This window comes from Halosimplex yunnanense (assembly GCF_054504345.1).
Window position 1 is genome coordinate 1 of sequence record NZ_JBTJEL010000034.1, and the last position, 54,848, is coordinate 54,848.

General features: G+C 67.3%; 57 protein-coding genes, 2 tRNA genes, 1 rRNA gene and 1 pseudogene (1 of these 61 running past the window's edge). 32 read left to right on the forward strand and 29 right to left on the reverse strand.

The features are described from left to right. The 3 genes from rrf to AB2U09_RS11315 form a co-directional block, all read left to right on the forward strand. A 5S ribosomal RNA gene (gene rrf / locus AB2U09_RS11305) occupies window positions 1–115 on the forward strand; the annotation flags it as partial. Between the two features lie 242 nt (window positions 116–357). Further along, a tRNA-Cys gene (locus AB2U09_RS11310) sits at window positions 358–433 on the forward strand. Window positions 434–602: 169 nt separating this feature from the next. Further along, a complete protein-coding gene (locus AB2U09_RS11315) occupies window positions 603–1,661 on the forward strand; it encodes a DUF8231 family protein (protein WP_459192828.1) in 1,059 nt (352 codons plus the stop codon). Window positions 1,662–1,763: 102 nt separating this feature from the next. Here AB2U09_RS11315 and AB2U09_RS11320 read toward each other — a convergent pair whose 3' ends face one another. The 5 genes and pseudogenes from AB2U09_RS11320 to AB2U09_RS11340 form a co-directional block, all read right to left on the reverse strand. Further along, entirely contained in the window at window positions 1,764–1,970 is a 207-nt protein-coding gene (locus tag AB2U09_RS11320; protein WP_459192829.1) for a DUF8123 family protein, read from the reverse strand. 51 nt (window positions 1,971–2,021) lie between these two features. Next, the gene (locus AB2U09_RS11325; RefSeq protein ID WP_459192830.1) at window positions 2,022–2,621 is read right to left on the reverse strand and encodes a hypothetical protein; all 600 of its coding nucleotides are present in this window, start codon (window positions 2,619–2,621) and stop codon (window positions 2,022–2,024) included. Window positions 2,622–2,756: 135 nt separating this feature from the next. After that, window positions 2,757–2,830, reverse strand: a tRNA-Lys gene (locus tag AB2U09_RS11330). A 40-nt stretch (window positions 2,831–2,870) separates the two neighbouring features. Then, window positions 2,871–3,542 carry a DUF7119 family protein gene (locus tag AB2U09_RS11335; RefSeq protein ID WP_459192831.1) on the reverse strand — a complete coding sequence of 224 codons (672 nt, stop codon included), beginning with the start codon at window positions 3,540–3,542 and terminating at the stop codon, window positions 2,871–2,873. 103 nt (window positions 3,543–3,645) lie between these two features. After that, window positions 3,646–3,795 (reverse strand): annotated as a pseudogene (locus tag AB2U09_RS11340) (DUF8595 family protein); the annotation flags it as partial. A gap of 185 nt (window positions 3,796–3,980) precedes the next feature. On the opposite strand from AB2U09_RS11340, the gene AB2U09_RS11345 reads away from it, so the two are divergent. The 6 genes from AB2U09_RS11345 (at window position 3,981) to AB2U09_RS11370 (ending at window position 8,926) form a co-directional block, all read left to right on the forward strand. Beyond that, on the forward strand, window positions 3,981–4,319 hold the full coding sequence (locus tag AB2U09_RS11345; protein ID WP_459192832.1) for a DUF8134 family protein: 339 nt from the start codon (window positions 3,981–3,983) through the stop codon (window positions 4,317–4,319). Window positions 4,320–4,409: 90 nt separating this feature from the next. Continuing rightward, the gene (locus AB2U09_RS11350; protein ID WP_459192833.1) at window positions 4,410–6,185 is read left to right on the forward strand and encodes a nitrite/sulfite reductase; all 1,776 of its coding nucleotides are present in this window, start codon (window positions 4,410–4,412) and stop codon (window positions 6,183–6,185) included. 117 nt (window positions 6,186–6,302) lie between these two features. After that, complete coding sequence (locus tag AB2U09_RS11355; protein ID WP_459192834.1) at window positions 6,303–6,590, forward strand: DUF6360 family protein; 288 nt, start codon at window positions 6,303–6,305, stop codon at window positions 6,588–6,590. 494 nt (window positions 6,591–7,084) lie between these two features. Then, on the forward strand, window positions 7,085–7,891 hold the full coding sequence (gene pheA, locus AB2U09_RS11360; protein ID WP_459192835.1) for a prephenate dehydratase: 807 nt from the start codon (window positions 7,085–7,087) through the stop codon (window positions 7,889–7,891). Between the two features lie 79 nt (window positions 7,892–7,970). After that, complete coding sequence (locus AB2U09_RS11365) at window positions 7,971–8,375, forward strand: Hsp20/alpha crystallin family protein (RefSeq protein ID WP_459192836.1); 405 nt, start codon at window positions 7,971–7,973, stop codon at window positions 8,373–8,375. A 95-nt stretch (window positions 8,376–8,470) separates the two neighbouring features. Continuing rightward, a complete protein-coding gene (locus AB2U09_RS11370) occupies window positions 8,471–8,926 on the forward strand; it encodes a peroxiredoxin (RefSeq protein WP_459192837.1) in 456 nt (151 codons plus the stop codon). Between the two features lie 766 nt (window positions 8,927–9,692). Here AB2U09_RS11370 and AB2U09_RS11375 read toward each other — a convergent pair. After that, complete coding sequence (locus tag AB2U09_RS11375) at window positions 9,693–9,815, reverse strand: hypothetical protein (protein WP_459192838.1); 123 nt, start codon at window positions 9,813–9,815, stop codon at window positions 9,693–9,695. Window positions 9,816–10,267: 452 nt separating this feature from the next. On the opposite strand from AB2U09_RS11375, the gene AB2U09_RS11380 reads away from it, so the two are divergent. The 3 genes from AB2U09_RS11380 to AB2U09_RS11390 all read left to right on the forward strand — a co-directional run bounded on the left by AB2U09_RS11380 (window position 10,268) and on the right by AB2U09_RS11390 (window position 13,074). Continuing rightward, complete coding sequence (locus AB2U09_RS11380; RefSeq protein ID WP_459192839.1) at window positions 10,268–10,459, forward strand: phosphatidylserine decarboxylase; 192 nt, start codon at window positions 10,268–10,270, stop codon at window positions 10,457–10,459. 156 nt (window positions 10,460–10,615) lie between these two features. Further along, window positions 10,616–12,697 (forward strand): bacterio-opsin activator domain-containing protein, encoded by a 2,082-nt coding sequence (locus AB2U09_RS11385; protein WP_459192840.1) that lies wholly within the window; start codon window positions 10,616–10,618, stop codon window positions 12,695–12,697. Window positions 12,698–12,747: 50 nt separating this feature from the next. Next, window positions 12,748–13,074, forward strand: coding sequence for a DUF7344 domain-containing protein (locus AB2U09_RS11390; RefSeq protein WP_459192841.1), 327 nt, complete (start codon window positions 12,748–12,750; stop codon window positions 13,072–13,074). Between the two features lie 177 nt (window positions 13,075–13,251). Here AB2U09_RS11390 and leuS read toward each other — a convergent pair whose 3' ends face one another. After that, on the reverse strand, window positions 13,252–15,993 hold the full coding sequence (leuS, locus tag AB2U09_RS11395; RefSeq protein ID WP_459192842.1) for a leucine--tRNA ligase: 2,742 nt from the start codon (window positions 15,991–15,993) through the stop codon (window positions 13,252–13,254). A 438-nt stretch (window positions 15,994–16,431) separates the two neighbouring features. Beyond that, window positions 16,432–16,821 carry a MarR family transcriptional regulator gene (locus AB2U09_RS11400; protein ID WP_459192843.1) on the reverse strand — a complete coding sequence of 130 codons (390 nt, stop codon included), beginning with the start codon at window positions 16,819–16,821 and terminating at the stop codon, window positions 16,432–16,434. A 109-nt stretch (window positions 16,822–16,930) separates the two neighbouring features. Here AB2U09_RS11400 and AB2U09_RS11405 point away from each other — a divergent pair, with 109 nt between their 5' ends. Together AB2U09_RS11405 and AB2U09_RS11410 are read left to right on the forward strand one after the other, a co-directional pair. Next, window positions 16,931–17,872, forward strand: coding sequence for an ABC transporter substrate-binding protein (locus AB2U09_RS11405; RefSeq protein WP_459192844.1), 942 nt, complete (start codon window positions 16,931–16,933; stop codon window positions 17,870–17,872). 49 nt (window positions 17,873–17,921) lie between these two features. Further along, window positions 17,922–18,194 (forward strand): hypothetical protein, encoded by a 273-nt coding sequence (locus tag AB2U09_RS11410; protein ID WP_459192845.1) that lies wholly within the window; start codon window positions 17,922–17,924, stop codon window positions 18,192–18,194. A gap of 263 nt (window positions 18,195–18,457) precedes the next feature. Here AB2U09_RS11410 and AB2U09_RS11415 read toward each other — a convergent pair whose 3' ends face one another. The 4 genes from AB2U09_RS11415 to AB2U09_RS11430 form a co-directional block, all read right to left on the reverse strand. Continuing rightward, window positions 18,458–18,847 (reverse strand): DUF5658 family protein, encoded by a 390-nt coding sequence (locus AB2U09_RS11415; protein WP_459192846.1) that lies wholly within the window; start codon window positions 18,845–18,847, stop codon window positions 18,458–18,460. A 117-nt stretch (window positions 18,848–18,964) separates the two neighbouring features. Beyond that, window positions 18,965–19,780 (reverse strand): SAMP-activating enzyme E1, encoded by an 816-nt coding sequence (gene ubaA, locus AB2U09_RS11420; protein WP_459192847.1) that lies wholly within the window; start codon window positions 19,778–19,780, stop codon window positions 18,965–18,967. Window positions 19,781–19,846: 66 nt separating this feature from the next. Beyond that, a complete protein-coding gene (locus AB2U09_RS11425; protein WP_459192848.1) occupies window positions 19,847–20,824 on the reverse strand; it encodes a methyl-accepting chemotaxis protein in 978 nt (325 codons plus the stop codon). A 74-nt stretch (window positions 20,825–20,898) separates the two neighbouring features. Next, a complete protein-coding gene (locus AB2U09_RS11430) occupies window positions 20,899–22,419 on the reverse strand; it encodes a carboxypeptidase M32 (RefSeq protein ID WP_459192849.1) in 1,521 nt (506 codons plus the stop codon). 610 nt (window positions 22,420–23,029) lie between these two features. On the opposite strand from AB2U09_RS11430, the gene AB2U09_RS11435 reads away from it, so the two are divergent. Further along, window positions 23,030–23,452 (forward strand): DUF2062 domain-containing protein, encoded by a 423-nt coding sequence (locus tag AB2U09_RS11435; protein ID WP_459192850.1) that lies wholly within the window; start codon window positions 23,030–23,032, stop codon window positions 23,450–23,452. Between the two features lies 1 nt (window position 23,453). On the opposite strand, the gene AB2U09_RS11440 is transcribed toward AB2U09_RS11435, so the two are convergent. Beyond that, window positions 23,454–24,104: a DUF192 domain-containing protein gene (locus AB2U09_RS11440; protein ID WP_459192851.1), complete on the reverse strand. Its 651-nt coding sequence runs from the start codon at window positions 24,102–24,104 to the stop codon at window positions 23,454–23,456. Between the two features lie 46 nt (window positions 24,105–24,150). Beyond that, complete coding sequence (locus AB2U09_RS11445) at window positions 24,151–25,281, reverse strand: M20 family metallopeptidase (RefSeq protein ID WP_459193271.1); 1,131 nt, start codon at window positions 25,279–25,281, stop codon at window positions 24,151–24,153. Between the two features lie 645 nt (window positions 25,282–25,926). Here AB2U09_RS11445 and AB2U09_RS11450 point away from each other — a divergent pair. The 3 genes from AB2U09_RS11450 (at window position 25,927) to AB2U09_RS11460 (ending at window position 28,203) form a co-directional block, all read left to right on the forward strand. Beyond that, on the forward strand, window positions 25,927–26,940 hold the full coding sequence (locus tag AB2U09_RS11450; protein WP_459192852.1) for a DUF368 domain-containing protein: 1,014 nt from the start codon (window positions 25,927–25,929) through the stop codon (window positions 26,938–26,940). 100 nt (window positions 26,941–27,040) lie between these two features. Beyond that, entirely contained in the window at window positions 27,041–27,601 is a 561-nt protein-coding gene (locus AB2U09_RS11455; protein WP_459192853.1) for a DUF6438 domain-containing protein, read from the forward strand. A gap of 8 nt (window positions 27,602–27,609) precedes the next feature. Next, window positions 27,610–28,203, forward strand: coding sequence for a DUF6438 domain-containing protein (locus AB2U09_RS11460; protein ID WP_459192854.1), 594 nt, complete (start codon window positions 27,610–27,612; stop codon window positions 28,201–28,203). A gap of 7 nt (window positions 28,204–28,210) precedes the next feature. Here AB2U09_RS11460 and AB2U09_RS11465 read toward each other — a convergent pair whose 3' ends face one another. From AB2U09_RS11465 to AB2U09_RS11515, 11 genes are all read right to left on the reverse strand, one after another. Further along, complete coding sequence (locus tag AB2U09_RS11465) at window positions 28,211–28,900, reverse strand: urease accessory protein UreF (RefSeq protein ID WP_459192855.1); 690 nt, start codon at window positions 28,898–28,900, stop codon at window positions 28,211–28,213. Further along, entirely contained in the window at window positions 28,897–29,517 is a 621-nt protein-coding gene (locus tag AB2U09_RS11470) for an urease accessory protein UreE (RefSeq protein ID WP_459192856.1), read from the reverse strand. Before AB2U09_RS11470 ends, AB2U09_RS11465 begins: the two co-directional genes overlap by 4 nt. Continuing rightward, window positions 29,517–30,530, reverse strand: a complete 1,014-nt coding sequence (locus tag AB2U09_RS11475; protein ID WP_459192857.1) for an urease accessory protein UreD — start codon at window positions 30,528–30,530, stop codon at window positions 29,517–29,519. The genes AB2U09_RS11470 and AB2U09_RS11475 overlap by 1 nt, the downstream gene beginning before the upstream one ends. Window position 30,531: 1 nt before the next feature. Beyond that, window positions 30,532–31,155: an urease accessory protein UreG gene (gene ureG / locus AB2U09_RS11480; RefSeq protein WP_459192858.1), complete on the reverse strand. Its 624-nt coding sequence runs from the start codon at window positions 31,153–31,155 to the stop codon at window positions 30,532–30,534. Next, window positions 31,152–31,508, reverse strand: a complete 357-nt coding sequence (locus AB2U09_RS11485) for an urease subunit gamma (protein ID WP_459192859.1) — start codon at window positions 31,506–31,508, stop codon at window positions 31,152–31,154. The genes ureG and AB2U09_RS11485 overlap by 4 nt, the downstream gene beginning before the upstream one ends. A gap of 9 nt (window positions 31,509–31,517) precedes the next feature. Further along, a complete protein-coding gene (gene ureC, locus AB2U09_RS11490) occupies window positions 31,518–33,236 on the reverse strand; it encodes an urease subunit alpha (RefSeq protein ID WP_459192860.1) in 1,719 nt (572 codons plus the stop codon). Further along, window positions 33,233–33,676 (reverse strand): urease subunit beta, encoded by a 444-nt coding sequence (locus tag AB2U09_RS11495; RefSeq protein ID WP_459192861.1) that lies wholly within the window; start codon window positions 33,674–33,676, stop codon window positions 33,233–33,235. Before AB2U09_RS11495 ends, ureC begins: the two co-directional genes overlap by 4 nt. 159 nt (window positions 33,677–33,835) lie before the next feature. Continuing rightward, complete coding sequence (locus AB2U09_RS11500; RefSeq protein ID WP_459192862.1) at window positions 33,836–34,660, reverse strand: energy-coupling factor ABC transporter ATP-binding protein; 825 nt, start codon at window positions 34,658–34,660, stop codon at window positions 33,836–33,838. Then, a complete protein-coding gene (cbiQ, locus tag AB2U09_RS11505; protein ID WP_459192863.1) occupies window positions 34,657–35,451 on the reverse strand; it encodes a cobalt ECF transporter T component CbiQ in 795 nt (264 codons plus the stop codon). The genes AB2U09_RS11500 and cbiQ overlap by 4 nt, the downstream gene beginning before the upstream one ends. A gap of 12 nt (window positions 35,452–35,463) precedes the next feature. Beyond that, window positions 35,464–35,781, reverse strand: a complete 318-nt coding sequence (locus AB2U09_RS11510) for a PDGLE domain-containing protein (RefSeq protein ID WP_459192864.1) — start codon at window positions 35,779–35,781, stop codon at window positions 35,464–35,466. Beyond that, entirely contained in the window at window positions 35,781–36,419 is a 639-nt protein-coding gene (locus AB2U09_RS11515; protein WP_459192865.1) for an energy-coupling factor ABC transporter permease, read from the reverse strand. Before AB2U09_RS11515 ends, AB2U09_RS11510 begins: the two co-directional genes overlap by 1 nt. A 140-nt stretch (window positions 36,420–36,559) precedes the next feature. Between AB2U09_RS11515 and nikR the strand changes: the two genes are divergently transcribed. The 8 genes from nikR (at window position 36,560) to AB2U09_RS11555 (ending at window position 44,602) form a co-directional block, all read left to right on the forward strand. Next, window positions 36,560–36,970 carry a nickel-responsive transcriptional regulator NikR gene (nikR, locus tag AB2U09_RS11520; RefSeq protein WP_459192866.1) on the forward strand — a complete coding sequence of 137 codons (411 nt, stop codon included), beginning with the start codon at window positions 36,560–36,562 and terminating at the stop codon, window positions 36,968–36,970. Window positions 36,971–37,350: 380 nt separating this feature from the next. Continuing rightward, window positions 37,351–38,658, forward strand: a complete 1,308-nt coding sequence (locus AB2U09_RS11525; protein WP_459192867.1) for an urea ABC transporter substrate-binding protein — start codon at window positions 37,351–37,353, stop codon at window positions 38,656–38,658. A gap of 2 nt (window positions 38,659–38,660) precedes the next feature. Continuing rightward, window positions 38,661–39,611, forward strand: coding sequence for an urea ABC transporter, permease protein UrtB (gene urtB, locus AB2U09_RS11530; RefSeq protein ID WP_459192868.1), 951 nt, complete (start codon window positions 38,661–38,663; stop codon window positions 39,609–39,611). Continuing rightward, window positions 39,601–40,743, forward strand: coding sequence for an ABC transporter permease subunit (locus AB2U09_RS11535; RefSeq protein WP_459192869.1), 1,143 nt, complete (start codon window positions 39,601–39,603; stop codon window positions 40,741–40,743). The genes urtB and AB2U09_RS11535 overlap by 11 nt, the downstream gene beginning before the upstream one ends. Further along, the gene (locus tag AB2U09_RS11540) at window positions 40,740–41,540 is read left to right on the forward strand and encodes an ABC transporter ATP-binding protein (RefSeq protein ID WP_459192870.1); all 801 of its coding nucleotides are present in this window, start codon (window positions 40,740–40,742) and stop codon (window positions 41,538–41,540) included. The genes AB2U09_RS11535 and AB2U09_RS11540 overlap by 4 nt, the downstream gene beginning before the upstream one ends. After that, the gene (locus AB2U09_RS11545; RefSeq protein WP_459192871.1) at window positions 41,537–42,238 is read left to right on the forward strand and encodes an ABC transporter ATP-binding protein; all 702 of its coding nucleotides are present in this window, start codon (window positions 41,537–41,539) and stop codon (window positions 42,236–42,238) included. The genes AB2U09_RS11540 and AB2U09_RS11545 overlap by 4 nt, the downstream gene beginning before the upstream one ends. 145 nt (window positions 42,239–42,383) lie before the next feature. Beyond that, entirely contained in the window at window positions 42,384–42,584 is a 201-nt protein-coding gene (locus tag AB2U09_RS11550) for a DUF8106 domain-containing protein (protein ID WP_459192872.1), read from the forward strand. Between the two features lie 86 nt (window positions 42,585–42,670). Next, window positions 42,671–44,602, forward strand: coding sequence for a PINc/VapC family ATPase (locus AB2U09_RS11555; RefSeq protein ID WP_459192873.1), 1,932 nt, complete (start codon window positions 42,671–42,673; stop codon window positions 44,600–44,602). A gap of 7 nt (window positions 44,603–44,609) precedes the next feature. Here the strand turns inward: AB2U09_RS11555 and AB2U09_RS11560 are convergent, their stop codons facing one another. Continuing rightward, window positions 44,610–46,271, reverse strand: a complete 1,662-nt coding sequence (locus AB2U09_RS11560) for an outer membrane protein assembly factor BamB family protein (protein ID WP_459192874.1) — start codon at window positions 46,269–46,271, stop codon at window positions 44,610–44,612. 213 nt (window positions 46,272–46,484) lie between these two features. Here AB2U09_RS11560 and AB2U09_RS11565 point away from each other — a divergent pair, with 213 nt between their 5' ends. After that, window positions 46,485–47,669, forward strand: coding sequence for an AI-2E family transporter (locus AB2U09_RS11565; protein WP_459192875.1), 1,185 nt, complete (start codon window positions 46,485–46,487; stop codon window positions 47,667–47,669). A gap of 31 nt (window positions 47,670–47,700) precedes the next feature. On the opposite strand, the gene AB2U09_RS11570 is transcribed toward AB2U09_RS11565, so the two are convergent. Further along, window positions 47,701–49,845: a PQQ-dependent sugar dehydrogenase gene (locus tag AB2U09_RS11570; protein WP_459192876.1), complete on the reverse strand. Its 2,145-nt coding sequence runs from the start codon at window positions 49,843–49,845 to the stop codon at window positions 47,701–47,703. A gap of 446 nt (window positions 49,846–50,291) precedes the next feature. On the opposite strand from AB2U09_RS11570, the gene AB2U09_RS11575 reads away from it, so the two are divergent. Next, entirely contained in the window at window positions 50,292–51,416 is a 1,125-nt protein-coding gene (locus tag AB2U09_RS11575) for a hypothetical protein (protein WP_459192877.1), read from the forward strand. 44 nt (window positions 51,417–51,460) lie between these two features. Here AB2U09_RS11575 and AB2U09_RS11580 read toward each other — a convergent pair whose 3' ends face one another. Further along, window positions 51,461–51,727: a winged helix-turn-helix transcriptional regulator gene (locus AB2U09_RS11580; RefSeq protein WP_459192878.1), complete on the reverse strand. Its 267-nt coding sequence runs from the start codon at window positions 51,725–51,727 to the stop codon at window positions 51,461–51,463. A gap of 215 nt (window positions 51,728–51,942) precedes the next feature. Between AB2U09_RS11580 and AB2U09_RS11585 the strand changes: the two genes are divergently transcribed. The 4 genes from AB2U09_RS11585 to AB2U09_RS11600 all read left to right on the forward strand — a co-directional run bounded on the left by AB2U09_RS11585 (window position 51,943) and on the right by AB2U09_RS11600 (window position 54,598). After that, the gene (locus AB2U09_RS11585) at window positions 51,943–52,245 is read left to right on the forward strand and encodes an EMC6-like membrane protein (RefSeq protein WP_459192879.1); all 303 of its coding nucleotides are present in this window, start codon (window positions 51,943–51,945) and stop codon (window positions 52,243–52,245) included. A 2-nt stretch (window positions 52,246–52,247) separates the two neighbouring features. Next, the gene (locus tag AB2U09_RS11590) at window positions 52,248–54,080 is read left to right on the forward strand and encodes a ribosome biogenesis/translation initiation ATPase RLI (protein ID WP_459192880.1); all 1,833 of its coding nucleotides are present in this window, start codon (window positions 52,248–52,250) and stop codon (window positions 54,078–54,080) included. A 65-nt stretch (window positions 54,081–54,145) separates the two neighbouring features. After that, window positions 54,146–54,349 (forward strand): type II toxin-antitoxin system HicB family antitoxin, encoded by a 204-nt coding sequence (locus AB2U09_RS11595; RefSeq protein WP_459192881.1) that lies wholly within the window; start codon window positions 54,146–54,148, stop codon window positions 54,347–54,349. 3 nt (window positions 54,350–54,352) lie between these two features. Continuing rightward, window positions 54,353–54,598, forward strand: a complete 246-nt coding sequence (locus AB2U09_RS11600) for a type II toxin-antitoxin system HicA family toxin (protein WP_459192882.1) — start codon at window positions 54,353–54,355, stop codon at window positions 54,596–54,598. A gap of 17 nt (window positions 54,599–54,615) precedes the next feature. Here AB2U09_RS11600 and AB2U09_RS11605 read toward each other — a convergent pair whose 3' ends face one another. Continuing rightward, window positions 54,616–54,848 carry the 3' portion of a hypothetical protein gene (locus AB2U09_RS11605; RefSeq protein WP_459192883.1) on the reverse strand. It continues 394 nt past the right edge of the window, so the window shows 233 of its 627 coding nt (coding positions 395–627); the start codon falls outside the window, past its right edge; its stop codon occupies window positions 54,616–54,618.

The window sequence follows — 54,848 nt, forward strand, 5'->3', positions numbered from 1 at the left end:
CCATAGCGGCGGGGTTTACACCCGTACCCATCCCGAACACGGAAGTTAAGCCCGCCTGCGTTTCGGCGAGTACTGGAGTACGAGAGTCTCTGGGAAACCTGATTCGCCGCCTCCACTCATTTCCGGCCACATCCGGCCGGGCCCGTTACCCCCGACCAGTCTCACCGCTGGTCGGGGTTTTCCTCATTTATTCCAGAGTGCCAACAGCGCATCCCGTTCTCGAAGAAAGGGGGTCGGTCTAGACAGACGGGAATCCACCGATCTACTGACGCCGAAGATAGCGGTCTGAAACCGCGAGAGAGCGGCGTCGTATTGTTCCGCTACGCTTAAGCGGGACAACCGAATAGGAGGAGATGCGCCAAGGTGGCAGAGTCCGGCCGAACGCAGCGGCCTGCAGAGCCGCCTACCGCCGGTTCAAATCCGGCCCTTGGCTTCCTGTTGCAGACGGACGCTGTCCAGCGGGGGCTCTTTCAGTCGCTGTCGACGGACGTTCCGAAGTCGAAGCCGATCCGTGGTACGCGAACACATTCGTGCGGCGGTCCCGCTCCTGGATTCGGCGGAATTGGTAATCATTATACGCGGGGCCGCCCGACCAACCGGGTATGCAACGACGCGCCGCGGCGATGTATCTCGTGTTTTTCCTCGTCATCGGAGCCGGTGCGTTCGGCCTGCTCCAGACGGCGGAAGAGCCGACGATCACGATGGAGGGCGACGCGTACACCGCGGGCGACACGGTGACGCTCAACGGCCAGGAGTTCACCGTCGCCTCGGCGGACTCCGGGAACGGTGAACTGTCGTGGGTCAACGAGTCTGCGGTCATCACGAACACGATCGACAACGGGTCGGAAGTGCCAGTGACCGACGTCCGCTGGGACGACCAGTCGGCTCGCCAGGAACAAACCTTTGAGGCCGGATCGACGGTCGCGTACAACGGTAGCGAGTACGAGGTCAACGTCAACGAGAGCGCGGATTCGTTCACGCTCACGCGCGCGGACGACGCGTCGATCAACGAGACCTACGCCGTCGGTGATACGGTGAACTACCGGGGCAACGAGGCGACCCTGACGAGCGTCGACTCGAACTCGGCGACGATCGTCTGGGGCGGTCCGTACCAGCTCGTCGTCCAGACCGAGAACGTCACCGACCCGACCGAGGCGGTGTTCGTCGAGCAGCGCGATATCGCGGCGATGGTCGAGGCTGACCCGGCGCTGTACAACGAGACGGTCACGCAGGACGGTGTCGAGAAAGTCACCTACCGCGCGAACGACACGAACGTCCCGGTCGAAGAGTACTTCCCGTCGGTCGAGCGCCACACCATCGCTGAGGGAGAGACGCTCGAGTATCAGGGCAACGAGTCGAACGTCGACGAAGTGTCCAACGAGAGCGTCGAACTCGCTCGCCCGGGCGAGCAGACCAACACGATCAGCTTCACCGAGGGGGCGAACTTCACCGTCGGCGACCAGCAGTACTTCGCGCATTTCCAGGACAATTCCTCGGTCCTGCTCGAATCGACCGACGAGCGTTATCACGAGTACCAGGCCGAAGAGAACGAAATCGAGTCCTACGACGACCGGATAGTCGGTCTCTGGGGCGCCGCGGAACTCAGCCTTCTGGCCGCTATCCTGCTGCTCATCACCGCGTTCCTGCCCGTCCGCGGCTAATCACGGGCGCGCATTGACGGAAGGCGACTCTTTTTTCGTGGACTCCTCGACTGAGAGCGTCGCAACTCGCGGGAGGAAAACCGACGAGAAACAACGGACCGCTTAGTCCGTCCGGCTGAGCCAGACGAGCAGTGCGCCGATGCCGGCGGTCGCGATGGCGCCGACTACCTGAATCGCCGAGGCGAGCATGTCGCCTTTGGTCGTCCACGGGGTGCCTGCGAGCGTCGCGAGAGCGACGACCACCAGCAGGACGCCGAGGGCGATGCCGACCGGCTCGAGCCGGTCCGAGAAGCGGTTCGTGACGTTCATACTCGTCACCTCGCGACTCACCGTGGTAAACTTCGTGGTTCGCAGTGCCGTTCACTTCGGGGACCGATCACCGTCGGGCGTCCACTTGGGGGCGTCCGGGTTGCCATCGCCGGTCGCTCCGCTCTCTTCATCGGGATCGGCGCCGTTCGTCGGTCCGGCGACGTCGTCGGCGACCAGTTCCGCCAGCGGGTCGATACTGACGTAGAGCCGGACGGCGACGATGGTGAGCGGCGCAAGCGCAAGCAGCAGGAACGTCAGGTCGTAGACCCAGTGGGCGTCGTCGAACAGCGGACTCGCGGCCGGCGCCAGCCCGGCGTGAGCCACGAGGATCGCCGCGAGGACGACCAGCCAGTGGACGACCGAGGCGACGTGTTCGACGAGTTCCGCGGGGCCGTCGAGCGCCAGTCGCGTCAGCGCCGCTAGCCCGGAGGCGAGATACAGCAACAGCGCGACGACGGCGACTGTCACCAGCGCGCCGACGACGGCGGTCAGCGTCACGGGTGCCCGCGGGATCAGCAGATCGAGTCCGGGCAGCAGCGACGCCAGCGCCAGGACGACCGCGAGCGCGCCCGTTCCGAGGACGATCTTGCTCGCCGATTCGACGGCGTCGGGTCCGAGGGCTCTGCGGAGGCTGTCGGTATCAAGGTTCATGTTGCAGGTGACCCTCGGGGCTCCGACCGATTATAACGGGCTGACCGTGAGCGTGGATTATCGCGAATTAAGGCGGTTTAACGGATGATGGGGGTGTTTAGGGGCGTAGCTGTTCGTCTGCGCTCCTCCGAGAAACGGGCCGGGAGGGAGTTGAACCCCCGACCATCTGGTTAAAAGCCAGACGCTCTGCCTGACTGAGCTACCGGCCCGCATTAGCTTGTCCGGGAGTTCCCGATTAAGAACTTACGATCACCCGCGCTCGAAGCGTCGTTCGAGCGCCGTCGCGACGATGTCGTCGGGGTCGATGTCTTCCAGGGCCGCCCGCCGGCGGAGTTCCCGGTAGATCTCCGGAGGCAGTTGCATCGTCAGCTCGCCCAGGGTGATGCCTTCGGCGGCGAGTGCCTGGTCGATGGGAACGCCGTCGTTGACGTCGCTGGCGACCGAACGGACCTGGCGGACGGTCATGTCGTGGTCGAGGACGGCCCAGGCGAGCTGGAGGCGGGCCGCGCCGGCGACGCGGGCGATGTGCTTGGCGGCGGTCGGGGCGATCTCGCCCATCGCGACGTGCTTGCGGATCGAGCGCGGCAGGTCGTGGACACGGGACCACTTGCGGATGAACGCGACGGTGGCGTCGCCGCCGGCGCGTTCGGCGGCGGCCTTGTACGAGCCCTCCCCGCGGACGAGCGCGGCGCAGGCCGCGGCCCCCCGGAGCATGAAGACGGTGTCGGCCTCGCCGGCGGCGTCGCTGGCGAACTGTCGGACCGTCTCCGCGGCGGTCTCGAGGCTCTCGGGGTCGTCGGGGTCGAACTCGACGGCCTCTTCGGGCCGCTGGCCGGTGACGCTCGGGTCGCCGCGGATGACCGGCGCGCCAACTGGCGACTCGCGGTCCGTCGGCGGCTCTCCTGGTCCCTCGTCGCTCATCAGTGGTTCATTCGGAATGGTCTGTCAAAAGGGTCCCGTCTGTCGGCACGGGAACCGCACGGCCGCACAGCGGTCGAACCGTCGAGCGGCGGGCGAGTTCCGCTCAGTCGTCGGCTTCCGCGCGTTCCTCGGAGAGGTGCTCCCAGACCTCGGCACAGCCACAGCCGTCGTCGACGTCGTCGAGGTGGCTGGTGTCCGGCTCGGGCGCTTCGTCGTCGTGGGTGTCGGTTGCCTGCGTCATCTGTGCGTCGTGTCCCTCTCTATTGCCCGTTCCCCCTTAACCCCGCGCGCTCCCGTAATTGCTACCCGGGCTTCGGTGTACCGGCAATCCCTTCACCTATCTCGGACGACCGCGTGCGGGGGTGACGGCGGCGGAACCGGCGGCGAGTGTTGTGCAGGCCGACAGGCTCTGGGTGATCGGGGACGTAGTGTCGGCCAGTGACCACCGACGTTCACCAGCTCGACGACGGCGCCTGGATCAGCGTCAACGACGAGCGCCGGATCAGCGTCAGCGACCTCTGGCCGCTCGCCCGCCAGGACGTCTGTGACTGCGACGTGGCCGACTTCCTCGTCGAGGGGTTCGCCGAGGTGGGCGTCGATCATCCGGACATCCAGGCCAGGGTCGCCGGCCGGTGCATCACGTGCGGGACCGAGGGCGTCACCGGGTGGATCACGGTCGGTCGCGTCATCGATCCCGTGAGCGGGGAGTTTTGGCCCGTCGACCCCACGAGCGTCCGCGTTCCGGACAAACGACGACGCCTCGCCCGACCGGAATAACCGGCAACAATATCCTGTGTTACCGAGAGGTGGGGTCGCTTGTCGAAATGCATGTGCGTATAAGTACGGATAGCTTTGGGAGAGACACGAATGCCGACGAAAGTCGAGAACTGGAAGAGCGAGGTCTACGGTAACGAAATACGCGAGCACCTCATGGAGTTCGCCGAGGAGGGCTGGGATTCGATTCCCGAGGACGAGCACGACGCCTGGTTCGAGCGCTTCAAGTGGTGGGGGCTGTACCACCAGCGGAAGGGCCAGGAGTCCTATTTCATGATGCGCATCGGGACGCCCAACGGCGTCCTCGAACCCGGCCAGCTGGAGGTCGTCGCGGAGATCGCAGACGAGTACGCCCGCGGTCCCGTCGACAACCCGGAATTCGGCGGCGCCTACTGTGACTGGACGACCCGCCAGTCCATCCAGCTGCACTGGATCAAACTCGAGGACGTCCCGGAGATCTTCGAGAAGCTCGAAGCGAACGATCTCGGGACCCAGCAGGCCTGCGGTGACTCCTGGCGCAACATCGTCGGCTGTCCCGTCGCCGGCAAGGACAAACACGAGCACATCGACGCCTGGCCGGTCGCGGAGGAACTCCACGAGACCTTCAAGGGCAACGACGACTTCTCGAACCTCCCGCGCAAGTGGAAGGTCGCGGTCACCGGTTGCGACCAGGGCTGCGGCCAGGGTGACATCAACGACCTCGCCTTCGAGCCGGCCACGAAGGAAGTCGACGGCGAGGAGCAACTCGGCTTCAACATTCGCGTCGGCGGCGGCCTCTCCCGCAAGGAGCCGCGCTTCTCACGTTCCATCGACGTCTGGGTGCCGCCGGAGCAGGCCTCGGACATCGGCGCGGGCATGTCCGCGCTCTTCCGCGAGTACGGCGACCGCGAGGACCGCTTCAACGCCCGCATCAAGTTCCTCGTCGACGAGTGGGGAACCGAGAAGATGCGACGCGTCCTCCAGGAGGAGTTCGTCGACTTCGAACTGGAGACCGCTGGCGAGAACATGCGCGAGAACTACACGTACAACGCCGGCGGCGAGGAACACGGCGACCACGTGGGCGTCCACGAGCAGCCCGACGGCAACTACTACGTCGGCCTCGACGTCCTCGTCGGCCGCATGGGCGTCGACGACGTGTACGAACTCGCCGAACTCGCCGACGAGTACGGCTCCGGCGAGGTCCGTCTGACCCAGCGACAGAACATCATCGTCACGGACGTCGACAGCGACCGACTCGACGAGTTCCTCGACGAGCCGCTGCTGGAGACCTACTCGCCGGACCCGCACCCGTTCATGCGCGGTTCCATCGCCTGCACCGGGACGGAGTTCTGTTCGCTCTCCATCGTCGAGACAAAGAACCGGCAGGTCCGCTACGCCCGCTGGCTCAAGGACAACGTCGAGCTTCCGGAGGGCATCGAAGACTTCCACATCCACCTCTCGGGCTGTACCGCCTCCTGCGCCCAGCCCCAGATCGCCGACATCTCCCTGCGCGGGATGAAGACGCGCAAGGACGGCGAGCCGGTCGAGGCGCTCGACATCGGTCTCGGCGGCGGTCTCGGCGAGGACCCCCACTTCGCCGACTGGGTCGAGATGCGCGTCCCCGCCGACGAGGTGCCGGGCTACATCGAGAACCTGCTCGCCACCTTCGAGGCCGAGCGCGAGGACGGTCAGACGTTCCGCGAGTTCATCGCCGAGCGCGACGAGGACGCCCTGCAGGACCTCGCTGAAGCGGAGGAGACCAGCTACGAGGACCCGTACATGCACAACACGAAGATGACGTGGTACCCCTACGCCGACGACGACGAGATGGCCGACTCGCCCGCCCCGACCGACGGCGAGGGCAACTCGCTCGCGCCCGCCGACGACTGAGCGGCCTCCCCTCGCTCTCCAGTTCCGCGTTTCGCCGTCGCGGTTTCCCGATCGAGTGACTCGGGAGTCGATTCCTGACTCGCCGCTCCTTAAGTAGCTGGGCGGCCGATTCCCGGTATGGTCGACCGCATTCTCAAAGTCAACGCCTACACCACCTTCGACCTCCTCGACGGCCGCGTCGAGGGCCACGGGTTCGAGACGGAGGCGCTGACCGTCCTGAACGTCACGACCGACGACCGCGACGACCCGAACCACGTCGAACTGCAGGTGGAGATGGACAACACCGACCTCGAAGAGGTTCAGGCTCACGCCGACAAGGTGGAACTGTCCGCCGAGCAGGCCCGCGAACTCGCCGGCGAACTGGAGAAGTACGCGAGCCGAGTCGAATCGGCCGAAGAGAACTAATCTGCTTCTGGGTACCGAGGCTGCGACGGCACAGCCGTTCGAACGGAGACCGCGAACAGCGTGAAAGCCCCGGCGCGTTCGACTCGGGCGCCTCGCTGTGCGCTTCCCTCGCTCCGCTCGGTCCAGTGCTTGTTCCGAGAGAGCAAGCTCTCTCGGCGTTCGCCTCACCTCGTTCGGCTCACCGTCGTCGGCCGTCGTCGAACGCGTCGCCCCTTTCATTCCGACCCTGTCGGCTGGTGACCGGTCTATGCGGGTGGGACTGAAAGGGGCCGGTTTCTCGACGAACCCGGGCGATGTAAGCACCGCAGCGAGCGGAGCGAGCGAGGAGCACAGCGAGCCCCGGGAGTCGAGAAACCGGGGGCTTTCACGCTGTTCGCGGTTTCCTCTCTCGATACGGTACCGCCGCTCCTGTAGCGATTTTCGTCCGACCCACCGACGAAAACCACTCCTAGCGACCACGACGCTTTTCACGGCGACCGGCAAAGCAGGGGGTAATGGAAGCGCTCACGCTCGGTCCCGCGGGGACCTACTCCCATCGCGCGGCGAAGGCGGTCGCCGACGAGGTGGCCTTCGCGGAGTCGAAGACGGGCATCGTCGAGGCGGTCGCCAGCGGCGAGTACGACCGCGGCGTCGTCCCGGTCGAGAACAGCACCGAGGGCTCGGTCACCGAGTCTCTCGACGCGTTCGCCGAGTACGAGGTGGCCGTCGTCAAGGAACTGATCACGCCGATCCGGCACGCCCTGCTGGCGCAGGGGCCGGAGTTCGAGGTCGTCGCCAGTCACCCGCAGGCGCTCGCGCAGTGTCGGGACTACCTCAACGAGAACTACCCGAGCGCGACGCTGGAGGCGGTGGCCTCAACCGCTCGCGGCGTCGAACGCGCCCGTGAAGACCCGTCGATCGCCGCCATCGGCCACCCGGAGAACGCCGGCGACGGACTGCGCGTCGTGGCCGAGGACATCCAGGACGAGTCCTCGAACGCGACCCGCTTCGTCGTCGTCGCGCCGGCGGGCCAGCGCAGCGAGGCCGGCTCGAAGACTTCCTTCATCGTCTACCCCGATGTCGACTACCCCGGACTCCTGCTCGAACTGCTCGAGCCGTTCGCCGACCGGGACATCAACCTCACCCGTGTCGAGTCCCGTCCTAGCGGCGAGCGCCTCGGCGACTACGTCTTCCACATGGACATCGCGGCCGGCCTCTACGAGGAGCGCACCCAGGAGGCGCTCGCGGAGATCGAGGACATCGCCGCGGACGGGTGGGTCCGACGACTCGGCTCTTACGACAGCGAGACGGTGCTGGACTGACCGAGCGCCGACAGACCGTCCGTTCGCCGCAGCGCCGCCACGCGCCTTAAGGCGCCCGGGGGCGTATAGCCGGAGTGACATGGCACGCGGAACCGATCCCTTCGGCGATATCGAGGAACTGATCGACGTGATGACTGGTGGGATGGAGGCGGGTGGCGAGGTGCCCGTCGACGTGGCCGACGCCGGCGACGAGTTCGTCGTCGTCGCGGATCTGCCGGGCTACGACCGCGACGACGTACAGGTACAGCTGACCGACGCGACCACGCTCTCGCTGTCGGCCCGCCGCGAGACCGAGACCGTCGAGGAGGCCGACCGCTACGTCTCCCGCGAGCGGACCAGCCAGTCGGTGAGCCGCAGCGTCGGCCTGCCGGAACCGGTCGTCGAGACCGAGGCCTCGGCCAACTACGAGAACGGCGTCCTGACCGTCACGCTCCCCAAGCAGACCACCGGATCGGACGCCGGGACGGACATCCCGGTGAACTAACCGGCCTGACGAGTCGGAACTGCCGGCCTGACGAGGCTGGGTGACGGGAGACGCTGAATCGCAAACGGCTTTCGCCGGGCGGCCGACGAGGCGGTATGGCACTCGAACCCGGCGACCCGGCGCCCAAGGTGCGCGCACCGAATCAGGACGGCGACGCCGTCGAACCCGACTGGACGGGCGTCTCCGTGGTCTACTTCTACCCGAAGGACGACACGCCCGGCTGTACGACCGAGGCCGAGCAGTTCCAGGCCGAACTGGAGAGCTATCGCGACGCCGGCGTGACCGTCTACGGCGTCTCGACCGACGGCGTCGAGTCCCACGCCGACTTCGCCGCCGAGTACGACATCGGGTTCGATCTTTTGGCCGACCCCGACGGCGAGGTGGCCGAGGCCTTCGACGTGGAGCTGTCGGGCGGCGTCGCCAGTCGGACGACGTTCGTCGTCGTCGGCGAGTCGGTTCAGGCGGTCTACACCGGCGTCGACCCGGACGGCCACGCACGGAACGTACTGGCGGACCTGATCGAGACGGGCGTCGTCTCATTAGAGGAATGATCCTACAGTCAAATGTCCCATTCTTGGGACGATTCTGGATAGGATAATATCTTGCGTAAATAATAGCGGCCGATGAATTCTGGTAAATATTGGCGAATTTGTCAGAATATTATGTGGTTGTATAAAATAGGGTTCTATATATCATATCGTGTGGGAAATTTTAAAACTAGGTGTAAGTAACGCCACTATCTTACGTTTGTGCTGGAATAGATAGTTCGGGGGCGGCGATTTTAATATATAGTAATTGAATATTCCGGGTCCGGTTATATTGGTATAAGTATATAGACCTAAGGATCGACATATCGGCAACTCCTGGGTCTATCTGGAGTACAATCGGGGCAAACCTTATAATCTAGACGCTACAGAATAATATCATAAATGAATAATATAGGTATTGTTGTATCGGTTATTATACTGTCCGTAATATCTAGTGGCTGTATTCAGGCTATTTCACCAGATCGGGGGAACTTTGAAGTTGACAATGAAGACGACATCAACCACACTTTAAATATTACTGCAACTCACCAAGAAAATGGTGAAAAAATAAATAAAATAGTTAATGTCTCGAATAACACGGAGATAGAGACTGAGTATTGGTTGTCAGGTGGGCCATACAACGTTACAGTTACGCTGAACAAGAACAATACAGTAAACAGTCCGTTCGTTGTTAACTGCAAATCCTCAACCATGTTTATAACGATACAAAATGATCTTGACGTATTGCTTTCTCAGTCTGCTTGTAGCTAATATTTAGAGTTGCTGAGTTCTATTCTAACACATCTGCATTACCCAAATTTTCCACCACGATCTTTGGTATGGTTATTTGTTCTTCTACCTTCATTTTTGCGACTGTACGTGTATCCTTTTCAAGGCCGGCAACCTCCTTCATTCGAGGGTCACGGATCTGCTTAGTTTCATCGGATGGTATAATAACATCAACGTTACGACTAAAGAGTTTGAGATTTTACTTTCTTCTGGGTTAACTTTGAATTTTTCCCTTCAGATTTAATCTTCACCTGCTCTCCGCCGACAGTTATCTGTACTTCCGTACCTTTGTGTTCACCGGATAGATGAATAGAGTGTTCAATTAGACTGCTATCGGTTAGGGAGATGGGTATACCTTTAGCCACTCTTTGATATTTAATACTTCTGGACGCGAAAAATCCTTTATAGGTCAATAACTAATGCAATTTAAGTCGGTGTGATTAAATTCAGAGTTCATCAAGGAATATGACTTATCTATTTACATGGCGTGGGGGTTGATTTTTTGCCTTCCTTATTCAATAACGAATCTATGATTATATCCATTAGATAATTTCGAGTGCCGGCCTTGACGACGAGGTGGCCCGCGGCCAGCGCATCGGCCACATCTCCTTCGGGAGTCGCTTCGACGTGGTCTTCCCGCCCGAGTACGACCCCGAGGACCTGACCGTCGATATCGGCCACCGGGTCTACGCCGGCGAGACGGTCATCGCACCCGAGCGCGACGCGGTAACCGACGACGCCGAGCGTTCGGCCACCGCGTCGGCCTGACCGCCCCACGAAACCCCGGCGAGAACCGAATTCTCCCGGCGACGTACGGGTCGAATACACCGACTCTCCGTGCGCGTTCGACGTCACATTGCTTCCGGTGCAATACACTTACTATCCTGACATATTTAGGTGCGCGACGATCAGTAGCGGGCAGGAATGTCGGGGACTGGTGAGGGGGGCAACCGTTCGCAGCCGACCGGCGAGTGCGCGTACGACCCGTCGGTCGTCGCCCAGGACGACGCGTTCTTCCGGACGCTGGTCGAGAGCGCCTCGGACGCGATCCTGACAGTCGACGAGACGGGGGGGATCGTCTTCGCCAACCCGGCCGTCGAGGCGGCGTTCGGCTACGAAGCATCCTCGCTGATCGGCCGGTCGGTGACGTCGCTCGTCCCGCAGGAGCAGCGCGCCCGCATCCGTGACGCATTCGAGAAACTCCGCTCGGACCCCGACGCGGCGGCGGACTGGGAGGGCGTCGAGACGGTCGCGCGCCACCGTGACGGGCGGCTGATCCCGATCGAACTCTCCCTGCGGGTCCACGAGCACGACGGGACGCCGCTGTTGACCGCTATCGTCAGGGACATTTCCGACCGCTATGCCGAGCGCATCGAGCGCCGGCGCGAGCGAGACCTGACCGAGCAACTCCTCCGGACGGTGCCCACGGGGCTGGTCGTCCTCTCGGCAGACGGGGTCATCGAACGGATGAACGACCGCGCGGGCGAGATACTCGGGACCGACCCGGGGGGCATCGTCGGGGAGTCGAGAGAGACTGACGCCTGGCAGCTGCTGGACGTCGACGGCCAACCGGTGCCCCGCGAGGAACGGGTGTTCCAGCGCGCCCGCGACACCGGCCGGCCGATCACCGAGGTCGAACACCAGGTCGTCCGTGCCGACGGCGAGCGTATCTGGGTGCAAGTGAGCGGCGCCCCCCTGGCCGGCGGCCGCGGCGATCGGGTCGTCCTCGCCATCGAGGACATCACCCGACAGAAGGAGCGCGAGCGGCGCCTGCGCGAGCAGAATGAGCAACTGGAACGGCTCGACCGCATCAACGCCGTCATTCGGGGGATCGATCAGGCGCTCGTGCGCGCGAGGACCCGCCGGGAGATCGACGAGGCGGTCTGCGACGCGTTCGCAACGGCGGACCCGTACACGGCCGCGTGGATCGGGGACGTGACCGCCCGCAACGACGAAGTCGAACCCAGAGCCACCGGCGGGGACATCGACGGCTACCTCGACGCGATCACGGTCACGCGGTCGGAGGAACCCCACGGCAACGGCCCGGCGGGGCGGGCCATCCGCTCGCGGTCGGTGCAGGTCACTCACGACGTGACCACCGACGGCGCGTTCGAGGGGATACGCGAGGTGGCCGAAACTTACGGCGTCCGGTCGGCGGCGAGCGTCCCGCTCGTCTACGGCGAGACGGTCTACGGTGTGCTGACGGTCTACGCGGCCGAGACCGGCGTCTTCGACGAGACGGAACAGGACGTCCTCGCGGAACTCGGCGCGACGATCGGCCACGCGATCAACGCGGTGGCGACCCGGCAGGCGCTGGTCGCCGAGCGCGTGACCGAACTCACGCTCGCCATCGACGACGACTCGAACTTCTTCTCGGCGCTGTCGGCCGCGGAGGCCTGTGAGGTCTCCTTCGAGGGGGCGACCGTCCAGTCGGACGAGGCCTTCCGCTACTATCTCACCGTCGCGGGCGCCGACCCCGACGACGTCGTCGCGTTCGCCGACGCACACCACTGCGTCACGTCCGCCCGCGTCGTCAGCGTCGGTCCGGAAGGCGACTGTCTCCTCGAGGTGTCGCTGGACGGACCGAGTTCGTTCGGTATCGTCGCCAGGTACGGTGGGACGGTCCAGTCGGTCCACGCCGTCGACGGCGAATGCGAGTTCGTCGTCCACCTCCCCCTCTCGACGGACGTTCGAACGGTCGTCGACGCCCTCCGGGAACGCTTCGACGGCGTCACGGTACGCGCTCAGCAGGATCGGACGCGCGCCGAGGACGGCCCGCTGCCCTCGCGGGCCACCCTCGGGACGGACCTGACTGACAGACAACGTACCGCGCTGGAGACTGCCTACTACGCGGGCTTTTTCGAGTGGCCGCGGGAGTCGACCGGCGAGGACGTCGCCGAAACGCTCGAGGTCTCGGCGCCGACCTTCCACAAACACCTCCGGGTCGCCGAGCGGAAGATATTCGCCGCGCTGTTCGACCGCGAGCGGACGACCGACCGACACTAACCGTTTAGCCACGCAACTGAAGGCAGTACACTGGTTTGGTGGAGATACACATGGGACGAAGCCACCACGATGCCCTCGAACCGGGAACGGACGGGACCGCGACCGCGGAGACGGACGAACTGTTCGCCGTGCTCTCGAACGCGAACCGGCGGTTCGTCCTCACCCACCTCGCCGAACGCCAGCGCGCGCCTGCCCTCGGCCCGCTCGCGGCCGCGATGGCCGAGTGGAGTGACGAGCTCGACCGCGAAGACGCGAAGATAGCGCTCCACCACGTCCATCTCCCGAAGCTCGAAGACGCCGGCTTCGTCGAGTACGGCGACACCGTCGAACTGACCGACGCCGCCCCCGAGTCGTTCGACGCCGCCGACCTGCTGTAGGACTGTCGTGGACGGACGGGCTCGCGATACTCTCCTTTCTTTTCGACGCCACTCCTCACTACCCGCGGGGATCGGGACGGATCGGCGACCGCGGCGGTACTCGTCAGCAGAGAACAGTCGAGAGCAGGGCCGTACAGCGGATACAGCCGTGGTCGACGCGTCAGCGAGCGCGCTCGCTCACTCGATGTTGATCGCCGGCCGGCCGGGCTGGGCCTTCCCCGCGAGGTCGCCGTCGGCGTCGTCGGCCGACTGGACGACCACGTCGGCATCGAACTCGTCTTCGATCAGCCACGCGGCCCGCTCCAGCGTCGCCAGTTCCTCGTCCGGTGCGAGCACCTCGCCGAGCGCTTCGCGCTCGGCCTGCAGGTCCTGTGCGAAGTCAGCGGCTGCGTCGCCCTGCTCGCGGATCTCGTCGTGGCCCATCAGGTCGCCGATGAGGTTGTCGGCGTCGGACTCGCGGGCGAGTTCGTGGGCGCGCGTCTTCCACTCGGGGGCGACGGCCAGCGTGATCCGCTCGGGGTCCTCGATGCCGACCGTCTCGACGATGTCGCGCACGTCCTCGCGGGTGTTCTCGACGAGACGGCGAGCCACGTCGTAGTCGGCGGGCAGGTCGCCGCTCGGCCACTCGGCCTCGGCGAGCAGTCCCTCGCCGCCCAGCAGGTCCCAGACCTCCTCGGTGACGTGGGGCGCGACCGGTCCGAGCAGCTTCGCGACCGTCCGGACGCCGCGCTCGACGGTCGCGGGGTCGGCGCCGTCGCGCTCGTGGTAGCGGCGCAGCAGCGAGACCAGGTCGCGGACGGCCTGCAGCGCGTGGTTGAACCGGAAGGCCTCGAACTCCTCGGTGGCCGTCGCGGCCGCGGCGTCGATCTCGCGGTCGACGTAGGCGGCGACCGGGTCCACGTCGCTCCCGCCGTCGCTGCTCGCAACGACCTCGTCGGCGAGGCCGTAGAGGTTCTGGAGGAACTGGTGGGCCGACTCGACGCCCTCGGGACTCCAGGCGAAGTCCTTCTCGGGCTGGGCCGCCTCCATGATGAACAGGCGGGCGGTGTCGGCGCCGTACTCCTCGACGATCTCGGTCGGGGAGACGCCGTTGTCGCCGGACTTGGACATCTTGTTGCCGTCCTCGCCCAGCACCATCCCCTGGTTGGTCAGGTTCTCGAAGGGCTCGCGGACCCCGTCGACCAGCTCGATGTCGTCGAGGACCTTCGTGAAGAAGCGGGCGTACAGCAGGTGCATCACGGCGTGCTCGATGCCGCCGACGTACTGGTCGACGGGCATCCAGTCGTTGGCCCGCTCGGTATCGAACGGCGCGGTGTCGAGACCCGGCGAGAGGAACCGCAGGAAGTACCACGAGGAGTCGACGAAGGTGTCCATCGTGTCCGTCTCGCGCTCGGCTGGGCCGCCGCACGACGGACAGTCGACGTGCTTCCAGTCCTCGGCCGCATCGAGGGGGTTACCGGTCGTCTGGACGAACTCGGGCAGTTCGACCGGCAGATCCTCGTCGGGGACCTCGACGTAGCCGCAGTCGTCGCAGCGGACCATCGGAATGGGCGTGCCCCAGTAGCGCTGGCGGGAGATGCCCCAGTCCCGGAGGTTGTACTCGGTGCGGTGTTCGCCGTCGAAGACGTCTACGAACCGCTCGCGGGCCTCCTCGCTGGTCAGGCCGTCGTAGTCGCCGCTGTTGACGAGCACACCGTCGGACGAGTCCGACGAGCCCTCGACCTCGCTGAGGTCGAGGACGCCGTCCTCGGGGTAGGCCGCTTCCTGGACGTCCACGTCTTCCGGGTCGACCTCGGCGTCCTCGGTCGGTTCCACGACCTGCACGATGTCGATGTCGTGGGCCTCGGCGAACTCGTGGTCGCGCTCGTCGTGGGCGGGCACGGCGTACAGCGCCCCCGTCCCCACGTCGGTCAGCACGTAGTCGGCCACGTACACCGGGATCTCCTCGCCGGTGGCGGGGTTGACGGCGTACTCGCCGGTGAAGGCGCCGGAGGTCACGTCGAGTTCGTCCTCGTCGGCCTGCTCGGCCTCCCGGATGTACTCGGCGACCTCGTCGTTCTCCTCGGCGATCGACTGTGCCACCGGATGGCCGGGCGCCAGCGAGAAGAAGGTCGCCCCGTGGATCGTGTCCAGCCGCGTCGTGAAGATGTCCACGTCGCCGTAACCGGGGATCTCGAAGGCGACGCTCGCGCCTTCCTGCTTGCCGATCCAGTTGCGCTGCATCTCCCGGACGTTGTTCGGCCACCCCTCCAGTTCGTCCAGGTCCGCCAGCAGTTCCTCGGCGTAGTCGGTGATCGTGAGGAACCACTGGTCCATCTCGCGGTGCTCGATAGGGCTGTCACAGCGCCAGCAGATCTCGGCGCCGGCGGCGTCCTCTTCGACCTGCTCGTCGGCCAGCACCGTCTCGCAGGAGGGACACCAGTTCAGTTCGGCGGCCTGTCGCTCCACGAGCCCTTCCTCGCGGAACCGCTTGAACAGCCACTGGTTCCACTGGTAGTAGTCGGGCTCGCAGGTGGTGATCTCCCGCTCCCAGTCGTAGCCGAAGCCCATCGACCGGAACTGCTCGGTCATCGAGTCGATGCAGTCCATCGTCCAGTCGCGGGGGTTGGTGTCGCGCTCGTTGGCGGCGTTCTCGGCGGGGAGGCCGAACGAGTCCCAGCCCATCGGGTGGAGGACCTCCTCGCCGCGCATCCGCTCGAAGCGCGCGAAGGCGTCCGTGATCGTGTAGTTGCGGACGTGGCCCATGTGGAGGTCGCCCGACGTGTAGGGGAACATCGCGAGGACGTACTTCGGGTCCTCGGCGTCGTCGGGGATGCGGAACACACCCTCCTCGTCCCACGTGCGCTGCCACCTGGGTTCGACCTCGGCGTGGTCGAACCCCCGCTCTCGCTCGCGTTGCTCTCCGGTCCCGGCGGTCATGGTCTCACGTCGGACAGCGACGTTGCTATACCTTTCCCTTCGCTGGGACGGGCCCACACGGTCGAACGGGGCGAAACCAGCAGTGGTGCGTCACCGTTCCGGTCGCAGATACGTGGCCGTCGCTTCGGCGATCTGGTCGGTGAACGCATCAGTGACCGATCCCTGTACACCGACGACGTGTAAATCATCTTTCAGCGTTGCTACACTCCACGGTAGCACGAAACTCTGGTCTCGTGGTTCGCCCCGTCTCCACGCATCACCCGGAACGCGGATACTCTCGGTGTGGTGGCTCTGTGTCGTGAACGCGACCGCGATAGACTCCTCGTCCGGATAGGGTAAATCCGGCCCTGACACGACAAGCCAGGGCCGCGGATTCTCGGTATCAGCGTTGAACGGGTCGGAGGCCCACACGACTGTCCCGCGATCGACCACCGTCTCTCACCGTTCCCTCTGGTCGCCGCTCTCTGGTGGATCGACCGCCGTCTGCGACCATGCCGCGACTTCCTCGTCCGAGAAGCCGCCGTCACGGTCGTCGACAGTCGCTGCACCGAGCGCACCGGCGGACGCGATTGCGTGTTCGGCGTCCGCAACCGACCAGTATTCCCCGCGGTGATCGACGACATCGTACGACTCGAGACGGGCCAACGTCGGCCCGACGCTCCCCTGGGGGACGTCTACGGCGTCAGCGATTTCTCGCTGTCGAAACGCTCGATCGGCGTTTTTGAGCAGAAACCGATAGATTGCACCCTGCGTCGTATCGGGCGAGAGGTCCGGCCGGCCGCCCTCGTCCTCGTCTATCGTTCGAAATTCGTCCCTCGATATCGGCATCTGGGTACTCATTTGTATTCGATAGTATTAGATGTTATCTCCGCATACCCTATCGCTCCGCTCGTGACTGCTGCCGTGGTTTTACGTCCGCCCGCTCCCTCTCTCCGGTATGCGCGTCGCCTCCCTGCTGCCGTCGGCCACCGAGATCTGCTACGCCCTCGGGGTCGAACCCGTCGGCGTCTCCCACGAGTGCGACTGGCCGCCCGAAGCCGCGGACCTGCCGACGCTCGACCGCTCGCGGATCGACTCCGACCGGGACAGCGCCGACATCAACGAACAGGTCGCACAGGCCGAACGGGACCACGGGAGCGTCTACGAGATCAAACTCGAGACGCTCGAACGAGTCGACCCCGACGTCGTCGTCACGCAGGGCGTCTGCGACGTCTGCGCCGTCGACACGCTGCTCGTCGAGGAGGCCATCGCCGACGCCGGCATCGACGCCGAGGTACTCACGACCGACGTGCACAGCCTCGCGGACCTGTACGCCGACGTCGAGCGCTTCGGCGAGGTGTTCGACCGCGAGGAACGCGCCGCCGAGGTGGTCGCGGATCTGCGCGGACGGGTCGAAGCCGTCCGGGAACGAACCGCCGCTCTCGACCCCGACGAGCGGCCGAGCGTCGCGGTGTTCGACTGGCTCGACCCGGTGATGGTCGCCGGCCACTGGATGCCGGAACTTATCGAGGCGGCCGGCGGGACGTACCCGATGGCCGACACCGGCGACCGCTCGACGCCCCGCGAGTGGGCGAGCGTCCGCGAGGTCGATCCGGACGTACTCGTCGCCGCGCCCTGCGGGTTCGGCCTCGACCAGGCGCTCGACAGCCGCGACGACCTGACCGACCGGCCGGGGTTCGCGGATCTGACCGCCGTCGAGTCGGGCCGCGCCTACGCGATGGACGGCCACTACTACGTCAACCGGCCGGGTCCTCGACTCGTCGACACGCTGGAACACCTCGCCGGGCTGCTCCACCCCGACCTGTTCGATGCTCCCCCGGAGGACGTCGCGTGCGACCTCAGCGCCGACGAATCCGTCCGGGCGGAGACGAAGCCCTGAGACGCCGCGACCGGGAACTACTTGCCGACGCCCGGACACGTCGGATCGAATGCCCTCCTCGAAACCGTTCATCGACCCGACCACGGGCGAACTGGACACGGACCAGATCCTCGCGGAAGCGGTCCCGATCGGCAAGCTCGTCCTGTTGTTCGGCGCCGTCAGTCTCGTCCCTTTCGGCCTCACGTTCCTCGCGCTCGGCAACTCGCTCGTGGGCGTGCTACTGGCGGCGCTCGGCCAGTTCGTCCTCGCGGTCGGCGCCGCGGTCGTTCTCATTTACGCCGTCGCTCGCGGGAGACAGCTATCGGGCGAAGACGCGACGTGAACGGGCCGAACCGATGGCTACCCGTCTGAGATATCGAAAGGCAGTGGAGGGGTGGTGGGGATGGGGGGTTGCCCCGAACGAAGTGGATGGCTTCGTTGACCCGTGTGTGCGGGCAACTGTTCGGATACCCGCAGTTGGTATAGAGATTGGGCCAATTTACTTAGGTAGTCCCACCGCCGTTTGCCAAATAATAAGAGTTTAATGTCAAATCTTGCGACTCCGGATCCGTTCGAGACGGCTGCTTCAGCGGGCAAAACGCCCGATCAGGGGGTCGCGATAGCGGCCAGCCCGACGTAGACGTTCGTCAGCACGACGACGGCGCCGAGGGCGATCACGCAGAGAAACCACGCGCGCCAGCCCGGCACGCGTTCGACGACCTCCCGGCACTCCAGCAACACCACGCCGGCGTACAGCACGACCGCGGCTTTCAGAACCAACATCAGCATCGGGTCGTGGCTCAGCAACAGTCGGATCCACGGGTTCGCCTCCAGCGACGGGCCCGCGAAGGCGGTGGCGACGAGCGTCGACGCGGCGTCACCGAACCCCCAGACGAGGACCAGCGACAGCACGAGTTCGACGTAGCCGGGCGCTTCCAGTCGCATCTCCGAGAGGTCGAGCGCGTCAGCGAGCGTCTCTGGCTCTGTCCCTGTCATGAAACGGAAGCGGGTACCACTCCAGTGAAAGATCGCCAGTACCCCCGCATAAAACCTCGCCGCGGAGTATCACGGCTGAGAGTCGCCCTGCGGGCGTCCGCCGAGCGACGCGTCTTCTCAGTCCGCCCGGACGGCGCAGCTCTCGGAGTACTCCACGTCGCGCACCGAGTCGATGGGGTCGTCGCCGCAGACCGGACACGACGGGTTCGGCCGGACGGTGACCTCGTCGAAGGTCATCTCGGCGGCGTCGTAGACGACCATCCGGCCGTCCAGCGACTCGCCGACATCGACGAAGTACTTCACCGTCTCCGTGGCCTGAATGCCACCGATAGTGCCGGGGAGGACGCCCAGCACGCCCGTCGTCGCACAGTCCGGGACCGCACCCTCGGGCGGGGCCTCGGGGAACAGACACCGGTAGCAGGGACCCTCGCCGGTGAACGTGGTCACCTGTCCCTCGAAGCGGTAGATGGCGCCGTGGGAGAAGGGGACGCCGGCGAGCGTGCAGTAGTCGTTGAGCAGGAATCGCGTCGGGAAGTTATCGGAGGCGTCGACGACGAAGTCGTAGCCGTCGACCAGGTCGGCGACGGTCTCCGGCGAGACGGCCGTCTCGTGGGTCTCGACGGTCACGTCGGGGTTCAGGTCGCGGACGAACTCCGCGGCGCTGTCGACTTTCGGCCGGTCCACGTCGGCGTCGCCGTGGACGACCTGTCGCTGGAGGTTCGACCGCTCGACGACGTCGTGGTCGGCGATGCCGACGGTGCCGACGCCCGCGGCCGCAAGGTACTGGAGGACGGGCGATCCGAGTCCGCCCGCGCCGACGACGAGGACGCTGGCGTCGAGCAGGGCCGCCTGCCCCTCCGGCCCCACGTCGTCCATGATGATGTGACGGGAGTAGCGGTCGAGTTGCTCCGGGTCGAGGTCCGGCGCGCTCATACCCCCGAGTACCGGGTCGAACGGAATAAGCGGTCCGCTCCGGTGGAGTCGCTCCGAGTTCGTCCGTTACTCCTCGACGAGGCGCTCGACCGCCTCGTTGATGTCCGACACCTGGTCGGTCTGGGCGTCGGCTTCCTCGGCGATCTCGGCCGTCGAGTCGGCGATCTGCTCGGCGGCGGTGGTCGACTGGTCGACCATCGACGCGACCTCCTCGGTGGAGGCGGCCTGCTGGTCGGTCGCCGCGGCGACCTCCTGGATACCGTCGTTGACTTCCTCGACGGCCTGGTGAATGTCTTCGAGCACGCCGATGGCGTCCTCGACCATCTCGATGCCCTCCTCGATCCGCTGGCCCGACTCCTCGATCGTCTCGACGGCGTTCGCCGTGTCGTCCTGGATGCCCGCGACCATCTCCTCGATGGTGCCGGCCTGGTCCTGAGACTCCTCGGCTAGGCTCTTGACCTCGTCGGCGACGACGGCGAAGCCCTCGCCGGCCTCGCCCGCGCGGGCGGCCTCGATCGAGGCGTTCAGCGCCAGCATGTTCGTCTGGTCGGCGATGTCGTTTATCACCTCGACCACCTCGTCGATCTCGCTGACGCCGTCGCGGATCGTGAGCACGTCGTCGGCGACGCTCTCGGAGGCGTCGTGGATGTCTTCCATCGCCGTCGAGATGTCCGTCGCCGAATCCTGCCCTTCTTCGGCGAGTTCACGGGCGGTCGAACTGGCCGAGGATACCTCCTCGGAGGAGGAAGCGATCTCCTCGACCGCGGCGCTGAGGTTCGACACCTCGTCGGCGACCTGTGACATCCCCTCGTACTGCTCCGCGGCGTGCTCGCGGATCTCGTCGATCTCCTCGGCGATCTCGATCGACGAGCCCTGTAACTCCGCGAGCGACGTCTGGATCTCGCTCGCGGCCTCCGCGTCGTATCCCTCGTCGCGGTCGATCCCCTCCGCGATGTCACTCTGGATGTCTCTGTCGATGTCCTCGTCGATACCACCGTCCGCGTCGACGTCTACTTCCGCCGCTCCGGCGCCGGAATCTACCATCGTACTCGGACCGCAGGAGTACCCCTCCTAAAAAGTACGCTCCCGATTATTGCGTCTGAAACTGCGGGGCACCCTCAGAGGTCGTAGAGTGCGCCGAACTTCTCGGTTGCGTAGTCGACGAAGTAATCGGCGGTGAAGCCCTCGCCGGTCGCCTCGCGCACGAGGTCGTCGGTCTCGTAGCGGCAGCCGTGGCGGTGGACGTTCTCGGTGAGCCACTCATGCAGCGGGTCGAACTCGCCGGCGCGAACCGTCCCGTCCAGGTCGTCGATGTCCTCTTCCGCGCTGGCGTACAGCTGGGCCGCGAGCACGCTCCCCAGCGAGTACGTCGGGAAGTAGCCCAGCGAGCCGTGGGTCCAGTGGATGTCCTGCAGGCAGCCCTCGCTGTCGGTCTCGGGTCGCACGCCGAGGTACTCCTCCATCTTGTCGTTCCACACCTGCGGCACTTCCTCGACGTCCAGGTCGCCCGAGATCAGGTCGCGTTCGATCTCGAACCGGAGGATGATGTGCATGTGGTAGGTCAGCTCGTCGGCCTCGACGCGGATGAGGTTGTCCGGGTAGATCTGGTTGGCCGCCTCGTAGAACGCCCGCGGGGAGGCGTCGACGCCCAGGTTGTCCTCGACGGTGCCGGCGAAGTGCTCCCAGAAGGGCAGCGAGCGGCCGACGTGGTTCTCCCAGAGCCGTGACTGCGATTCGTGGACCGTCAGGTCACGCGACTGGCCCAGCGGCGTCCCGTAGTGCTCGTCGGGCAGCCCCAGCGTGTAGGTGGCGTGACCGAACTCGTGGATCGTCGACCCGATGGCGCCCATCGGGTCCGCGGGGTCGAAGCGAGTCGTCACGCGCGCGTCGAACTGCGTCCCCGTCGAGAAGGGGTGCGCGGCGGTGTCCAGTCGCCCGCGGTCCCAGTCGTACCCCAGGGTGTCCAGCGCCGCGCGGACGGTCTCTTCCTGATCGTCTTCGGGATACTCGCTACCGGCGAACGGGTCGGCCAGTTCGACGTCGCTGTCCTCGATCTCGTCGATGAGCGGGACGAGTTCCTCGCGCAGGCGCTCCAGCACGCGCTCGGCGGTGTCGAGGCCCAGGTACGGCTCGTAGTCCTCGAAGAGGACGGCGTAGGGGTCCCGGTCGGGGTCGATGGCCTCGGCGTACTCGCGCTTGAGTTCGATCATCTTCTCCAGCGTCGGCGCGAACGCGTCGAAGTCGTCCTCGGCCTTCGCCTCCTCCCAGACCGGCAGGGCGTTCGAGGAGGTCTCGGAGATCTCCGTGACCAGTTCCTCGGGGACTTTCACGGCGCGTTCGTGCTCGCGGCGGATCTCGCGGACGACCGCCCGCCGCTGCTCGTCGAGGTCGGCGTCGTCGAGTTCGTCAAGCCACTCGCCGACACGGTCGTCGGTCAGCCGCTCGTGGGTGACCGCCGACAGCGCCGAGGACTGCTTCGACCGGGCGGGCGTGCCCCCCTCGGGCATCGTCACCTGCTGGTCCCAGCCCAGGACCCCGCCAGCGTCGTTGAGGTAGGTGAGCTGTTTGACGTGTTCCTCGAACTCCGGGTAGGGCTCGGGCGCGGACTCGGCGTCCGACTCGGAGGGTTCGGTTGCCATACCCCACGGTTGCGCCCCGTACCGTATCAAATCACGGATCGAAACGCTGGGATCGGTACGGCGTTCCCCTGTTGCAGTTGTTTCTGGTTGTGTTAGTTGGTGCAGACGTTGCGTGAGAGCGTCTGCACTCGCCGCCGGGCGAGGAACGCCCTCGACGCGCTCGCTAGCGATCGATTGGACTACTACCGACAGGAAGCGATGAAAGCCCTCGGCGCGCTCGCGGTCGCTGCGCGGGATATCCGCGCTCGCGGTCGCTGCGCGGGATATCCGCGCTCTCGGCACCGCCCGCGCGGATAGTGCCCGCTCAGGCGACTACATGAACGCGAGCCCGCCTCGCCCTTTCAGTCCGCCAGGACAGCACAGCCCCGCACAGCGCCGCAGACGGCCACACCCTCCTCAACCGATTGCGCTCCGCGCGCCTGCGACGTGCGGTGCTCATCCCTCGCACGACTACTGTCGCGCGATGAAACGCGCGACAGCGCGCGCCACGGTGGATTGTTACGTCGCTCGCGTCGTCGGCTCTCTCGGTCCGGCGGCGTATGATTCATCACGGTTCGGCACCTTGTTGTGCTGCGACCACCCGATGGTCACGAGGCGAGTCACGGGTCACGTGGAGCGGATTCGGGGCGCACTGCGGGTAGCCTTCGCTGAAGACCACTCGCCGGGGCTCATCGCGGCGAGTTTCGCCTCCGGGATATTCCTCACGACGCTTCCCAACCTCGGCGCCGTCGTCCCGCTGTTCGCGTGGGCCGGGTATCGATTCGAGTGGGCGAGCAGGTTCGCGCTGTCCGCCGCGGTCCTAATCCTGAACCCGCTGACGAAGGGCGGGGTGTACGTCGCGAGCTTCCTCGTCGGGGCGCGAGTGCTCGGCCCGATCCCCGGCGTCAGCCGCGCCGACATCGGGCTCGACGCCGGGGCCGCCGTGCTCGTCCGATTGCTCGTGGGGAACGTGATCCTCGCGGTCGGTTTCGCGGTGGTCAGCTACGTCGTCGCCTACCGGACCGCGCTGACGGTCCACCGGCGCCGCCAGTGACCTACAGTTCGAACCGCAATTCGTCGCCTTCCTCGACGCCCCGTTCCGTCGTCCAGCCCTTGTTGACCTCCAGCACGTACTGCCCGCGACCGGGGTAGGTCTGGTTCTCGCCGTTTTCGTCGGGTCCAGGCGCGGGCGCGTGGTGAATCCGGGTTATCACGCCCTCGTCGTCGGCGTAGACGATGTCGATGCCGAAGTCCATCTCGCGCATCACGTAGGTGTGGTCGCCGACCTCCTCGTAGACGAACAGCATCCCCCGGTCCTCGGGCAGCGACTCGGTGTCGCTGAGTCCCGTGTACCGCAGGTCGCCGGTGTCGGCGATAGCGGCGGTGACGGCCCCCAGCTGCTCGCCGTCGGGCGTCCTCACCCGGACTTCGGCCGTGTCGTACCCGGGGAACACCGGGGTTCCCGTCGGCGTCGCCGACGCTGATGCGGTCGTCGTGGTAGCCGAGGTCCGTGTCTCCGTCGGTGCAGGCGTCTCCGTCGGCGTGGGCGTGCCTGTGGGGGTCTCGGTCGGCGATGCCGTCGGATCGGCCGCGGACTCGCTCGTCGCCGTCCCGCCGCCGGCGTCCCCGTCGGTCCCCGAGCCGTTCCCCAGACAGCCCGTCGCGCCGACGGCGGCACACGCCGCGAGAAACGATCGACGTCGCATACGCTTCGTTCGAGCTATCGACTGATAAGAACGACGCTACCCACACTCACCCCGACCAGGACTCGGCGACGCCGCGGTAGATGTCGTAACACCGGTCGAGGACGGCGAGGGAGACGCTCTCGCTGTCGGTGTGAGCTTCGCCGGGTTCCGAGGGGCCGCAGACCACGCACGTCGTCCCGGCCCCGGCGAGCCAGCCGGCGTCGGTCGCGTGGGGTTTGACGACCTGTTCCGGCGTCCCGTCGCCCGGGGAATCGGCGGGTTCGGCGGCCTGCGCGTCCCGAGCGGCCGCGAGCACCGTGTCGGCGAACGTGGAGTCGTCGCAGGCCATCGGCGGGAGGTCCTGATCGACGGTCCAGGTGACGCCCTCGACCGCCTCGGCGCGCTCCAGCGGGGCGCGCTCGCCGGGCACCGTCCGCTCGTCGACCGTTACCTCACAGCGCTCGGGGATCACGTTCCACGCGCTCCCGCCGCCGATTTCCGTGACCGCGACGCTGCCCGACAGGTCGTGGCCGAGCACCTCCGTCTCGGGAAAGTCGAGGTCGCGCACCACGTCGACGGCGTCGGTCGCGCGGTAGATGGCGTTCTCACCGGCCTCGGGCTCGCTGGCGTGGGCGGCGCTGCCCTCGGCGACGAGCGTGGACCCGCGCCGCCCCTTGTGCGCGACGGCGACGTCGGTGACGCCGGGGGCGGAGTAGCCGGTCGACCCCTCGCCGACGACGGCGTAGTCCGGTTCGAATCCGCGGTCGATGGCCGCCCGCGCGCCCACGCCCCCGACCTCCTCGCCGACGAACGACGCGAAGACCAGTTCCACGCCCTCGGGCGGTTCGCTGTCGCGGAAGGCCGCCAGTGCCGCGGCGACGGCTCCCTTCATGTCCGCACTTCCGCGCCCGTGGAGGCGCCCGCCGGACTCCCGAACGACGTAGCGGCCGTCGTCGCCGACCTGCGAGTCGTCCGGCGGGACTACGTCGTGGTGGCCGACGAGCGCGAGCGTGGTTTCACCCGAGCCCTTCCGGGCGACGACGTTCCCGCCGCGGCCTTCGTCGGTGCCGGCGTCGTCGCGCGCCACGGTCGCGTCGGTGTGATCGCGGAGCCAGTCTGCGAGAAAGTCGCCCGCCGCCGCCTCGCGTTCGTGGCTGGGGATCGACACGAGGTCGCGAGCGAGTTCGGCCACGTCCATACTGCCGTCGTCGACCCGCGCGGACTTCAACCCTCGCGGTTCGACCCCTGTGGGCGCCTCCGCGGCGGCCACGCCTGCTGCCATCGACTTGATCCGTCGACCGGGATCGGCTCACGTCGATACTGTCAAATTCGACCCGCCGGAACGGTCGGTACGGAACGACCGTCGTCCGGGGCACAAACGTGTTGTTTGTAATACTTTTCAGTCATGTCTTTCAGTAAGTTTTACATTACTGCACAACTCAATCCGAGATGGGATGGTCTCAGTCGAGTCCGATGCGTCGACCGGGCCTGTCACGCCGGAAGGGGGGTACCGGTGTCGTCTGGCCGTCGACGGGACGGCCGGTCGCACCGGTGACCGTATCCCGGTACTGTCGCCCGACGCGACGCGCGGGCTCCGAAGCCATTCCGAATCCACACCCACTCCGAATCCACTTCCGTTCCGAATCCGACCCACTCCGAATCCACACCCGCTCCGAACCTGACCCGTCCGGACGCGGGCAGGGTCCGGGCTCCACCCCCCGGACCTGTCGGTCGCCGGACCGGTACCACTCACATCGATCGGCCGCGGCCGTCGAGGCCGGCCGAGGCCATTCGACGCTCACCTCCACAAGAGACTTCCGACCTTTCGTCCAACGTAACTCCAATGACAACGGCCCCCGAACGGGCGCGCGACGAGGTGTCGCTCCGCGAGTCGATCCCACCGGTACGCCAGTGGGCGAAGACGTTCATCATCGGCCTGTTCATGGGGACCGCCGACGCGGTGCCAGGTGTCTCCGGGGGAACCATCGCCCTCATCGCCGGCGTCTACGAGCGCCTCATCGCCGCGATCACCGCCGTTACGCCCGGTCGGTTCGTCGACGGCGTCCGCGCACTCACACCGCTCGACGGCGGCGTGTCGCTCGACCGCGCCGCCGCCGTCCTCGAGGAGGTCGACGGCTGGTTCCTGATCGCGCTGCTCGCCGGTATTCTCTCGGCAGTCGTCGTCGTCACGCGGATCGTCGACATTGCCAACGAGGCCGCGCCGGTCCTCCTCTTCGGGTTCTTCTTCGGCCTGATCGGTGCGTCCGCGGTGATCCTCTTTCGAGCGGTCACGGTCCGGACGATCCCCGAGATCGCCGCGGCGATCGCGGGCTTCGCGGTCGCGTTCGTCGTCTCCGGGTACGGCGAAGTGCTGGAGTCCGGCGGGCTGCTCGTGGTGTTCGGTGCGGGTGCGCTGGCGATCAGCGCGATGATCCTCCCCGGGATTTCGGGATCGCTCGTCCTCGTGATCCTCAGCCAGTACGAGCGGATGTCGACGACGCTGAGCGAGTTCGTCAGCGCGCTGGCCGGCGCGGTGACCGGCGACGGAATCGCACCGGTCGTCGACCACGGGACCGTCGTCGTCACGTTCGTCTGCGGCGGTCTGGTCGGCCTGTTCACCATTTCCCGGATCATCCGCCGCGCGCTCGACGCCAACCGCGAAGTGACGCTCGCCTTCCTCGTCGCCCTCGTCCTCGGCGCGCTACGGGCCCCCGTCGTGACGCTCGGCGGCGAGGAGTACGACGTGGTCTGGAACACGCCGACTATCCAGGCGTTCGCCGGCGCTGCCGTCGTCGGCGCCGCCATCGTCCTGGCCCTCGACTGGTACGCCGTCGACATCGACCTCGACGCGGTCTGAGCGGTCGAACGGAGGCGCTCTCGAAGCCCGTCTCACGACCCGATCAAACGACCGTTTGATAGTCCGGCAGGTTATCCCCTTTTCCCGGTGACGTTCGGCCATGCGCACCGCATTCGCCGCCCTGGCTGCCCTCGTGCTTCTCGCCGGCTGTCAGGGGGTCCTCGGAGAGCGACTCGTCGACGATCCGGCCGAACCCGCCTACCCCGACGACGCCGACGATGTCGCTATCGAGTACCGCAACGGTCTCTGCAACGGGAGCTGTCCGGCGTTCTCGGTCGAGATCTGTGGCAACGGGACGGTGTTCTACGCGGGGTTCGCGAACGTGAACGCGACCGGGCTCCACCGCTACAGCGTCCCGCAGTCGAACGCGACCGCGGTGCTCAACGCCTCCTATCGCGCCGATTTCTTCGCGCTCAACGAGAGCTACCCCGCGCAGGCGGACGACATCTCCTCGCGGTGGACGCGGGTCAGAGTCGGAAACGACTCTCACAGCGTCCGCGACTACGGTTCGTCGTGGGGGACGTCGCCGGAGCGACTTGGCGAGTTCCAGGCGACGCTCCTCGAACGAGCCGCCGTCGCGCCGCTGATCCGCGGTGGCGACCGCGACATCGAAGACGAGCGATACGAAGAGATCGAAGAGCGTCGACCATTCTGCTCGTGAGTGTTCCGATGCGACGTTCTGCCCTCACAGTCTGCTTCGCGGGCCTGTTCGTGCTCTCGGGGTGTCTCGGGGGTGGCGTCTTCGGTAGTGGGACTGCCACACCGTCCGCGGAAGCGCTCGGTGAACGATCCGGGATACCCGACTATCCGGGCGAGATCGAGAACGTCTCGATCCGCTACGAATCGCATATCTGCGGTGGCACCTGCTCGGCATTCGCCGTTGAACTCTGCGGGAACGGGACCGTCTACTTCGCGGGCGTGAAAGACGTGAACGCGACCGGGATCCACCGGTACGAGGTTCCCCAGCGGAACGTCACTGCGGTCCTGAACGCGTCGTACCGTACTGAGTTTTTCGCGAAGGGCGAGAAGATAGGCGGCGACGGCGAAGCGCACTTCGAGCAGTTGACGGTGCGGATCGAAAACCGGTCGAAAAGAGTCACCTACGTCCATCCCTGGCCGTCGGAGTCGACAGGGGACCTCTCCGCACTCGAGTCGACCTTGGTAAACCGAACGAACGCGCGACCGCGTATCGGTGACAGCCCCGACAACGAGTTCGCGGGAGACGGCCGAGCGCTGTACGAACGGATGCCGTTCTGCAGGTGACCGCCGGTCAACTCAGGAACAGCCGCCGGCCGGCCCGCTCGTGTTCGGCCGAGCGGACGTCGACCAGCGGCGCGAACGGCGTCATGTCGTCGAGTGACCGATCCGCGCTCTCCTCGACGGCGTCGACCATCGCGGGCCGGAGGTCGTCGAGGACGCGCTGAACGTCGGTGTGACCGAGCCGCATGAGCCGCTGGGCGGCGCCGAGCTGGGCCGTCGCGAACTCGTGGCAAGCCAGCAGGCACGCCTCGCGGACGGCCACGCCGGCCAGCCCGGTGACGACGCCGAGCGCGACGGCGTAGTTGCCGGGCGCCTCGCCGGCGTCGACGGCCTCGCCGTAGGCCTCCAGCAGGTCGTCCTCCCGGAGATCTCGCTGGAGTGCCAGCAACCGGTCGCCGGTCCGCTCTGAGCTCTCGCGGAACTCCGCAGCCAGCGTGACGGCGGTGAGCCGCCGGTCCGCGCGTTCGACCGCGGTCAGATCGCCCTCGGCTGCCGCAGCGTGGGCTGCTCGGAGCGCGACCAGGTCCGCCCGACCGTGCTGGCGTCGGAGGACCGTCTCCACGAGGTCTCGGAGGTCCCCGGGTTTCTCGACCCGGTCGGCCGCGACGAACTGCTCCAGCGCGTAGGAGACGCTGTCGGTCCCGACCGGGAGGAACGAGTCGGCCAGCCGGAGCGATTCGAGGGTCGCCTCGTCGCTCACGAGTCCTCACCTCCGTCGGAATTGCCACCCGGTTTCGGGTCGAGCGACCGCACGCCGTGATCGTGGGAGTGTGAATGGTCTCCCTCACCGTGGCTGTGCGCGTGGCCGTCTTCGCCGTGGCTGTGAGAGTGGTCAGCCCCGTCGCCCTTGTCGAACAGCGTCGGCGGGACCTCGTCGTACTCGATCGTCGCGCCGTCCGGGAGGTGCGGTTCGACAGTCGCCTCCATCCGCTCGCGGCTGTCGGCGAGCGGGAGGTAGGCGCGTTCGCCCTCGACCGCCAGATCCCAGTGGCGGTTTCCGACGGCGTGGCCGAGTTCGAGCGCGGTCGTCACTGCCGCGCGGTCTGGAGCGGCAACACCGCCGAAGTCGATCGCCATCGCCTCGATAGCTTCGAGCGAGACGACGACCAGCCGGTCCCCGGTCGAGAGCACGTCGCCGTCGCGTAGCTCGCGGGCGACGACGACGCCCAGATCGGTCCCGTCGTCGGCGGTCGTCCGGAAGCGCGAGCGGCGGCGCTCGGTCTCGTCGACGGCGACGATGAGGGGGTCGCCCGCGTCGACGCGCTCGGCGACCGCGTCGTCGTCGAGCGTCCCGACGAACTCCTCGGCGACCAGCATCAGGGCCTCCTGGAGTCGGGGGCGCCGACGCCGAGCAATTCGGTCCTTGCCTCGTCCCACGCCGCGCGGAGCGGGGCCGTCACCGTCTCCGCGCGGTGGCCGAGTGCGCGCACGACGACGCCGGCGTCGTTCGGGAGGTGCGTCGCACCCGCGCGAACGGCGTCGTCGCTGTCCGCCACGTTCGACTCCGCGGTGTCCGTCGCGACCTCGTGGAGCCGGTCGCTCAGCGCCTCCGGATCGACGCCGTCGGCGGGGACGAGCACGTACAGCGTCCCGAGGACGGCGAACTCGCCCATGACACCCACGGCAGACGGGTCGGCCTCGTCGGGCCGGAGGTGCGTCGCGTCGTCGACGAGCAGGCGGCCCTCGCGGCGGACGCGCAGGCGCGAGAGGTACCGCTCGAACGCGAAGCGCTCGCCGCGGGCGAGTCGACCGGGGACCACGACCTCACCGACGACGGCGCTCGCGTCGGGGGCCACGTCGAGGTCCATCCCCTGGAAGAACCGCGAGTCCTCGTGGAGGATCGTCGGCTCGGGCACGTAGTCGAGGTGGCCGCCGCTCCCGACGGACAACGACACGTCCGCGGCGGCGTAGTTGCGCGCCATCGAGAGCACCTTCTGTGAGCTCTGCGTGGAGACGTGGGCGACGGCGTCGGCGCCCACCGCGACGTCGACGTCGTGGCGGTCGCCCTGCGCGACACCGCCGGTGGGCGACTGGACGTACACCGTCTCCGCCTCGGGGAGCGGGTCGTGGCCGAGCGTCCCGCTGACGTGGAACGGCGCCCGGGCCAGATCCCGGACGAGGTTCGTCTCGCCGGTCCCGTCGACCTCGAACCGGAGTTCGAGCCGACCGGCTTTGCCGGGCGAGCCGACGGCCGCTGCGGGGACGGACTCGGTCGCGTACTCGGCGAACGCCGGGTGCGGCGGCTCGTCGGCAGTCTCGTCGCGGCGGCTCGGCGGCGCCGGAGGGCCGTCGGGCGGCTCTTCCCCGGTATCCGGGCTGTCGGCCGCCATCTTACGCGAAGAGCACGCTCTCGCTGACGTGCTCACGGACCTCTTCGATCCCCTCGCCGGCCTTGCAGTTCGTGAAGACGAACGGGCCGTCGCGGACCTCGTCGGCGTCCGATTCGAGCACGTCCAGGTCCACGTCGACGTGGGGAGCGAGGTCGGTCTTGTTGATGACGAGCAGGTCACAGTCGACGACACCGGGGCCGCGCTTGCGCGGGATGTCCTCGCCCTCCGCCACCGAGATGACGTACAGCGAGTAGTCGGCGAGTTCCGGGTTGAACGTGGCCGCGAGGTTGTCGCCGCCGCTCTCGACGATCACCAGATCCAGCTCCGGGTGGTCGGCGAGGAAGTCGTCGATCTGCGCGAGGTTCATCGACGGGTCCTCGCGGATGCCGGTGTGCGGGCAGGCGCCGGTCTCGACCCCCTCGACGAGGTCCGGCGGGACGACGCCCGAGAACCGCTCGCGAAGCGCGTCGGCGTCCTCCTGTGTGAGTACGTCGTTGGCGATGACGCCCACGTCCAGGCCCGCGTCGCGCAGTCGCGGGACGAGTTCGGTGACCAGGGCGGTCTTGCCCGAGCCGACGGGGCCGCCGATGCCGACCGTCGCCACGTCACGGTGGGTGAGGCTCACGAGTCGGCCTCCTCCGTGGAACCGTCGCTGGACGACTCCGCCGCGTCCGTCGACCGGATCGGGTCGTGGACGGTCACGAGCTTCGTGCCGTCGGGGAAGACGGGTTCGACCTGGATCATGTCGACCATCTCGGGGACGCCGGGCATCACGTCGTCGGGGTCGAGCAGCTGGGTGGCCTCGGCGCGGATGTCGGCGACCGACCAGCCGTCGCGGGCGCGCTCGACGCACCAGTCGGAGACGTACGCGACCGCCTCTGGGTGGTTCAGCCTGACGCCGCGCTCCTTGCGGCGCCGGGCGAGCTCAGCGGCCATGAAGACCGTCAACCGCTCCTGTTCTTTGGGTGTTAAGTTCATCGTGGGATCTTAGAGCATGTACCGCTGTGCGAGGGGGACTTCCTCGCTCGGTTCGCACGAGACGACCTCGCCGTCGACCCGCACCTCGAAGGTCTCGGGGTCGATCTCGATGTCGTCGGGGCAGTAGTCGTTGTAGTGCATGTCGTCCTTCCCGGGCGTCCGAGCGCCCGAGACGGGGACGACGGGCGTGTCGAGACCGTACTCCTCGCCGACGCCAGACTCGGCGGCGGCCGGGCTTACGAAGGAGAGCGAGAGGGCGTGTTTCGCCTTGCCGATGGCGCCGGCGCGCGGGCGCTGTTTGATCGGCTCGCAGGTCATCAGCGAGCCGTTGGCCTCGCCCATCTCCGAGTACGTCGGGAACCCGCCCTTGAACGTCATCGCGGGCTTGACCCCGAAGAAGGACGGATCCCACAGCACCACGTCGGCGAGCTTGCCGGGTTCGAGCGTCCCGACGTACTCGTCGATACCCGCCGAGATCGCGGGGTTGACGGTGTACTTCGCCAGGTAGCGCTTGACGCGGACGTTGTCGGCGTCGTCGCGGGTGTCCGCGGCCTCGTCCTCGGGGAGGGGGCCGCGCTGGGCCTTCATCTTCGAGGCGGTCTGCCAGGTCCGAGAGACGACCTCGGCCTGCCGGCCCATCGCCTGGGAGTCGGAGGTCATCATCGAGATGGCGCCCTCGTCGTGGAGCACGTCCTCGGCCCCGATGGTCTCCGCGCGCACGCGAGACTCGGCGAAGGCCACGTCCTCCGGCACGTCGGGGTTGAGGTGGTGACAGACCATCACCATGTCCAGATGTTCGTCGAAGGTGTTCACCGTGTAGGGCATCGAGGGGTTCGTCGACGAGGGCAGCATGTTGGGCTGGCCGACCATCTCCATGATGTCCGGCGCGTGGCCGCCGCCGGCCCCCTCGATGTGGAACAGGTGCATCGTCCGCCCGTCGACGGCGGCGAAGGTGTTCTCGACGAACCCGGCCTCGTTGAGCGTGTCCGTGTGCATACACACCTGCACGTCCTCCTCCTCTGCCACGTCGAGGCAGGTGTCGATGGCGGCGGGCATCGACCCCCAGTCTTCGTGGAGTTTCAGCCCGCAGGCGCCCGCTTCGAGTTGCTCGCGGAGGGGTCCCGGCTTGGAGGCGTTGCCCTTCCCGTAGAAGCCGACGTTGACCGGCCACTCGTCGGCGGCCTGCAGGAAGCGCTCGACGTTCTTCGGCCCGGTCGTGCAGGTCGTCGCGCCGCCGCCGTAGCCGCCGCCGAGCATCGTCGTGATCCCGGAGGCCAGCGCGTGGTCGGGCAACTGCGCCGAGTTGAAGTGGACGTGGATGTCCAGCCCACCGGGCGTGGCGATCTTCCCCTCTGCGGGGTAGACGTCCGTCGAGGGGCCGACGACCATGTCGACGCCGTCCATCGTGTCGGGGTTGCCGGCTTTGCCGATCCCTGCGATCTCGCCGTCGCGGATGCCGATGTCCGCGGCGACGATCCCCAGTACGGGGTCCATGACGAGCGCGTTCGTCAGCACCCAGTCCAGTGCGCCCTCTTCCTGCGTGGTACCCGGCGACTGCCCGAGGCCGTCGCGGAGGGTCTTCCCGCCGCCGAAGACCGCCTCGTCGCCGGGCGTCCGGAGATCTTCCTCGACTTCGACGAACAGTTCGGTATCGCCGAGGCGGACCCGGTCGCCCTCTGTCGGCCCGTACAGTTCGGCGTAGGCTTCACGGTCGACCTCGCGAGTCACGGCGCGTCACCTCTGGAGGAATCGTCGCCGGGTTTGTCCTCGTCGTCGAGTTTCCCGGCCTGGCTCGGGATACCGCCGAACCCCTGTCGCTCGGCGCGCTCGACGGCCGCGGCGGCATCGCCGTCGACGCTGCCGTTCACGAGGCCGTTCATCCCGTGGGCGACGCGCTTGCCGCCGATGGCGACGAGTTCGACCGTCTGCTCGTCGCCGGGTTCGAACCGGACCGCTGTGCCGGCGGGGATGTTCAGGCGCTTGCCGAAGGCGGCCTCGCGGTCGAACTCCAGCGCGGCGTTGGCCTCGAAGAAGTGGAAGTGCGACCCGACCTGCACGGGGCGATCCCCCGCGTTGCCGACCGTCACCTCCACGGTCTCGCGACCCTCGTTTATTGTCACGGGCTCCTCGCCGGGGATCACCTCCCCGGGGACGGCGTCGTCATCCATGCCGTACCACGTCCGTCGACAGTTGCGCCTGATAGTCGATCATCTGCGCGATTATTTGGCGACCCACCTCAAGCCGGTTCCCTTCGGCGCAAATAGCACCGCGCGCCCTCGAATACTACACCGTTCGTCCGATTCTACGCCGAGAAATTCGGAGATCGATCAGCTGTCGTCGCCGGCGAGCCGCTCGCGGGCCGCGGCGACGGTCAGCGGGACGTCGTCGGTCAGTCCGTCGAACAGGCGGACGACCTGCGGGGGCCGCAGGTCGCAGTCGGTCAACAACTCAACGTCGGTGAGGATCTCGCGGGTGGGGCCGGTCGCGGCGACTCGTCCGGCGGCGTCGAGCAGGATCACGCGGTCGGCGACGTGCGGGACGAGTTCCGTCTCGGGCGTCGAGACGACGAGCGTGACTCCCTCGGCGGACAGGTCGTCGAGCAGGTCGAGGATCGTCGACCGGTTGGCGGCGTCGACGTTGCTCACCGGCTCGTCAAGCAATAGCGCGTCCGGTTCGACCGTCAGCGCGCTCGCGAGCGCCGCCCGCCGCTGTTCGCCGCCGCTGAGCCGGAAGGGCGGTTTCTCCAGCAGTTCCCCGAGGTCAAGCCGGTCGGCGACGCGCTCGACGCGCCGGTCGGCCTCGCCGTCGGGCAGACCCTGTTGAGAGGGGCCGTAGGCGAGATCCTCGCGCACCGTCGGGTTGAACAGGTAATCTGCCGGGTCCTGCGTGAGGACACTCAGCCGGTCGCGGACGGCGTCGGCGTCGTCGGTCTCCCCGAAGTACCGGACCGTCCCCGCGTCCGGCTCGATCAGCCCGCCGAGGATCTGGAGGAGCGTCGACTTGCCGGCCCCGTTCGGGCCGAGCAGCGCGACCCGCTCGCCGTCGGCGACGGTCACGTCCACCCCGTCGACCGCGGAGGTCCCGTCCGGGTAGGCGTAGCGGAGACCCTTCGCATCGATGGCCGGTGCTGGGCTCCCGTCCGCGTCGGTCACGCGAGGACCACTCCCAGCACGGCGCCCGCGACGACCAGCCCGAAGGCGGCGTCGGCAGCGCCCGGAGTCTCCCGGGCGCGGATCGGGGTCGTGCCGCTGCCCCCGCGAGCCCGCGCGGCGCGCTGGACGCGCTCGCCCCGCTCGACGCTCCGCAGGAGGAAGGTCCCGAGGAAGTTGCCCGAGTCGCGCCACGTCCGCCGCAGGTCCGGGTCGGTCACCGTCCGGCTCCGCCGCGCTCGCACCATCCGTTCGAGTTCGGCGAAAAAGAGGAGGAGGTAGCGGTAGGTGATCGCGAGCAGCGAGACGGCGATAGCCGGGGCGCGAAGCCGGCGGAGGCCCGCGAGCACGTCCGCGAACGGCGTCGTCAGCAGGAGCAGGGAGAGGAAGCCGACGCAGGCCGCGACGCGGACGGTGAAGACGGCCACGTACTCGACGCCGGCGGCCGACAGCGGGGTCGACCCGAGCGTCGGACCGCCCATCAGCAGCGCCTGCGGCGCCACGGCGACCAGCGCGAACGCCGGAGGCCCGGCGAGTCGACCCGCGAAGGTCCGCGCGGGGACCCGGGAGACGGCGGCGAGCGCGACGGCGAGGCCGGCCATCGCCGCGACGGTCGGCAGGTCTCGGCGAGTGACCGTCAGCGCGACGAGCGCGACGAGGCCGACGAGCTTGACGCTCGGCGCGACCGCCTGCAGGAAACCCGGTCGCTGGGGGACGTCCTCGGCGAGCAGGAACCAGCGGGCGCTGTCGGCCAGCGCGGCGAGCGTCCGATCGAGTGGGTCGATGCGAGCCATCGGGATCGAGCGTCAGGCCGACCCGTCGGCGTCGGTCCCGAGCAGGCGGCCGAGGCCGAGCGCGACCAGCAGCGTCAGTCCGGTCCCGACGACCGCGGAGACGAACGTGCCCGCGGCGCCCCCGAGCCCGGGGACGCCGTAGTCCGGGAACGGCGCGGCGTCGACCGACTCGGCGTGTTCGGTCGCGCCGGTCGCCTCGGCGGCGTTCTCCAGCGGCTCGGCGTAGCCGACCTCCGCCGCCGCCCAGCCGAACACCGGCGCGAGCAGCGCGAGGACGAGCAGGACGGCGAGCGCCCGCGGGAGCCACTCGGGAGCCCACTCCGGCGCCATCAGGCACTCACCTCCGGGGTCGTCTCGGGTCGCAGGTCGGGTCGGGCGTCGACCAGATAGCGGTAGACGACGGCGGTGATCGCCCCCTCGACGAGGCCGAGTGCGAGGTGGCCGCCGCCCATCACTGCGAGCGTGCTCAGGACCTCGTACTTGAACGCCGAGGAGAGGCCGAGCTGGAGGCCGGCGGTGAGCGCGCCGGCGGTGATGCCGAGCCAGCCGGCGGCGAAAGCGGCGCGGAACTCGCCGTGGGGGGCGACCGCGCGGTAGACCGCGTAGCCGACGTACACCTCGACGACGGCCATGTTGAACACGTTCGCGCCGAGGACGAGGAGGCCGCCGTCGCCGAAGACGAGCGCCTGGATCGAGACGACGGTCGCGACCGCGAGCGCGCCGAGGTGCGGACCGAGCAATATCGCGGCGAACGCCCCGCCGACGAAGTGGGCGCTCGTCCCCCCGGGGATCGGCCAGTTGAGCATCTGTGCCGCGAATATCCCCGCGGCGACGACGCCCAGCAGCGGCGCCTGCGCGTCCGAGATCTCGCCGCCGACGCGCCGGGCGGCGTAGCTCAGGGCCGCGATCGAGAGCGCGCCGAACAGCAGCGCGAGCGGCAGGTCGACGTACCCGTCCGGGATGTGCATACCTGTCCGCTCCCCGCCGCGACGGATAATATTTTCTCATCGTGCAGTATTACTCGGTGCGGTCCGGGCGGTGGGATCGCAGTTCGCGCCCGCGACGGCGGGTGGCCACTCATATTACGCGGTCCGTCCTAGCCGGGGGCATGGGAGACGACATCGACCGCATCAGCCTGACGCTCCCGGCGTCGATGGTCGAGCGCCTCGACGGCATCGTCGACGACTGGGAGTACGACAGCCGGTCGGAGGCGATCCGCGACTCGCTGCGGGACTTCTTCGCCGACTACGAGTGGGAGCGCGGCGGCGACGCGCGCCACCACGGCACGATCGTGATCGTCCACGACCACCACGTCGACGGCATCGCCGACGAACTCCAGACCGTCCAGCACGAGATGGCCGAGGCGATCACCTCGGTCCAGCACATCCACCTCTCCCACGACACGTGCATGGAGACGCTCGTCGTCGAGGGGTCTGCCGGCGACATCACCGAACTCGCCAACCGACTGCGGGCCATCGGAGGCGTCCAGCAAGTGAAGGTCGTCGTCGTCGACGAGTGATCACTCCGGATCTCCGTCAGATCGAATCTGCCCGCTCGTTCTGATCGTTCATTCATTGTCACTTCCGCCCGTGGATCGATTCGCGACCGCCATCGCGGCTCGATTTCCGTGGGAATCCAGAAAACACTACGTTCAAAATATTCTGCGGGATACTATTCGAACATCAACTAATTCCGCTGCGACCTAACATATCCTAATATCCAAGGCAAGGGTATTGGACATCTATAATACGGGAGTGCAAACCCTTATTGGGCATCTGCGAAATCGAAGGGACGTACGAATATGATGGACGCTCGTGCGGGTATGTTCCGGTACAGTGGTGGAAATAGTTCAGTGGCGGCCGAGAATAATGCGGATCGTAACTTCGGGGGTGCGGACGAATGAGCGGCGATGGGATCAGCCGCCGGCAGTTCGTGACCGCCGCCGGAGCGGCGACGGTCACCGGGCTGGCCGGCTGCTCGGAGACCGGGGGCGCGACGACCGACACGGCGAGCAGTTCGGACACGGTCAAGATCGGGGTACTGGAGGACCAGTCGGGCAACTTCGCGCTGAACGGGACGCCGAAGTACCGGGCGTCGATGCTCGCCATCGAGGAGATCAACAACAACGGCGGCATCGACGGCAAGCAGATCGAACCGGTGACGCGGGATCCGCAGTCGGACAACCAGCGCTACCAGGAACTCACGCGGGAGTTCATCAACGAGGAGAACGTCGACGCGCTCTGGGCGGGCTACTCCTCGGCGACCCGCGAGGCCATCCGGCCGATCATCAACCGCAACCAACAGCTGTACTTCTACACGACCCAGTACGAGGGCGGCGTCTGCGACGAGACGACCTTCGCGATGGGGCCGACCGCGCGACAGCAACTCGGCAGCGTCCTCCCCTACCTGCGCGAGGAGTTCGGGCCGGACATCTATATCATCGCGGCCGACTACAACTTCGGCCAGCTGTCGGCCGACTGGGTGCGCGTGCTGGCCGACGAGAACGACGCCAACATCGTCGGTGAGGAGTTCATCCCGCTCAGCGAGTCCAGTTTCGGCTCGGTCATCAACAACATCCAGCAGGCCGACCCCGACTTCGTGATGTCGATGCTCGTCGGCGCGAACCACGCGTCCTTCTACGAGCAGAAGGCCTCGGCGGGGCTGGACGTGCCCATCGGCACCTCGACGGCGATGGCCCAGGGCTACGAGCACAGGCGGCTGGACGCGCCGGCGCTCGCCAACGTCTACGCGGGCGTCAACTACATGGAGGAGGTCCCGACCAAGAGCAACACGAGCGACGGCGGCCTCGTCGACCGCTACTACGAGAAGTACCCCGACGAGGGCGAGTACGTCAACGAGGAGGCCGAGACCAACTACTTCTCGACGTACATGTACAAAGCGGCCGTCGAGCAGGCCGGGACGACCGAACAGCCGGAGGTCATCGAGGCGCTCGAATCCGGGATCAGCCTCGGCACCGAGCGCGCGCCGGAAGCGCCGGAGGGCGAGACGATCGAACTCGACGGCGCGACCCACCACGTCGACCACCACATGTGGGTCATGCGCGCCGACGAGGAGCACAACGTCGAGGCCGTCACCGACCGGAAGATCCCCGAGCAGTTCCTCTCGGAGACGGTCGGCTGTAACCTCCCCGAGGAGTCCGAACAGACTCAGTACACGCCGGTCGACTACTTCGAGGAGGCCGAGTAGGGATGGTCAACGGCCTGAACCTCGCGTTCCAGTTCCTCGATAGCTTCGCGCTCATCGTGCTCGCGGCGGCGGGGCTGGCCGTCATCTTCGGGATCATGGGCGTCATCAACCTCGCGCACGGCGAGTTCATCCTCGTCGGGGCGTACGCGACGACCCTGTCGGTCACGCGCCTCGGCCTCCCGCTCCCGGTCGCGATGGTCGTCGGCACGCTCCTGACCGCCGGCTTCGGCATCGTCGTCGAGCGGACGATCATCTCGGGGTTCGTCCCCAACTGGATCGGCCAGCGGACCGTCGGCCGCGACCTGATCGAACCGCTGTACGACCGGCTGGCCGACTCGATGGTCGCGACGTTCGGCCTCAGTCTCGTCATGGTCCAGGGCGCCCGGATCGCCTTCGGGAACAACCTCGATACGGTCGGGACGCCGTTCGGGAACGTCTCCTACGGGCAGTTCTCCTACGCGACCTATCAGCTCGTGCTCGCGGGGATCAGCGTCCTCGTCCTCGTGGCCGCGTACGTCGTGTTCACGCGCACGACCTTCGGCACGCGGGTCCGTGCGACGATGGCCGACGAGCAGACCGCCAAGTCGCTCGGCGTCGACACCGAGCGCACGTACATGCTCACCTTCGGGATCGGGTCGGGACTGGCCGGCCTGACCGGCGCGCTGTACGCCCCGATCCGGGCGATGCAGCCGACGCTGGGCGACGGGTTCCTCATCGAGGCGTTCGTCGCGGTCGTCGTCGGCGGCCCGAGCGTCGTCCTCGGGACGGCGCTGTCCGGCGGTGTCCTCGGCGCCATCAGCGCGACGGTCACGAACGTCACCGACTCGACGACGTTCGGCCGCATCGCCCTGCTGCTGGCCGCGATGCTCGCGCTCCGGTTCCTGCCGGGCGGGATCACCGGGTTCATCGAGCGGGTGCAGAGCCGCCGACAGGAGGCCAGCGATGGCGACTGAGTCGACCGGGACCGCGACGACCGACCGCGGCCCCATCGCCCGCGTCCGCGGCCGCCTCGAAGGCCCGAACACGATCGGCAACTCCCGCGGCTTCTGGGCCGGCTTCGCCGTTGCCGTCCTCGCGCTCGCGCTGTACCCGGCCGTCGGCAACGGCGAGCAGTTCGCGCTGTTCCTCGTGCTGGCGATCCTCGGGCTGTCGCTGTCGCTCGTCTGGGGTTACTCGGGCGTGCTCAGCTTCGGGCAGGTCGTCTTCTTCGGCGTCGGCGGCTACACCTTCGGCATCGTCTCGATCAACCTGCAGGACGCGACCGGGATCACCGCCGGCGCGATCCTCGGCGTCGTCCTCGGGGGATTCGCCGCCGCGTTGATGGGCTACTTCATGTTCTACGGCGGCGTCCGCGACGTCTACGTCACCATCATCACCCTCGTCTCGACGATGGTGCTGTACACGTTCATGTCCCAGACCGCCGGTTCGGAGTGGACCATCGGCGAAGCGCCGCTCGGCGGGTTCAACGGGATGCCGGGCATCCCGCCGCTCAGGCTGGGCGTCGAGGGGCTGTTCTCGTTCCAGTTCCGGTACAACGAGATGACGTTCCTGGGTCTGTTCGAGTTCGAACCGTTCTACTACCTCGCGCTCGTCGCCCTCGTGACCGCGTATCTGGGGCTGCGTACGCTGGTCAATTCCGACTTCGGCCGCGTGATGGTCGCCGTCCGCGAGGACGAGGACCGCACCCAGATGTTCGGCTACGACGTCAAGCGGGTCAAGCTGCTCACGTTCACGGCCGGTGGCGCGCTGGCCGCGCTGTCGGGCGTGCTCTTCACTGCCCGAAACGTCTACATCAGCCCGCGGGTGTTCGAGCTGTGGTTCGCGACGCTGCCTGTCATCTGGGTGAGCATCGGCGGCCGCAAGAGCCTGCTCGGCGCCGTGATCGCCACCATTGGCATCGAGTACTTCCGGCTGTCCATCGAGGGCGAGGCGGCGCTGGTCGTCCTCGGCGCGCTCCTGCTCGTGTTTATCCTCGCGCTGCCCCGCGGGGCCGTCCCCGGCCTGGTCGCGCTCTACGAGTGGCTCCTGCAGGCCCGCTCGGATGTCGACAATCCCGACACGCCCCGGGAGGTGACCGACTCGTGAGCGAAGCCGACGCGGGCGGCGAGGTCAGCGACCCGAACATCCGCGAGACCCCGGCCGGACAGGCCACGGGGCCGCGCACCGATACCCTGCTGCAGACGGACGGCCTCGTCAAACGCTTCGGCGGGTTCACCGCCACCGACTCGGTCGACTTCAGCGTCGACGAGGGCGAGCTGCGCTGTCTGATCGGTCCCAACGGGGCCGGGAAGTCGACGTTGCTCAACCTCGTCGTCGGGACGCTGACCCCCTCGGAGGGCAGCATCTACTACGACGGGCAGGACGTCACGGACCTCGCGCCCAACGAGCGGGTCCGCAACGGGATCAGCATGAAGTTCCAGGTGCCCTCGGTGTACGGCGACCTCTCGGTCCGCGAGAACGCCCGCCTGCCGATCCAGCAGTTCGCCGACGGCGAGGAGCGCCGCCGGCGCGTCGACGAGGCCATCGCCGACGCCGGCCTCGCGGGCTACGAGGACGTCGAGGCGAGCACCCTCTCGCACGGCCAGCAACAGCAACTGGAGATCGGCATGGCCGCCTCGCTCGAGCCGGATCTGCTCCTGCTGGACGAGCCGGTCGCCGGCCTCTCGGTCGACGAGCGGTCGGAGATCGCCGAGCGGATCAAGCGGCTCAACCGCGAGGAGGGGATCGCCTTCGTCGTCATCGAACACGACACCGACTTCGTCGGCGAGATCGCCGACACGGTCACCGTCCTCCACCAGGGCGATATCTTCCGCGAGGGCTCCATCGAGGAGATCGAGGCCGACCCGGAAGTCAGGCGGATCTACCTGGGGGGAGAACAGTGACGCTCCTCGAACTCGCCGACGTGACCGTCGGCTACGACGCGCCGGTGCTCCGGAACGTCGACTTGTCCGTCAAAGAAGGAGAGATCGTCGGCGTCGTCGGGAAGAACGGCGTCGGCAAGACGACGCTGATGAAGACGGTCATCGGGCTCCTCGAACCGGACCAGGGGACCGTCGCCTACCGCGGGACGGACGTGACCGGGCAGTCGGCCGACGAGCGCGCCCGCGCCGGGATGGGGTACATCCCGCAGGGACGGGACATCTTTCCCGGACTGACCGTCGAGCAGAACCTGAAGATGGGCGAGCACGTCAACGCGGGGAGCGACGAAACGCGCTACGAGGAGGTCTACGACCTGTTCCCCGTGCTGGAGGAGCGCGCCGATCAGGACGGCGAGACGCTCTCGGGCGGCCAGCAGCAGATGCTCGCCATCGCGCGGGCGCTGGTCGCCGACCCCGATCTGCTTCTGCTCGACGAGCCCTCGGAGGGCGTCCAGCCCTCGATCGTCGACCAGATCAGCGAGGACATGCGCGCCATCAACGAGGAACTGGGGACGACTATCCTCTTCGTCGAGCAGAACCTCGGTGTCATCCGCTCGATGGCCGACCGCTGTTACGCCATGGAACGCGGCGAGATCGTTGACGAACTCGGCGCGGAGGCGCTGGCCGACGAGGACACCATCGCGAGTTACCTCGCGGTCTGACCGGCGCGTCGCGTCGACCGGAATCCGGAGCGCTCGCCCGCCTGCTCGCCGCGGTGTGGTATCCCATTTCACGACTTTCGAGGTCTCTACCGAATGATAATGGGCAAAAGGGGTTATCAGTGTCCAGTCGTTACCTCCGGATACAGTGAGCGTCCACACCCCGTCCACGCCCGGGCCCGGTCGTTCCCGGAAAGCGGTGCTGTTCTGCCCGGAGTGTGGACACGAGAGCGAGACGAACGGCGACTGGAACCTCCGCGAGCGCGCGGAGGGCGTCGCCTACGAGTGCCCCGACTGCGAGACCGTTATCACCACCCGCAGTCGGGCGGAACTGCCGCAGTACGCCTGACGGACCCCGGACCGGACACCTGACTGTCGGGGTCGTCCACCCCGCACATCAGGGGCCTTTTCACGGCGGGCGGCCGTAGACGCGGTATGAACATCGTCCCGGACACGAGCGTGGTCATCGACGGCCGCGTGTCCGAGCAGATCGAGGCCGACGCCGACCCCGATTCGGAGGCGGTCGGCGAGGGATTCGCCGGCGCCACCGTCTACGTCCCCGAGGCGGTCGTCGGCGAACTCGAAGCACAGGCCAACGACGGCCGCGAGAGCGGCTGGGACGGGCTCGCCGAACTCCAGCGGCTCGCCGGACTCCACGACGAGGGCACCGTGACCGTCGAGTACGTCGGTCGCCGCCCCGCCGAGGTCGAGCAGCGCGAGGCCGGCGAGGGGAAGATCGACGCTATCATCCGCGATCTGGCCGACGAGCACGACGCCACCCTCGTCACCAGTGACGTCGTCCAGAGCGAGGTCGCGAAGGCCAAGGGCCTCGACGTGCTCTATCTCGAACCGCGCGGCCGGGACTCGGAGTCGCTCGACATCGAGCAGTTCTTCGACGAGACGACGATGAGCCTCCACCTCAAGGTGGGCGTCGCGCCGATGGCCAAGCGCGGCGAGATCGGCGACATGCACTACGAGACCATCAGCGACGAGGTCTCGACCGAGAGCGATCTGAAGGAGTGGGCCCAGGACATCGAGAACTCCGCCCGCGCCAGCGCCGAGGGGTTCGTCGAACTCGACGAACCGGGCATGACCATCGTCCAGTTCGGCCAGTACCGCATCGCCATCGCGCGACCGCCGTTCTCGGACAAACTGGAGATCACCGCAGTCCGGCCCATCGTCAAGACCGATCTGGACGACTACGAGCACGCCGACGAACTCCGCGAGCGACTGCTCGAACACCAGCGCGGCGTCCTGATTTCGGGAGCGCCCGGTGCCGGTAAGTCCACCTTCGCCCAGGCCGTCGCGGAGTTCCTCGCCGATTCGGACTTCGCGGTCAAGACCATGGAGAAGCCGCGGGACCTCCAAGTCGGCGACAACATCACCCAGTACACGGAACTCGGCGGCTCGATGGCCAAGACGGCCGACTCGCTGCTGATGGTCCGGCCGGACTACACCATCTACGACGAGGTCCGCAAGACCGACGACTTCGAGGTGTTCGCGGACATGCGCCTCGCGGGCGTCGGCATGGTCGGCGTCGTCCACGCGACCCGCGCCATCGACGCGCTCCAGCGCCTCGTCGGCCGCGTCGAACTCGGGATGATCCCGCAGGTCGTCGACACCGTCGTCTACATCGAGGCCGGCGAGGTCGACACCGTCTACGACGTCACGACCGAGGTCAAGGTCCCCGAGGGGCTGATGGAGGAGGACCTGGCCCGCCCGGTCATCATGATCCGCGACTTCGAGACGGGCCAGCCCGCCTACGAGATCTACACGTTCAACCGGCAGGTCGTCACCGTCCCGCTCGGCGAGAACGCCGCCGACGGCGGCGCCGGCCGCGAGAGCGGCACCGAGCGCATCGCCAAACAGGAGGTCGAGCGCGAAATTCGAGCTATCGCCCACGGCCACGTCGAGGTCGAGATCAAGAACCCCAACACCGCGGTCGTCTACGTCGAGGACGACGACATCTCGGCGGTCATCGGCAAGGGCGGCGGACGCATCTCCGACGTCGAGAACCGCCTCGGCATCGACATCGACGTCCGCACGCTCGACGAGCGTCCGCAGGGCGCCAGCGGCGGTCCCGGCGGAAGCGGCGGCGGCGCAGGTGGGGGAGGCGGCGCAGGTGGCAGTTCGACTGGCGGCGCGGGCGGCGAGATCGTCACGCCCGAGATCACCTCCCGGCACGTCGTCATCCCGATGAACGGCTACGAGGGCGACACCGTCGAGGTGCAGGCCGACGGCGAGTACCTCTTCACCGCGACCGTCTCCCGCGGCGGCGAGGTGCAGGTCTCCCGCGGATCGGCCATCGCCGAGGAGCTCGAACGGGCGATCGACCGCGGCAAGACGATCACCGTCTCGCCGTCGTAATCCGTCCCTATTCCTCGTCGCCGGTCAGTCGGACGAGCGCGTCTCCGTCCGCACCGGGAGCGTACACCGTCTCGTCTAGCGCCAGGATGTCGCCGGCTATCCACTCCCCGGTCCAGCCCGCGTGTGACGCATCGTCGATCTGCCAGCGCAACTCTCCGGTGTCCCGGTCGAGGGCCTTCAGCGGGGCGCCGGTCGATCCGTCCGCGAAGCCGTAGAGGGTGTCTTCGGTCGCGGCCTCCGGGATCAACCCCTCGTCGAACGTTTCCGCGAGATCGCCCGTTTCGGCGTCGACGACCTGAACCTCGTCCGCACCGCCGCTGTAAAGCAGTCCGTCGGCGAGCACCTGCGTCTGGAACCTCTCGGGCTGGTCGCGCGTCCACTCCGTCTCGCCGGTCTCGGCGTCGAACCTCCGGAGCGTGTTCGGTCCACCGCCGCCGTAGTACACGTATATCGCTTCCTCACCGGCGATGAGCGACTGGGGATCTGGAGTCCCGGACTCGACCTGCCACGCTATCTCGCCACTGTCGGCGTCCAGTGCGGTGATATCCGATGCGACGACGTAGACGCGCCCGTGCGTGACGGCGAGGTGGATGTACGGGTAGAACGAGAACGACGTTTCCCACTGCTGCTCGCCCGATTCGCGGTCGAGCTTCCGGACGTGAGCGCCACCGCCGCTGTTGACGGTGTACACGCCGTCAGAGACGACCAGATCGTCGAGGAGAACGTCGTACCCTGTGATCGTCGTTCGCCACAGTTCGCTGCCGTCCGCCGCATCGATCGCGACGACGTCCCCCATGTCGACGTTCTCCGGCGGATTGTGCCACAGGTGGACGTACACCACGCCATCGTGGACTGCTCGCGTGTATATCCGCTCGCCGCGGTCGTAGGTCGCCTCCCACTCGACGGACCCGTCCGTCGCGTCCAGCGAGAGGAGTCGTACTCCAGGCGCGCCCGTCGTCTCGGCGACGTAGACGGACCCGCCGGCCGCGACCGCGGCGGAATGGTCGAACCCGCGGTTCTCGGTCGCGGGCAGGTCGTACTCCCAGTCGACGGTGGGCTCTCCGCTGATCCCCGACGCGTCCGGGTTGAAGTTCGTCCGCCGGGCGTCGAACTCCGTCATCGGCCACGCGCCGCCGCCGTCCTCGTCTTCGCTTCCGTCCCCGCCCCCGTCTTCGTCGGCCGGCGCTCCGGTGATGTCGCAGTCGCCGACGGAGAGTTTCCCGACGCAGACGCCGACGTCGTCCTCGTCGAGGTCGTCGACGATCTCCTGCGGATCGTCGTAGTGCTCGTCGGCGCAGTCGTTCGGGTTCAGACAGAGCGTGCAGCCGTCGTCGGCCCGCTCGTCCCCGCGGTAGACGTCCTCTTCGACGAATCCGACGATCGCCTCGTCGGCCGCCGCCTCGTAGCAGTACGTGTTGTCGTGGGTCCACGCGACGTCGTCGCGGCCCGCTGCTGCCGCGAGTTCTCGCCCTTCGTAGCCGCCGTCGACGCTGACGACCGCGAAGTTCCCGTCGGTGTCGGTACAGACCTCGCTGCACCCGAAGAACTGCATCCGATGTGCGCTCGCCGGGCCGACAGCCCCGACGCCGCCGACGACCGCGATGCCCGCCGCTTTGAGGACCGTTCGCCGCTTGATTCGCTGGCCGGTCTCCCCGTCGTCCGAAGCCATACCACTGTCGGGAACTCCTGTAGGATTAGTTACCAGCTGGTTATCGGCGTTAAACGGCGTATACTTCGCGGCGATCGGCGTTTCGGGGGATCGAACTGCGGCGGTGAAACGACCGCGTGATCGGGTGAAACAGCGGGTTCGGGATTCGGTCCCACGTCCCGACCGATCCGTCGTATCACCGGACTAATGTGTCAGTACGGTGTTCGTCCGGGCATGACAGAGCGTCTCGTCCCCTCCGAGTGGATCGTCGAGCGGTCCGGGCTGACCGCCTTCGCGCTAGCGAGTGCCGTGCTGGCGCTTTTCGTCCTCCTGCCGTACCTGCAGTTCGTCCTCTTCGGGGTCGTCCTCGCGTACATCCTGTACCCGGTCCAGCGCCGCCTCGAAGGACACGTCAGACCGACGTTCGCGGCCTTCGCCCTCGTCGCCGCGACGCTGTTGCTGGTACTCATTCCGCTGATCTACGTCGTCTCGATCGCGGTCCAGCAGGCGCTCGGGCTCGTGGCCGCTATCAGGGACGGCGCGCTCGATCTGGGGACGATCGAGGACCTGCTCGCGACGAACGGGTTCGCGGTCGACCTGGTCGCGCTGTACGAGTCGAACCAGGGGCGGATCGCGGCGGCCATCCGGGAAGTCGCGATGGGCGCGATCGACGTCGTCGGCAGTCTCCCGGGCCTGTTCATCGGGATCACGGTCACGCTGTTCGTCCTCTTCGCCCTGCTGCGGGACGGGGAGCGACTCGTGGCGTGGTTCCAGTGGGTGCTCCCCGTCGAGGGTGAGATCCTCGACGAACTCCGCGAGGGGCTGGACGAACTCATGTGGGCCTCGGTCGTCGGGAACGTCGCCGTCGCGGCCATCCAGGCGGTCATGCTCGGCGCGGGGCTGTTTGTCGCCGGCGTGCCCGCCGTCGTCTTCCTCACCGTCGCGACGTTCGTCCTGACGCTGCTCCCGCTGGTCGGCGCGTTCGGGGTCTGGATCCCCGCGGCGGTGTATCTCGTCGCCAGCGGCCGCCAGACCGCCGGCGCGGCGATCGCCCTCTACGGCCTGTTCGTCACTTTCTCGGACTCGTACCTCCGGCCGGCGCTCATCGGCCAGACCGCGGCGTTCAACTCCGCGACCGTCGTGGTCGGCATCTTCGGGGGCCTCGTCGTCTTCGGCGCCGTCGGGCTGTTCATCGGTCCGGTAGTGCTGGGCGGGGCGAAACTCACGCTCGATTGCTTCGCCCGGGCGCGAGCCGGGCCGTCGCACGCGGATTCGACCGGCGACGGTACTCTCGAACGCACGGAATCCGGAGCCGAGTCGGTGAATGCGGCTGCCGACCCGGCGGCAACTGACGCGGAACGGACCGCCGCCGAACCGACGGCTGCCGACCCGGACGACGAAACCGACTCCGACGAGTGACCGGTTTCGCGCCGTCGGGTCCCCGACGGGATCAGCTTCCGGTGTCCGTCTCGGTCGCGGTCAGGGACTCGCCCTGTTCGGGCGGGACGATCTGCAGGACCGCACCGGTCTCCCCTTCGGGCACGCCGCGGCGGTTCGCCAGGACGTAGATCTCGCCGTCCTGGTCCTGTCCGAACTGCCTGACGAACCAGTCGAACCCGTCGACGAACTGGAGTTCAGCCATCTCCCACAGCTCGTCGCGCGGCACGTCGTCGGGGCCGATGGCCGGCGTCTCTTCTTCCTCTCCGGGCGTCTCGTCGCTCTGGGCCGTCTCCGTTCCCGCTCCGGCGGTCGTCGCCGTCGCCGCAGGGGTCCCAGTGTCGGTCTCGGTCCCGGTCTCGGCTCCCTCGCCGCCGCCGAAGTCGTCGGGCGGCATCGCGGTGAACACCCGACCGAGCGGTTCGGACCGCGCCGGGTCGGCCGACCAGTCGCCGAAGACGTACGCGCCCTGGAGTTCGGAGACGGTGTCGTTCTCGTAGCGGTGGCCGCCGACGACGGTGATCCCGACGCTCTGCCCCTCGTAGACGTGCGGGTACTCGACGACTGGGTCGACGAGGTCGCTCCCGTCGTAGGGCGCGTCGTCGGGTTCGCTGTCGGGGCAGTCGGTGATCGCGCCGACGGTGCTCGGCTCGTCGGTGCTGAAGCAGTGAGTCCCCTCTTTGACGTTCCAGCCGTAGTTGCCGCCGGCTTCCACGACGCTCGCTTCCTCCCAGAGGTTCTGGCCGGCGTCGGAGACGAAGAGGTTCCCCTCCGAGTCGAAGTCGATGCCGAACGGGTTGCGGAACCCGTAGGCGTAGATCTCGTCCATGGCCCCGTCCTCGTCGACGAACGGGTTGTCGTCGGGGATGCCGTAGGGCAGTTCCTCGTCGGCCTCCGCCCCGGTCGGCGTCGCCGTCGAGGTTCCACCCGGCGTCCCCGTCTCGGTCGCCCCTCCGGTCCCTTCGTCGACGTCGATGCGGATGATGTCGCCGAGCAGGTTCTGTCTGAGGTCCTGCCCGTTGCCGCCGTCGTTCGTCTCGTACCAGTCGTCGGCGTGACCGTACATGTCGTCGTTGGCGCCGCCGCCGTCGCCCATCGGGACGTAGAGGTAGCCGTCGGGCCCGAACGCCATCGGCCCGGCGTCGTGGTTGTACTGCGGGTGCGGGATCCGCAGGAGCTGTCGCTCGGAGTCGGGGTCGACTGAGTCGCCGCCCTCGGCCATCTGGAACTCCGCGACCACCTCGACGTGGTCCCAGTTGATCGACCGCAGCTCCTCGGTCGGCGGCGCGCTGTAGTGGAGATACAACTGCCCGTTCTCCTCGAACTGCGGATGGAGGGCGATCCCGAGCAGCCCCCGCTCGTCGTAGTCCTGCGTCTGGCTCGCGTACAGGCCGTAGAACGTGCCGAGATCGACCATCCGGTCGCTCACGTCGATGAGCGGCTCGTCGCGCACGCCGTTCTCGCGGACGAGGTACAGCTCCCCGGTCTGGTCCGTGACGAAAAAGCGGCCCGTTCCGTCGTCGGGGTCCGCGAAGTCCGTCGGCGCCGTCAGCGGCCCGTCGGCGACCTGCCGGATCCCGACTTCGGCACCGGCCTCGAAGAACCCGGCGCCAACGCCGGGCGTCCCGGTTTCGGTCTCCGTCTCCGTCTCGGTCCCGGTCGCCGTCTCGGTCTCCGCTCCCGGCGTGGCCGTCGCACCCTCGGTCACCTCGATGTCGCCGATCATCGTGTTCGGATGGACGGTACAGATGTACTGGGCCATCTCCTCGGTCGCCGTGAACGTCAGCGAGCGGGTCGCCCCTTCTTCGGACATCGTCTCCGTCGCCGTGATCGTCTCTCCCTGGTCGTCCTGGATCGTGAAGTCGTGGGGTGCGCCGTCGAGGTTCTCCCAGACGACCTCGTACTCGGTCCCGGCCGTCAGTTCCAGCGTCGGGTTCTCCTCGTCCGCGATGGCGTCGGGCTCTTGACCCATCCACGCCGACACCTCGCCCCCGAACCGGTAGGTCCGTTCCTGACGACCGAGCGCCAGGTTGCCCAGCCCCGCGATCGCTCCCGTCGCCGCACCGACTTCGAGGAACCGCCGCCGCGAGGGGAGCCAGTTCCCAGTCTCGTCCGCCTGTTCCGTCGATCCGTCCGTACCGTTCGAATCGTCTGTCATGTGTGCCCCGTGAGCCACTCACGTGGAACGACGAAAAGTGCCGACAACCGTTTTTCCGGTATTCCGCGAGAAATTTCGATAGACCGTTCCTAGCGGCGATCGGGCGCCGAATGTGACCGCGGATACCGAACCCGATCGACGTCGGCCGACACGCGCGCGCTCTGCAGAGAGCGGATACGCTTACATGTTCGCCATGGTGGAGTATAACACGCCCGTTCGCGAGCGGTAAGCCGAGCCGAGCGACCGCTTTCGTTCGGCCAGTTTCGAGCGAAACGTCGTCTTACGGGGCCACAGAGCGTGCCCGAGTGTCGGTTCGAACGCGTGTCCGTCGCGTGGTACGTCCGCGACGGTGGGCGGTGCGGAACGGCCGCTTACTCTGTGCGGCGCTGTCGGCGCGGACGTGAACGGTCGGGGCGCCTTTTCGGCGGCCGGCCGAGCAGTCTGTGATGGCACCGCAACGACGGGACGTTCTCAAAGCCGGTGGTATCGCCGCACTCGGTGCGCTCGGCGGCGCGCACGTCGCCGACGTGCCCGTGAACGTCGCGCGGGCCCAGTCGGACGCGTCGACCGAGTACCCGGAGATCAGGCTCGCCGTCCACCAGGACTCGGGCCAGGCGGTCAACTGGGTCCTGCCCGCGAAACGCCGGATCGACGAGTTCGTGTTCGGGACCCCCGACGAGCCGATCAACACGGGCCAGCACTGGGTGAACGTCGCCGAGGGGCCGGTCGCCGACCTCCTGCGCGACCAGACCTATCAGGTCGGGCTCCCGCTGGAGCAGCGCGAGACGACGGAGGACGACTCGGCGTACACCGTGACGACGTTCGACTCGTTTGCGAGCCCCTCGCGCCAGGAAGTCAGCGGCGAACTCGACCTGACCTACGTCGACCGCCGACCGTGGGATCGCCCCGGGGCGGGGACGGACACGCCGGACACGGTCGAACTGACTGCCACGTTCTCCGACCCGGCGGACAACGAGTACCGCCTCGAAGTCGATCAGGTGTTCCAGCCCCCGATCCCGTCGTGGCAGACGGGCGGCGGCGTCGTGACGAACTCGTGGCTCCACGGCGTGACCGGGACCGGCTCACCGCTGCTCCCGACGGCGTTCACCTACGGCGCGTTCTGGGGGCTCGGGAACGTCGTCGTCAACGGCGAGGTGCGCAACCGGCGGCAGGTGATCCACTTCATGACGACCCAGATGATCCGGAAGTCCGATTACTCGCTGGCGACCGACCCGGAACTCCCCCTCTCCCCTGACGAAGCGTACCTCGGCAACCTCCACCAGACCCACGCCGTCGTCGCGCCGATCCGGGTCACCGAGGACGGCCCCGTTCCCGCTCCCGTCGAGACGGCCTTCGAGTTGCCGAACGGGAACACGCAGCCGTTCGTTCACGTCATGTGGGACGAGGAGACGATCGACGGCTACACCGTCGTCGAATCGGAGGGCGGCGAGGGAACGGCCACGCCGGGCACAGCGACTGGAACGTCCGACGAAGGGACGGCGACCGCTACCGACGCTGCGACCGAACCCTCGGCCACCGACACTGGAACCGGAACCGAGACCGACGGCTGAGCGGCGGTCGACCGAAGCGACGGGACGAAGAGAAACGGGTGACGTCAGTCGGCCGACGCGGCCGCTTCGCACTCGCAGTCGGTCGCGTCGATCTCGTAGAGATTCTGTCGGGCGTCCGCGAAGTAGACGTCTTCCTCGACGACGCCGATTTCTTCGAGACGTTCGAGGGCGTAGCGGACGGTACGCGCGGAGAGCATCGATTCCTCGACGATCCCCTTCTGGGTGAGCGGACCGTCGTACTCCAGTACTTTGTAGACGAGTTTCGCGCTCGGCGGCAGATCGCTGAGGTCGTCCCCGTCTGTCTCTTGCATCGATAGGAGGGAAGGGCGCGCGTACAATAAAGATTGACACTGGCGTTAGCCAAGATCGGCGAGCAGCGCCGGCACGGCGTCGGATCGGCCCGGCGCCGGCCCGCGATCAGCGGGTGATCGCGAGGCCGATGGTGGTCGGCGATCGGGACCGATTGCGCTCGCGCGGCGGGGAGGGGAACGAACGGCTTTTTAGCCCGCGTGGCCGAGACGGACGTATGGCTACCGAAACCGCCGAGGGCTGGGACGACCACCTCCGGGGGCTGACGGTGACGACGTTCGCCTCCCTGCTGGGGATCGGCGCCGGCGTCGCCGCGGCAGCGCTCGCGGCCGGCCCGAACGACCGGCTCGGGCTCTACCTGCTCGGGGCGGCCGTCCTCGTCCAGATCCCGGTGTACTCGGTGATCGGCATCGACGTGGAGGACTTCGGCCCGAAGGAGTACCTCTACGTCGCGTTCATCACCTTCTCGCTGTGGTTCGTCTCGTGGGGAATCCTGCTGACCGCGGGGACCACCCTGTAACGATGGCAGACGACTCCATCGCGGTCGTCGACCTCGACCGCTGTCAACCCGACCGCTGTAACTACGAGTGTGCGAACTTCTGCCCGCCGAACCGCTCGGGCAAGGAGTGTATCGTCACGCGCGAGGAGCGCTTCGGCGAGGACGAACCCTACGAGGGCGCCCCCGACCAGATCCACATCTCCGAGGAGATCTGTCTCGGCGAGTCCTGCGGCATCTGCGTCAACAAGTGCCCGTTCGACGCCATCGAGATCATCAACCTCCCGCAGGAACTCGACGACGACCCCGTCCACCGCTACGGCGAGAACGCCTTCGCCCTCTACGGACTGCCAGCGCCCCAAGAGGGGCAAGTGACGGGTATCCTCGGCCCGAACGGCATCGGGAAGACGACCGCCGTTCGCATCCTCGCCGACGAGATGGCTCCGAACCTCGGGGAGGTCTCCGGCGACCCGCCGACCTGGGAGGCCGTGCTGGACGAGTACCGCGGGACGGAACTGCAGAACTACCTCGAAGAGCTGCGCGACGGCGACGTGACCGTCGCGCGCAAACCGCAGTACGTCGACCAGATCCCCGACCAGTTCGACGGGACGACCCGCGAACTGCTCGAACGCACCGACGAGCGCGGCGAACTCGACGAACTGATCGAGCGCGTCGGAATCGGCCCCGTCGTCGATCAGGACATCGACACGCTCTCCGGCGGCGAACTCCAGCGCGTGGCGCTCGTGGCCTGTCTCGCCCGCGACGCCGACTTCTACTTCCTCGACGAGCTGACGCCGTACCTCGACATCGGTCAGCGGATGACCGCCGCGCGCCTCGTGCGCGAACTCGCCGACGAGGGCGACCGCTCGATGCTCGTCGTCGAGCACGACCTGGCCATCCTCGATCTCCTCGCCGACACCATCCACGTCGCCTACGGGTCGCCGGGCGCGTTCGGTGTCATCACCTCGCCCAAGTCCACGAAGAACGGCATCAACGAGTACCTCGGCGGCTATCTCGAGAACGAGAACATGCGCGTCCGCCAGGAGTCCATCGAGTTCGAGGAACACGCCCCGCGCCAGACCGCGGAGGGCGACGTGGTCGTCGAGTACCCCGACCTCACCAGGTCCTACGGCGACGGCGAGTTCTCGCTCGAAGTCGAGGGCGGCGAGATCCAGGAGAACGAGGTGCTGGGCGTCGTCGGTCCCAACGGGATCGGGAAGTCGACGTTCGCGCAGATGCTCGCCGGCCGCCTCGAGCCCGACGAGGGCGAGGTCGACGCGAAACTGGACATCGCCTACAAGCCCCAGTACGTCGAGATCGACCAGCCGATGCGCGTTGACGCCTTCCTCGCCTCGATCACCGACGACTTCGGCACCTCCTACTGGAACACGGAGATCGCCGACCCGCTCCAGCTCGACCGCGTCATGGAGCAGAACCTCACCGACCTCTCCGGCGGCGAACGTCAGCGGGTCGCCATCGCGGCCTGCCTCTCCGAGGACGCCGATCTCTACCTGCTCGACGAGCCGTCGGCCCACCTCGACGTCGAACAGCGGGTGCGCGCCACCACCGCCATCCGCCGCTACGCCGAGAACCACGACGCCACCGCCCTGGTCATCGACCACGACATCTACATGGTCGACCTGCTCGCCGACCGCCTGCTCGTCTTCGACGGCGAGCCCGCCGAGCGCGGCCACGCCTCGCCGCCGGTCGGCATGCGCGACGGCATGAACGAGTTCCTCGCGAACCTCGACATCACGTTCCGCCGCGACGAGCGGACCGGCCGCCCGCGCATCAACAAGCCCGGCAGCCAGCTCGACCGCGAGCAGAAGAACGCCGGCGAGTACTACTACAGCGACTGAGCGGAGCGTCCACTCGCCTCCGGACTTGCCGAACCCTTATCCGGCATTCCGCCGTACCGATTCGTATGAGCACGGGCCGCGAGATTCGTCTCGTCGAGGAAGACGACGGCTGGTGGTCGGCAATCGACGAGGAGACCGGCGTCGCGAGCCAGGGCCCCAGCAGGACGGAAGCGCTGGAAAACCTCGACGAGGCCGTCGAGGCGACCCGGGAAGCCAGGGAGGCAGACTCCGAGGCCCCCGAACCGGACGCGCCGTGGTTCGACGGGTAACGAATGGTTTCGCGGGACTTTTCGGGTGAAGACATCGTCTCCGTCCTTCGGATGTTCGGGTATCGTCACGACAGGACGCGTGGCGATCATGCGATTCTCAAGTACACCCATCCAGAGACCGGCGAGAAGCGCACAGTCACCGTTCCGCTACACGACCGCGTTCGAACCGGGACGCTGCAGAACATCGCCGACCAGTGCGGAGCGGAGGATTTCCGCTCGTGGTGCGAGTGGATCGACGAACACCGCTGAAGCCGCTTGCCTGCAGATCACTTTTCCGATGACGCGAGCATGCGGGCGACATACTGCTGTCGCCAGAGTAGCCAGCCGCCGAGACACAGTGCCAGTAGACCCAGCGCGGTGACGGCGGCCGCGTCCCAGTGAGTTCTCGCAAGCGCGCACCGCAGCGTCTCTCGCGCACACGCCCCGAACAGGGGCCGAGCGACGGCACCGAAGTATACCAGTCCGAGCCCCGCGGCTACGGCCGCGATCCCCGCCAGCG

Excerpts from the sequence above, each read along its gene's own strand:
- AB2U09_RS11560 (WP_459192874.1), bottom strand. The coding sequence starts at position 46,271 with ATGGCTTCGGACGACGGGGAGACCGGCCAGCGAATCAAGCGGCGAACG.
- AB2U09_RS11470 (WP_459192856.1), bottom strand. The coding sequence starts at position 29,517 with ATGCTGGTCGCCGAGGAGTTCGTCGGGACGCTCGACGACGACGCGGTC.
- AB2U09_RS11440 (WP_459192851.1), bottom strand. The coding sequence starts at position 24,104 with ATGCGACGTCGATCGTTTCTCGCGGCGTGTGCCGCCGTCGGCGCGACG.
- AB2U09_RS11585 (WP_459192879.1), top strand. The coding sequence starts at position 51,943 with ATGGCTACCGAAACCGCCGAGGGCTGGGACGACCACCTCCGGGGGCTG.
- AB2U09_RS11595 (WP_459192881.1), top strand. The coding sequence starts at position 54,146 with ATGAGCACGGGCCGCGAGATTCGTCTCGTCGAGGAAGACGACGGCTGG.
- AB2U09_RS11460 (WP_459192854.1), top strand. The coding sequence starts at position 27,610 with ATGCGACGTTCTGCCCTCACAGTCTGCTTCGCGGGCCTGTTCGTGCTC.
- AB2U09_RS11400 (WP_459192843.1), bottom strand. The coding sequence starts at position 16,821 with ATGCCGATATCGAGGGACGAATTTCGAACGATAGACGAGGACGAGGGC.
- AB2U09_RS11375 (WP_459192838.1), bottom strand. The coding sequence starts at position 9,815 with ATGAAGGAGGTTGCCGGCCTTGAAAAGGATACACGTACAGTCGCAAAA.
- cbiQ (WP_459192863.1), bottom strand. The coding sequence starts at position 35,451 with ATGGCTCGCATCGACCCACTCGATCGGACGCTCGCCGCGCTGGCCGAC.
- AB2U09_RS11570 (WP_459192876.1), bottom strand. The coding sequence starts at position 49,845 with ATGACAGACGATTCGAACGGTACGGACGGATCGACGGAACAGGCGGAC.
- AB2U09_RS11430 (WP_459192849.1), bottom strand. The coding sequence starts at position 22,419 with ATGGCAACCGAACCCTCCGAGTCGGACGCCGAGTCCGCGCCCGAGCCC.
- AB2U09_RS11525 (WP_459192867.1), top strand. The coding sequence starts at position 37,351 with ATGAGCGGCGATGGGATCAGCCGCCGGCAGTTCGTGACCGCCGCCGGA.
- AB2U09_RS11515 (WP_459192865.1), bottom strand. The coding sequence starts at position 36,419 with ATGCACATCCCGGACGGGTACGTCGACCTGCCGCTCGCGCTGCTGTTC.
- AB2U09_RS11425 (WP_459192848.1), bottom strand. The coding sequence starts at position 20,824 with ATGGTAGATTCCGGCGCCGGAGCGGCGGAAGTAGACGTCGACGCGGAC.
- AB2U09_RS11455 (WP_459192853.1), top strand. The coding sequence starts at position 27,041 with ATGCGCACCGCATTCGCCGCCCTGGCTGCCCTCGTGCTTCTCGCCGGC.
- AB2U09_RS11335 (WP_459192831.1), bottom strand. The coding sequence starts at position 3,542 with ATGAGCGACGAGGGACCAGGAGAGCCGCCGACGGACCGCGAGTCGCCA.
- AB2U09_RS11350 (WP_459192833.1), top strand. The coding sequence starts at position 4,410 with ATGCCGACGAAAGTCGAGAACTGGAAGAGCGAGGTCTACGGTAACGAA.
- AB2U09_RS11475 (WP_459192857.1), bottom strand. The coding sequence starts at position 30,530 with ATGGCGGCCGACAGCCCGGATACCGGGGAAGAGCCGCCCGACGGCCCT.
- AB2U09_RS11320 (WP_459192829.1), bottom strand. The coding sequence starts at position 1,970 with ATGAACGTCACGAACCGCTTCTCGGACCGGCTCGAGCCGGTCGGCATC.
- AB2U09_RS11410 (WP_459192845.1), top strand. The coding sequence starts at position 17,922 with ATGCCCTCCTCGAAACCGTTCATCGACCCGACCACGGGCGAACTGGAC.
- pheA (WP_459192835.1), top strand. The coding sequence starts at position 7,085 with ATGGAAGCGCTCACGCTCGGTCCCGCGGGGACCTACTCCCATCGCGCG.
- AB2U09_RS11575 (WP_459192877.1), top strand. The coding sequence starts at position 50,292 with ATGGCACCGCAACGACGGGACGTTCTCAAAGCCGGTGGTATCGCCGCA.
- AB2U09_RS11355 (WP_459192834.1), top strand. The coding sequence starts at position 6,303 with ATGGTCGACCGCATTCTCAAAGTCAACGCCTACACCACCTTCGACCTC.
- AB2U09_RS11405 (WP_459192844.1), top strand. The coding sequence starts at position 16,931 with ATGCGCGTCGCCTCCCTGCTGCCGTCGGCCACCGAGATCTGCTACGCC.
- AB2U09_RS11485 (WP_459192859.1), bottom strand. The coding sequence starts at position 31,508 with ATGAACTTAACACCCAAAGAACAGGAGCGGTTGACGGTCTTCATGGCC.
- AB2U09_RS11450 (WP_459192852.1), top strand. The coding sequence starts at position 25,927 with ATGACAACGGCCCCCGAACGGGCGCGCGACGAGGTGTCGCTCCGCGAG.
- AB2U09_RS11385 (WP_459192840.1), top strand. The coding sequence starts at position 10,616 with ATGTCGGGGACTGGTGAGGGGGGCAACCGTTCGCAGCCGACCGGCGAG.
- AB2U09_RS11600 (WP_459192882.1), top strand. The coding sequence starts at position 54,353 with ATGGTTTCGCGGGACTTTTCGGGTGAAGACATCGTCTCCGTCCTTCGG.
- AB2U09_RS11535 (WP_459192869.1), top strand. The coding sequence starts at position 39,601 with ATGGCGACTGAGTCGACCGGGACCGCGACGACCGACCGCGGCCCCATC.
- urtB (WP_459192868.1), top strand. The coding sequence starts at position 38,661 with ATGGTCAACGGCCTGAACCTCGCGTTCCAGTTCCTCGATAGCTTCGCG.
- AB2U09_RS11580 (WP_459192878.1), bottom strand. The coding sequence starts at position 51,727 with ATGCAAGAGACAGACGGGGACGACCTCAGCGATCTGCCGCCGAGCGCG.
- AB2U09_RS11370 (WP_459192837.1), top strand. The coding sequence starts at position 8,471 with ATGGCACTCGAACCCGGCGACCCGGCGCCCAAGGTGCGCGCACCGAAT.
- AB2U09_RS11365 (WP_459192836.1), top strand. The coding sequence starts at position 7,971 with ATGGCACGCGGAACCGATCCCTTCGGCGATATCGAGGAACTGATCGAC.
- AB2U09_RS11555 (WP_459192873.1), top strand. The coding sequence starts at position 42,671 with ATGAACATCGTCCCGGACACGAGCGTGGTCATCGACGGCCGCGTGTCC.
- AB2U09_RS11325 (WP_459192830.1), bottom strand. The coding sequence starts at position 2,621 with ATGAACCTTGATACCGACAGCCTCCGCAGAGCCCTCGGACCCGACGCC.
- AB2U09_RS11510 (WP_459192864.1), bottom strand. The coding sequence starts at position 35,781 with ATGGCGCCGGAGTGGGCTCCCGAGTGGCTCCCGCGGGCGCTCGCCGTC.
- leuS (WP_459192842.1), bottom strand. The coding sequence starts at position 15,993 with ATGACCGCCGGGACCGGAGAGCAACGCGAGCGAGAGCGGGGGTTCGAC.
- AB2U09_RS11415 (WP_459192846.1), bottom strand. The coding sequence starts at position 18,847 with ATGACAGGGACAGAGCCAGAGACGCTCGCTGACGCGCTCGACCTCTCG.
- AB2U09_RS11390 (WP_459192841.1), top strand. The coding sequence starts at position 12,748 with ATGGGACGAAGCCACCACGATGCCCTCGAACCGGGAACGGACGGGACC.
- AB2U09_RS11590 (WP_459192880.1), top strand. The coding sequence starts at position 52,248 with ATGGCAGACGACTCCATCGCGGTCGTCGACCTCGACCGCTGTCAACCC.
- AB2U09_RS11495 (WP_459192861.1), bottom strand. The coding sequence starts at position 33,676 with ATGGATGACGACGCCGTCCCCGGGGAGGTGATCCCCGGCGAGGAGCCC.
- AB2U09_RS11565 (WP_459192875.1), top strand. The coding sequence starts at position 46,485 with ATGACAGAGCGTCTCGTCCCCTCCGAGTGGATCGTCGAGCGGTCCGGG.
- AB2U09_RS11445 (WP_459193271.1), bottom strand. The coding sequence starts at position 25,281 with ATGGACGTGGCCGAACTCGCTCGCGACCTCGTGTCGATCCCCAGCCAC.
- ubaA (WP_459192847.1), bottom strand. The coding sequence starts at position 19,780 with ATGAGCGCGCCGGACCTCGACCCGGAGCAACTCGACCGCTACTCCCGT.
- AB2U09_RS11315 (WP_459192828.1), top strand. The coding sequence starts at position 603 with ATGCAACGACGCGCCGCGGCGATGTATCTCGTGTTTTTCCTCGTCATC.
- nikR (WP_459192866.1), top strand. The coding sequence starts at position 36,560 with ATGGGAGACGACATCGACCGCATCAGCCTGACGCTCCCGGCGTCGATG.